Origin of the sequence: Rhodococcus sp. 1168, from assembly GCF_002091955.1 — a bacterium.
GTDB lineage: Bacteria > Actinomycetota > Actinomycetes > Mycobacteriales > Mycobacteriaceae > Rhodococcoides.
On the sequence record NZ_MKKY01000017.1, the window covers coordinates 1 to 57,671 of the forward strand.

Annotated in this window: 48 protein-coding genes and 4 pseudogenes (1 of these 52 running past the window's edge); 21 read left to right on the plus strand and 31 right to left on the minus strand. The window is 62.2% G+C overall.

Annotated elements, in window-relative coordinates:
- Positions 1 to 107 precede the first annotated feature (107 nt).
- The 3 genes from BJI47_RS00400 to BJI47_RS00410 all read right to left on the minus strand — a co-directional run bounded on the left by BJI47_RS00400 (position 108) and on the right by BJI47_RS00410 (position 5,175).
- Positions 108 to 863, minus strand: coding sequence for a DUF2071 domain-containing protein (locus BJI47_RS00400; RefSeq protein ID WP_254900311.1), 756 nt, complete (start codon positions 861 to 863; stop codon positions 108 to 110).
- A gap of 188 nt (positions 864 to 1,051) precedes the next feature.
- Complete coding sequence (locus tag BJI47_RS00405; RefSeq protein WP_125458622.1) at positions 1,052 to 4,324, minus strand: DEAD/DEAH box helicase; 3,273 nt, start codon at positions 4,322 to 4,324, stop codon at positions 1,052 to 1,054.
- Between the two features lie 185 nt (positions 4,325 to 4,509).
- Positions 4,510 to 5,175, minus strand: coding sequence for an SIMPL domain-containing protein (locus BJI47_RS00410; protein ID WP_088941855.1), 666 nt, complete (start codon positions 5,173 to 5,175; stop codon positions 4,510 to 4,512).
- Positions 5,176 to 5,255: 80 nt separating this feature from the next.
- Here BJI47_RS00410 and BJI47_RS00415 point away from each other — a divergent pair, with 80 nt between their 5' ends.
- Positions 5,256 to 6,341, plus strand: coding sequence for a DNA polymerase IV (locus BJI47_RS00415; RefSeq protein ID WP_088941856.1), 1,086 nt, complete (start codon positions 5,256 to 5,258; stop codon positions 6,339 to 6,341).
- Here BJI47_RS00415 and BJI47_RS00420 read toward each other — a convergent pair.
- The 6 genes from BJI47_RS00420 to BJI47_RS00445 form a co-directional block, all read right to left on the minus strand.
- Positions 6,299 to 7,294: an MBL fold metallo-hydrolase gene (locus tag BJI47_RS00420; protein ID WP_088941857.1), complete on the minus strand. Its 996-nt coding sequence runs from the start codon at positions 7,292 to 7,294 to the stop codon at positions 6,299 to 6,301. The two genes, BJI47_RS00415 and BJI47_RS00420, sit on opposite strands and share 43 nt — an antisense overlap.
- Positions 7,295 to 7,388: 94 nt before the next feature.
- A complete protein-coding gene (locus BJI47_RS00425; protein ID WP_088941891.1) occupies positions 7,389 to 7,799 on the minus strand; it encodes a DoxX family membrane protein in 411 nt (136 codons plus the stop codon).
- Positions 7,800 to 7,828: 29 nt separating this feature from the next.
- Positions 7,829 to 8,245 (minus strand): VOC family protein, encoded by a 417-nt coding sequence (locus BJI47_RS00430; RefSeq protein ID WP_088941858.1) that lies wholly within the window; start codon positions 8,243 to 8,245, stop codon positions 7,829 to 7,831.
- Between the two features lie 71 nt (positions 8,246 to 8,316).
- The gene (locus BJI47_RS00435; RefSeq protein WP_088941859.1) at positions 8,317 to 9,195 is read right to left on the minus strand and encodes a sucrase ferredoxin; all 879 of its coding nucleotides are present in this window, start codon (positions 9,193 to 9,195) and stop codon (positions 8,317 to 8,319) included.
- Complete coding sequence (locus BJI47_RS00440; protein WP_254900312.1) at positions 9,192 to 10,451, minus strand: cupin domain-containing protein; 1,260 nt, start codon at positions 10,449 to 10,451, stop codon at positions 9,192 to 9,194. The genes BJI47_RS00435 and BJI47_RS00440 overlap by 4 nt, the downstream gene beginning before the upstream one ends.
- Entirely contained in the window at positions 10,448 to 10,702 is a 255-nt protein-coding gene (locus tag BJI47_RS00445) for a BatC protein (protein WP_088941860.1), read from the minus strand. The genes BJI47_RS00440 and BJI47_RS00445 overlap by 4 nt, the downstream gene beginning before the upstream one ends.
- Before the next feature lie 487 nt (positions 10,703 to 11,189).
- Here BJI47_RS00445 and BJI47_RS24360 point away from each other — a divergent pair.
- Both BJI47_RS24360 and BJI47_RS00460 read left to right on the plus strand, forming a co-directional pair.
- Positions 11,190 to 11,461, plus strand: a pseudogene (locus BJI47_RS24360) (galactokinase); the annotation flags it as partial.
- 131 nt (positions 11,462 to 11,592) lie between these two features.
- Positions 11,593 to 13,324 (plus strand): annotated as a pseudogene (locus BJI47_RS00460) (SulP family inorganic anion transporter).
- Here the strand turns inward: BJI47_RS00460 and BJI47_RS00465 are convergent.
- A pseudogene (locus BJI47_RS00465) lies at positions 13,311 to 14,646 on the minus strand (diacylglycerol kinase family protein). The pseudogenes BJI47_RS00460 and BJI47_RS00465 overlap by 14 nt on opposite strands.
- A gap of 158 nt (positions 14,647 to 14,804) precedes the next feature.
- Positions 14,805 to 16,160: an MmgE/PrpD family protein gene (locus BJI47_RS00470; protein WP_088941862.1), complete on the minus strand. Its 1,356-nt coding sequence runs from the start codon at positions 16,158 to 16,160 to the stop codon at positions 14,805 to 14,807.
- Between the two features lie 163 nt (positions 16,161 to 16,323).
- Here BJI47_RS00470 and BJI47_RS00475 point away from each other — a divergent pair, with 163 nt between their 5' ends.
- Entirely contained in the window at positions 16,324 to 17,136 is an 813-nt protein-coding gene (locus tag BJI47_RS00475) for a cyclase family protein (protein WP_088941893.1), read from the plus strand.
- A complete protein-coding gene (locus tag BJI47_RS00480; protein ID WP_088941863.1) occupies positions 17,133 to 18,557 on the plus strand; it encodes an MmgE/PrpD family protein in 1,425 nt (474 codons plus the stop codon). The genes BJI47_RS00475 and BJI47_RS00480 overlap by 4 nt, the downstream gene beginning before the upstream one ends.
- A 6-nt stretch (positions 18,558 to 18,563) precedes the next feature.
- Here the strand turns inward: BJI47_RS00480 and BJI47_RS00485 are convergent, their stop codons facing one another.
- Both BJI47_RS00485 and BJI47_RS00490 read right to left on the minus strand, forming a co-directional pair.
- The gene (locus BJI47_RS00485; protein ID WP_088941864.1) at positions 18,564 to 19,403 is read right to left on the minus strand and encodes a CoA ester lyase; all 840 of its coding nucleotides are present in this window, start codon (positions 19,401 to 19,403) and stop codon (positions 18,564 to 18,566) included.
- Positions 19,400 to 20,200, minus strand: a complete 801-nt coding sequence (locus BJI47_RS00490; RefSeq protein WP_088941865.1) for an IclR family transcriptional regulator — start codon at positions 20,198 to 20,200, stop codon at positions 19,400 to 19,402. Before BJI47_RS00490 ends, BJI47_RS00485 begins: the two co-directional genes overlap by 4 nt.
- Positions 20,201 to 20,441: 241 nt before the next feature.
- Here BJI47_RS00490 and BJI47_RS00495 point away from each other — a divergent pair, with 241 nt between their 5' ends.
- Genes BJI47_RS00495 through BJI47_RS00535 form a run of 9 tightly spaced genes read left to right on the plus strand, consistent with a single transcriptional unit; the run spans position 20,442 to position 29,787 of the window.
- The gene (locus tag BJI47_RS00495; protein ID WP_088941866.1) at positions 20,442 to 21,662 is read left to right on the plus strand and encodes an ABC transporter substrate-binding protein; all 1,221 of its coding nucleotides are present in this window, start codon (positions 20,442 to 20,444) and stop codon (positions 21,660 to 21,662) included.
- Positions 21,659 to 22,648 (plus strand): branched-chain amino acid ABC transporter permease, encoded by a 990-nt coding sequence (locus BJI47_RS00500; protein WP_088941867.1) that lies wholly within the window; start codon positions 21,659 to 21,661, stop codon positions 22,646 to 22,648. Before BJI47_RS00495 ends, BJI47_RS00500 begins: the two co-directional genes overlap by 4 nt.
- Positions 22,645 to 23,688 (plus strand): branched-chain amino acid ABC transporter permease, encoded by a 1,044-nt coding sequence (locus tag BJI47_RS00505; RefSeq protein ID WP_088941868.1) that lies wholly within the window; start codon positions 22,645 to 22,647, stop codon positions 23,686 to 23,688. The genes BJI47_RS00500 and BJI47_RS00505 overlap by 4 nt, the downstream gene beginning before the upstream one ends.
- A complete protein-coding gene (locus BJI47_RS00510; protein WP_176224610.1) occupies positions 23,685 to 24,407 on the plus strand; it encodes an ABC transporter ATP-binding protein in 723 nt (240 codons plus the stop codon). Before BJI47_RS00505 ends, BJI47_RS00510 begins: the two co-directional genes overlap by 4 nt.
- Entirely contained in the window at positions 24,404 to 25,108 is a 705-nt protein-coding gene (locus BJI47_RS00515) for an ABC transporter ATP-binding protein (RefSeq protein ID WP_176224611.1), read from the plus strand. The genes BJI47_RS00510 and BJI47_RS00515 overlap by 4 nt, the downstream gene beginning before the upstream one ends.
- 13 nt (positions 25,109 to 25,121) lie before the next feature.
- Positions 25,122 to 25,754, plus strand: coding sequence for a hydantoin racemase (locus BJI47_RS00520; protein ID WP_088941870.1), 633 nt, complete (start codon positions 25,122 to 25,124; stop codon positions 25,752 to 25,754).
- Positions 25,751 to 27,106 (plus strand): FAD-binding protein, encoded by a 1,356-nt coding sequence (locus BJI47_RS00525; RefSeq protein ID WP_088941895.1) that lies wholly within the window; start codon positions 25,751 to 25,753, stop codon positions 27,104 to 27,106. Before BJI47_RS00520 ends, BJI47_RS00525 begins: the two co-directional genes overlap by 4 nt.
- A gap of 30 nt (positions 27,107 to 27,136) precedes the next feature.
- Complete coding sequence (locus BJI47_RS00530; protein WP_088941871.1) at positions 27,137 to 28,600, plus strand: dihydroorotase family protein; 1,464 nt, start codon at positions 27,137 to 27,139, stop codon at positions 28,598 to 28,600.
- Entirely contained in the window at positions 28,597 to 29,787 is a 1,191-nt protein-coding gene (locus tag BJI47_RS00535) for a CaiB/BaiF CoA-transferase family protein (protein WP_088941872.1), read from the plus strand. The genes BJI47_RS00530 and BJI47_RS00535 overlap by 4 nt, the downstream gene beginning before the upstream one ends.
- A 126-nt stretch (positions 29,788 to 29,913) precedes the next feature.
- Here the strand turns inward: BJI47_RS00535 and BJI47_RS00540 are convergent, their stop codons facing one another.
- Positions 29,914 to 30,645, minus strand: a complete 732-nt coding sequence (locus tag BJI47_RS00540; RefSeq protein WP_088941873.1) for an alpha/beta fold hydrolase — start codon at positions 30,643 to 30,645, stop codon at positions 29,914 to 29,916.
- A 73-nt stretch (positions 30,646 to 30,718) separates the two neighbouring features.
- On the opposite strand from BJI47_RS00540, the gene BJI47_RS00545 reads away from it, so the two are divergent.
- Both BJI47_RS00545 and BJI47_RS00550 read left to right on the plus strand, forming a co-directional pair.
- On the plus strand, positions 30,719 to 31,417 hold the full coding sequence (locus BJI47_RS00545) for a YafY family protein (protein ID WP_088941874.1): 699 nt from the start codon (positions 30,719 to 30,721) through the stop codon (positions 31,415 to 31,417).
- Between the two features lie 158 nt (positions 31,418 to 31,575).
- Positions 31,576 to 33,183: an MFS transporter gene (locus tag BJI47_RS00550; protein WP_088941896.1), complete on the plus strand. Its 1,608-nt coding sequence runs from the start codon at positions 31,576 to 31,578 to the stop codon at positions 33,181 to 33,183.
- Positions 33,184 to 33,207: 24 nt separating this feature from the next.
- Here the strand turns inward: BJI47_RS00550 and BJI47_RS00555 are convergent, their stop codons facing one another.
- The 3 genes from BJI47_RS00555 to BJI47_RS00565 form a co-directional block, all read right to left on the minus strand.
- Positions 33,208 to 34,158: an ABC transporter substrate-binding protein gene (locus BJI47_RS00555; protein WP_088941875.1), complete on the minus strand. Its 951-nt coding sequence runs from the start codon at positions 34,156 to 34,158 to the stop codon at positions 33,208 to 33,210.
- Between the two features lie 35 nt (positions 34,159 to 34,193).
- Positions 34,194 to 36,482: an excinuclease ABC subunit UvrA gene (locus BJI47_RS00560; protein WP_217808486.1), complete on the minus strand. Its 2,289-nt coding sequence runs from the start codon at positions 36,480 to 36,482 to the stop codon at positions 34,194 to 34,196.
- 96 nt (positions 36,483 to 36,578) lie between these two features.
- Positions 36,579 to 36,956 (minus strand): PLDc N-terminal domain-containing protein, encoded by a 378-nt coding sequence (locus BJI47_RS00565; RefSeq protein WP_088941898.1) that lies wholly within the window; start codon positions 36,954 to 36,956, stop codon positions 36,579 to 36,581.
- Positions 36,957 to 37,229: 273 nt separating this feature from the next.
- On the opposite strand from BJI47_RS00565, the gene BJI47_RS00570 reads away from it, so the two are divergent.
- Positions 37,230 to 38,450, plus strand: a complete 1,221-nt coding sequence (locus BJI47_RS00570) for a DUF4185 domain-containing protein (protein ID WP_088941876.1) — start codon at positions 37,230 to 37,232, stop codon at positions 38,448 to 38,450.
- Positions 38,451 to 38,460: 10 nt separating this feature from the next.
- On the opposite strand, the gene BJI47_RS24365 is transcribed toward BJI47_RS00570, so the two are convergent.
- The 4 genes and pseudogenes from BJI47_RS24365 to BJI47_RS00585 form a co-directional block, all read right to left on the minus strand.
- Positions 38,461 to 38,712, minus strand: coding sequence for a DUF3253 domain-containing protein (locus BJI47_RS24365; protein WP_254900315.1), 252 nt, complete (start codon positions 38,710 to 38,712; stop codon positions 38,461 to 38,463).
- 18 nt (positions 38,713 to 38,730) lie between these two features.
- Positions 38,731 to 38,862 (minus strand): annotated as a pseudogene (locus BJI47_RS24370) (DUF2256 domain-containing protein); the annotation flags it as partial.
- Positions 38,863 to 38,883: 21 nt separating this feature from the next.
- Positions 38,884 to 40,422, minus strand: a complete 1,539-nt coding sequence (locus BJI47_RS00580; protein WP_088941877.1) for a glycerol-3-phosphate dehydrogenase/oxidase — start codon at positions 40,420 to 40,422, stop codon at positions 38,884 to 38,886.
- A complete protein-coding gene (locus BJI47_RS00585) occupies positions 40,419 to 41,000 on the minus strand; it encodes a TetR/AcrR family transcriptional regulator (RefSeq protein ID WP_088941878.1) in 582 nt (193 codons plus the stop codon). The genes BJI47_RS00580 and BJI47_RS00585 overlap by 4 nt, the downstream gene beginning before the upstream one ends.
- A 62-nt stretch (positions 41,001 to 41,062) precedes the next feature.
- On the opposite strand from BJI47_RS00585, the gene BJI47_RS00590 reads away from it, so the two are divergent.
- Positions 41,063 to 42,643, plus strand: a complete 1,581-nt coding sequence (locus BJI47_RS00590) for an FAD-binding oxidoreductase (RefSeq protein ID WP_088941879.1) — start codon at positions 41,063 to 41,065, stop codon at positions 42,641 to 42,643.
- A complete protein-coding gene (locus tag BJI47_RS00595; RefSeq protein WP_254900313.1) occupies positions 42,640 to 43,572 on the plus strand; it encodes a diacylglycerol kinase in 933 nt (310 codons plus the stop codon). The genes BJI47_RS00590 and BJI47_RS00595 overlap by 4 nt, the downstream gene beginning before the upstream one ends.
- Positions 43,573 to 43,574: 2 nt before the next feature.
- Here BJI47_RS00595 and BJI47_RS00600 read toward each other — a convergent pair whose 3' ends face one another.
- Positions 43,575 to 44,525, minus strand: coding sequence for a hypothetical protein (locus BJI47_RS00600; protein ID WP_254900314.1), 951 nt, complete (start codon positions 44,523 to 44,525; stop codon positions 43,575 to 43,577).
- 132 nt (positions 44,526 to 44,657) lie between these two features.
- On the opposite strand from BJI47_RS00600, the gene BJI47_RS00605 reads away from it, so the two are divergent.
- Positions 44,658 to 46,169 carry an acyl-CoA synthetase gene (locus BJI47_RS00605; protein WP_088941880.1) on the plus strand — a complete coding sequence of 504 codons (1,512 nt, stop codon included), beginning with the start codon at positions 44,658 to 44,660 and terminating at the stop codon, positions 46,167 to 46,169.
- A 132-nt stretch (positions 46,170 to 46,301) separates the two neighbouring features.
- Here the strand turns inward: BJI47_RS00605 and BJI47_RS00610 are convergent, their stop codons facing one another.
- From BJI47_RS00610 to BJI47_RS00640, 7 genes are all read right to left on the minus strand, one after another.
- Positions 46,302 to 46,988 (minus strand): tellurium resistance protein, encoded by a 687-nt coding sequence (locus BJI47_RS00610; protein ID WP_088941881.1) that lies wholly within the window; start codon positions 46,986 to 46,988, stop codon positions 46,302 to 46,304.
- Between the two features lie 55 nt (positions 46,989 to 47,043).
- Complete coding sequence (locus BJI47_RS00615) at positions 47,044 to 48,291, minus strand: hypothetical protein (protein ID WP_088941882.1); 1,248 nt, start codon at positions 48,289 to 48,291, stop codon at positions 47,044 to 47,046.
- A gap of 339 nt (positions 48,292 to 48,630) precedes the next feature.
- On the minus strand, positions 48,631 to 50,007 hold the full coding sequence (locus BJI47_RS00620) for an NAD-dependent succinate-semialdehyde dehydrogenase (RefSeq protein ID WP_088941883.1): 1,377 nt from the start codon (positions 50,005 to 50,007) through the stop codon (positions 48,631 to 48,633).
- A 94-nt stretch (positions 50,008 to 50,101) separates the two neighbouring features.
- Positions 50,102 to 51,547, minus strand: a complete 1,446-nt coding sequence (locus tag BJI47_RS00625) for a hypothetical protein (RefSeq protein WP_088941884.1) — start codon at positions 51,545 to 51,547, stop codon at positions 50,102 to 50,104.
- Between the two features lie 41 nt (positions 51,548 to 51,588).
- Positions 51,589 to 52,176: a TetR/AcrR family transcriptional regulator gene (locus BJI47_RS00630; protein WP_088941885.1), complete on the minus strand. Its 588-nt coding sequence runs from the start codon at positions 52,174 to 52,176 to the stop codon at positions 51,589 to 51,591.
- Complete coding sequence (locus tag BJI47_RS00635) at positions 52,176 to 53,408, minus strand: cytochrome P450 (protein WP_088941886.1); 1,233 nt, start codon at positions 53,406 to 53,408, stop codon at positions 52,176 to 52,178. The genes BJI47_RS00630 and BJI47_RS00635 overlap by 1 nt, the downstream gene beginning before the upstream one ends.
- 95 nt (positions 53,409 to 53,503) lie before the next feature.
- A complete protein-coding gene (locus BJI47_RS00640) occupies positions 53,504 to 55,915 on the minus strand; it encodes an ATP-dependent Clp protease ATP-binding subunit (protein ID WP_088941887.1) in 2,412 nt (803 codons plus the stop codon).
- Between the two features lie 124 nt (positions 55,916 to 56,039).
- Here BJI47_RS00640 and BJI47_RS00645 point away from each other — a divergent pair, with 124 nt between their 5' ends.
- Positions 56,040 to 56,372: a ribosomal protein L7/L12 gene (locus BJI47_RS00645; protein WP_088941888.1), complete on the plus strand. Its 333-nt coding sequence runs from the start codon at positions 56,040 to 56,042 to the stop codon at positions 56,370 to 56,372.
- 321 nt (positions 56,373 to 56,693) lie between these two features.
- Here the strand turns inward: BJI47_RS00645 and BJI47_RS00655 are convergent, their stop codons facing one another.
- Positions 56,694 to 56,957, minus strand: coding sequence for a carboxymuconolactone decarboxylase family protein (locus BJI47_RS00655; protein ID WP_088941889.1), 264 nt, complete (start codon positions 56,955 to 56,957; stop codon positions 56,694 to 56,696).
- Positions 56,941 to 57,671, minus strand: the 3' portion of a protein-coding gene (locus tag BJI47_RS00660) for an IS30 family transposase (protein WP_217808487.1). 448 nt of this gene lie beyond the right edge of the window; the window shows 731 of its 1,179 coding nt (coding positions 449-1,179); its start codon lies off the right edge, out of view; its stop codon occupies positions 56,941 to 56,943. Before BJI47_RS00660 ends, BJI47_RS00655 begins: the two co-directional genes overlap by 17 nt.

The following is a 57,671-nucleotide window of genomic DNA, read 5'->3' on the forward strand; positions in this document are numbered from 1 at the left end:
GTTGCCGCGCTACTTCGATGGCGCATTCAAGTTCACTGATCGTATGAATGGACCATTCAAGCGGGGAAGTGGGTAGCTGAACCGTTCGTGTTGAAATGGCCAGCGGATCAACTAGCGGAAGCGCGTACCGCATAAGGCCGTCCGAACTGTGTTGCGACCTGATCCGAATACAGCACCGAGTCCGGTGATCTGCCGGCGATGTTCGGGAGACCCGCAGCCGCGATCAGCTGGTCGGAGCAATGGCTCAGCTCGGCGTCGAGTAGTTTCCAGCGGTTGTGCAGGTTCGGCACATAGGTGAGCCGTCCAGCGATCGATGTATGGAGCCCCCAACGTGCCGTGAGGAATTGGGCCAACGGGTCGTCGGACATATCACGTGACCCGCGTGCTACTGCGAAGTCGGTGGATGCTCCGCGGTGGGGTGGAGCGAGGCGTCTGCTTCGATATCTGATGGTGGATCTGTCGTCGTCGATTGTCATCGACGCCCACCGATACGGAACGCGAGCCAGGTTGGTGCCCAGGACGACTGCGAGCCGGCTGGCTTCCAATGATCGGAAGACCACTCCCCGTCGTCCCTCGCCATCGATGGAGTACAGCCGAACGTTGATTTCGGCGAATGTCCCGAAGTAGGGGACCGGACGGCGGTATCCGAATCCGGCGCCGACCATCTCGAAACCGATCAGACCGACCCAGGACGAGCCGTCGAATTCGTCCGGTGCGCAGCCTCGAGGCAGCAGCGACGAGACGACTGCGCTCGGGACCCGCCAATGCAAGAACACCACACGTTCCCAGCGTTGGTCCATCAAGATCGGTCGCGGGAGAATCGGTGGCCGAGGCCAGAGGTGTTGTCCACTATGTCGGTCCACATCTCGACCCTAGGCTTGAACGAGACGGCGTACGAATTTCGTCCATGTCCGGCGGTCAATCTGTTCGTTTGTCGGTGTCGATCGCGATGTGTGGCCGCTTGAATGGCGCTCACAAGCCATCTGATCGTATGAATGGACCATTGAAGCGGAATGGAGCGAACCTACCAAGCCCTTACCTCCGCCGGCGCCTACTCGATCAACCCTCGAATGTCGTCGGCTGTGAGTCCGCCGGCAAAGGCGCCGCCGTCGTCCATGACACTTGCGAAGAGTTTGGCCTTGCGTTCCTTGAGCGCCATGACCTTTTCCTCGATGGTTCCGCGTGCAACGTAGCGGTTGACGAACACGGTCCGTGCCTGACCGATGCGATGAGCACGATCGACCGCTTGCGCCTCGGTCGCGGGATTCCACCAGGGGTCGAGTACGAAACAGTAGTCGGCTTCGGTGAGCGTGAGGCCTACACCGCCGGCCTTGAGACTTATCAGGAACACGGGTGCTTCCCCGCTACGGAAACGTTCCACGACATCACCGCGGTTTCGGGTGCTGCCGTCGAGGTAGACGAGAGCGATGCCTTCGGATTCGAGGCGATCTCGCACCAACGACAGAAACCTGGTGAACTGGCTGAAGACGAGCGCTCGGTGGCCACCGTCGATGATCTCGTGTAACTGATCGACCAGCTCGTCGATCTTGGCGCTTGGTATATCCGAGTGCTTCTCATCGACCAAAGACGCATCCAAGCTGAGCTGACGCAGAATGGTCAGTGATTGCAAGATCGTGACTCGATTGCGTTGAAAGTCGTCGAGCAGCCCGAGTATCTTCTGACGCTCCCGTGCCAACCGTGTTTCGTAGACGCGCTGATGGCGTGGATGAAGGTCGACCTCGACGGTCTGCTCCTGCTTCGGGGGAAGGTCCTGCACCACAGTGTCTTTCGACCGCCGTAGCACCAGCGGCTTGATGCGTCGGCGAAGGGTTCTCAGTTGCTCTGTGTCACCGTCTTTTTCGATGGGATTGCGATAGTTTTCGGTGAACTTCTTCGGTGATGGGAAAAGTCCGGGTGCGGTGATCGACAGCAAGGCCCACAGCTCCATGACGTTGTTCTCCATCGGGGTGCCGGTGATGGCGAGCTTGTATGGTGCGGACAGCCGCCGAGCGCACTGGTAGGACTTGCTCTTGTGGTTCTTGACGTATTGCGCCTCGTCGAGGATGAGTCCTGACCAGGACACGGCCTCGAAGTCTTCGTAGTCGAGGCGAAAGACTGTGTAGGACGTCACGACGATGTCGGTGCCGAGCGCGATGTCGCCCACCGGGCCTCGTCGTCGTGCGCGCGTTTCCCCGGCCGTGACCACGTTGAGGTCTGGCGCAAACTTTTCTGCTTCTCGTGCCCAGTTGTGCACCACACTCGTGGGGGCCACGATGAGGAACGGGGCAGGCAATGGTCCGCTCTCTCGAATCTTGGTAATCATCGCCAGCGCCTGAATAGTCTTGCCTAGGCCCATATCGTCGGCGAGGATTCCGCCGAGACCGTGGGTCCACAGGAAGAGCAGCCATGAGTAACCTTCGAGCTGGTATGGCCGTAACTGAGCACCTATACCCGCAGGGGCGGGCTGAGTCGGGATCGAATCGAGCTTCAACAGTGCTGTAACCTGCTCGCGCCACGCTGTTGCCTGCCGAGTCACTTCACCGAGTTCGGCGAGCTCCTCCCACAATGAGGCTTGGTATCGGCTGATTCTCAACGGTCCGTTCACGCTGTCCTGCAACGACCGGGCTTCTTCCACCAACCGTCGAAGGGTGAGCAACGAAGGGCGCTCCAGGGAGAAGAACCGGCCGTCGGAGAGCATCAGGTGGGTCTCGCCGCGAGCAATGGCAGTAATGACCGTGGCGAGTTCGACGTCGGTGCCATCGACGGTGACTGCAATGCCGAGATCGAACCAATCGTTGTCGCCTCGAATTGCTGTGGTGGACAACGATATGCCGACGTCGTCGCTGACATTGCGAAAATCTGGGAGCTCACCGACAGTCGTCACATGCACGTTGTCGTACTCGTCCAGGAGAGGTAGCTGGTCGGTGACGAGTATGCCGGCCGAGATCCCGACAGCAGTGAACGAGATGAATTCATTGCCAGGGGGTCGGCTCAGTACCGGAAGGACTCTGCGCAGCAACGCAACCTCTGAGTCGGGATTACGAACTCCCTCGGCTGAGCTGTATATGTCTGCTGGATAGTCTATTTCGGTGCTATCGAGGTAATAGCGCCACTGGCCGGAGAACGTCAGTCGGTTGTCTCCGGTGTGGGTCACCGTGATGTGGAGCTCGGGGCCGGTGACGACGGGTGCGGCGTAGGAGCCGTCCGAAGATACGACGTCGCTGGCACGTTCGAGTGCAGGAAGGTACTTCGTCGTGAAGTCCGCACGATCCGAGGACGGTATCTCGATGGGGTCGATGGTCGTGGCGATCCGTCGAAGCGCAGACGGGACCGGCCTCGACAACCGCGCGAGTCGAAACTCGCGGGTTGCGTGGTTTGTGTGCGCCTCGTCGTCCCAGTACACAATCCCTGAACCGTCGTTGCCGAGGAAGCTGCGACGGTTGGGCGGAATTATGGTGCCGTCGAGGGTAATTCGGCCGACCACGGAAAGCGATCCGGAATCACCGGAAGTGATGTCGACGGTGAACTCTCCTTCTGCTGGCCAAGGGATTTCACCGAGCACACGATGTGCGTTGATCAACGGAAGTCCGACTTCGCGTGCCTCGCCCAGCAGATCCCACAGCAGCCGACCGGAGATGTCTGCGAGGTCGATCGTCGCGGAGTCGGTCCGTTGAAACGAGTACGCCGAGCGCCCACGCGAGCGCACTTGATGCAGCGCATACAGCTCTCGCAGAATATCGACCTGACGCTCGACGCGTCGATCCGTTGTCGACGGAAGCGACGACCACGAGACGCCGCCGCCGACCCAGGCTTTACGCTCGTTGAACATCACCGGGCGGGCCAAGAGTCGAACTGCGTCGGCGCGGTCGACCGACGGTTCCAAGCCCAACTGAAGCCCGATGCGAATGCGCCCACTGCTCGGCCCGCCGAGCTCGGCAGGCTTGGCGGAGATGACGGATGCAAGTGCCTGGGACCAATGGCCCGCGGTGTTCACAGGTCCGCGCGTCGGCGTTCGGACGCTGTCGGCTTTCGCCTGCAGAATCAGCGCGACGGCGTGTTTGCAGTTGAAGACGACGGGGCAATTGCAACGTCCGTATTCCACGGCCACGATGGCGCCCATCCGGCTCGACATGGTGGCGACTGTCGCATACGGGGTGGCTCGGTTGCCCCGTACTTGCGAGGACAGTGTGGACGCCCGTCGATCCCACGTGACCTGCCCAACTCTGCCCTCATCGAAGTATTTCGATCCGCGTGTGAACGTGTCGGTCCCGAATCGGATTTCGAGGGCGTCGACTTCTAGCTCGTCCATGGTCGGAATAGTCACGGTTACCCATGGTAGGCGTGATTACCGACAGGTCGCAGACGCACGCTCAGGTCACATCGAGCAGGCCCGCTACGGCGGTACCTGCGGCGACGATCGCGAACTGACTGCAGCGGTCGACGACTTCGAACCGTGCGTACCTGCGGTCTTCCTACAGCCCTTCGTGGAGTGGTGCGAACACGGTCCGATCAGCTGGCGGCGAACCGCGCGTGCACTTCGGCCCGCAGGACGATGTCCTGGGGCTTCAATTCGAATCCCTCGGCTTCTCGGCCGGCGTAGGCGCGTGTGGCCATCCCGTAGTCCTGATGTCCAGCGGTGACACCGAGCAACCCGGGGTCGGCGATTGCCAGTGCCTTCACCGACACGAGCCCGACGCTCTGGGCGTACACCTCGGCCTTGCTGAGAGCATCCTGTACTGCCAGCTTGCGAACGTGTCGCGTATTTTCCTGCACACTCGCCTCGGTCAGCCTCCAATCGAAGCTGCCGATGTCGACGCCGTCGAGCGCGGACACCGCATAGACGAACGCGTCGATGACATCTAGCTGGCTGAACTCGACGTCGATGGAGGCTACGGCCTGATAGACGTAGGGGAGCTGCTCGCCATCGTGATTGAACGGCCGATTTCGGCTGTGCCGCACCTGATCGAGAGACCACCTGTCGATCGGACCGGACTTTTGGTTGTAGAGCGGGTCGATGAGTTCGGTCAGCTCTCGGACCAACCGGTGGGCGGGCTCGGTAGCAGCCTCCGCGGAGCGACCATCGGACCTTACCGTCAGCGATATCGTGCAACGTTCTGGTGCGAACGTGGCCTGGCCCTGTCCGAGGACGGTGATTTCGACGGGGTTCGAGTCCATGGTTGCGAGTGTTCCACAGCGTCGCACGTTCATCACCGCAAAGGATCGCGCGTACGCCTGTGCACGGTCACAATGAACTTATGACGACCTCGGCGCGCCGAAGATGGGTCATGCATGTCGATATGGATCAGTTCATCGCCGCGGTGGAGGTGCTTCGCAATCCGAAGCTGGCCGGCAAACAGGTGGTCATCGGCGGCCGCGGCGACCCGACCGAACGAGGGGTGGTCTCCACCGCGTCGTACGAGGCCCGGGCTTTCGGTGTCGGATCCGGGATGCCGCTACGAGTCGCCGTGCGAAAGCTACCTGACGCAATATTCTTGCCTGTCGACGCCGCGGCCTACACCGCCGCGTCGAACAGCGTCATGGACACGCTCCGATCGCTGGGCGTCGTCGTCGAGGTAATGGGTTGGGACGAAGCATTTCTCGGGGTCGAAACCGCGGACCCGGTGTCGTTCGCGCGGTCGGTGCACGATGCAGTGTTCGCGGCAACGGGGCTGCATTGTTCGGTGGGTATCGGCGACAACAAGTTGCGGGCGAAAATTGCCACGGACTTCGGGAAACCCCAGGGCATTTATACGCTCACGAACGAGAATTGGTTCGAGCTGATGGGGGAGCGAACCACCGACGCACTGTGGGGAATTGGAAAGAAGACTGCGAAGAAGCTTGCGGCGCTGGGGATCACGACGGTATCGGAACTGGCGGCGACGGACGATGAGCTACTTGCCGCTACCTTCGGCCCGCAAACAGGCCCGTGGATCGGGACGAAGGGCCGTGGCGTCGACGACTCGCCAGTGTCTGCGGAACCGTGGGTTGCGCGTTCGCACAGCCGTGAAGCGACTTTCCAACAGAATCTGACAGATTGGGTTGCGGTGCGACAGGAGGTTCGCGGACTCGCTCATCGCGTTCGTGAAGATCTGCTCGCCGAGAACAGGCAGGCAGTACGTGTCACGCTCAAGATTCGGTATGCACCCTTCGAAACCCACACGACCACAGCAGCACTCGCCGCGCCGACGTTCGATGAGGACACGATCGCCGACGCGGCTGCTGCTCTCGTCGATCGCCTGGATCATGCGAGAGAAGTCAGGCTATTGGGTGTGCGGCTCGAGATGACTCCGCCGAATGATCAGACTCTGGCGAACAGTGCAGGCGAGGATTCCGGTACCTGAGCAACTCGGTTCAGTGCTACCAAGTGGCGCAGGTGTGCAGCTGCCTCGGACAGTGCCATGGTCTTGCCGAACGGAGAGATATCCGCCCACGGCTTGTACCACTTCATTCGTTCCGCAACCTGCCACACGGTGATCTCGTTGTCGCCGAATGCCTCGTACAGATGGTCGAGGCGTTCCCCGTGATGGCTGATCAGTTCACCGGCACGGCCTGCTACGTCGTCGATCGGGATGCCGTGCGCCCCGAGGCCACGGGTGATGTCCAGTGTTTGGACGCGTCGAAGTGAGTCCATGAACTCGGCAAGCGCGTCGCGTTCTTCCAGTGGATAGACAAAGTTCCCGACGTGCGGCGTCGTTTTCTGAAGAACGTGGTCGCCGGTGAACATGACGTCGGATTCGGGTAGGTAGAAGCACACATGGCCGGGGGTGTGTCCCGGGGTATAGACCACTTCGAGTTCGCGGCCGGCGAGTTTGATCAGCTCACCGTCGGTAAGTACGCGGTCCGGGGCAGACTCCGGTCCGGTAGGGGCCGCTGGTGCGTGTTTCTGCCATGCCTCGATGTCGGCAGCAGGGGCGCCGGCGGCCACGAGGTTGTCGAGTTCCCGATTCGCCCACTCCGGGCTGCGATCGGCAGTCATGGCCTCGAACTGCGAGTGATCGGCCTCGTGCATCGCGATCCATGCGCCGGAAGCTTCCCGGACTCGACCGCACAGTCCGATGTGATCGGGATGAAAGTGCGTCAGCACGACGCCTTCGACGTCGGTGATCGAGTGTCCCAGCGACTCGAGGCCGGTGGTCAGGCCGTTCCAGGCGTTGTCGTCGTCCCACCCTGCGTCGACCAGGATCAACCCGCCGGGGGATTCCATTGCGTATACGAGGGTGTTACCCAGCGGATTGTCCGTGATGGGGACCGGGATCTGGAAGATACCGTCGCCGATTGCTGCTGCGTCGCTCACTACGCCACCTCGTTGCTTAGTTCATGTAATCAGTTGCACTTACCTCCATACTGACCGTGCGGTTACGGGCGGTCGCATCCGGGTGCTGTTCGTACTACCGCACCCGGGCACCTGATCGCCGTGATCGCCAGGCGGCCCACGCACCTGTGCACCACAATGCCCATGCCACGAGTACTGGTTGGAAGAGCAATCGGATACCGCGAGCTGCATCGGTATCGAGGCCGAAAGCATCGCTGTGAGTGAGGAATTGCGAGATATTGCCGGGGAAGACAGCAACGAAGAATGTTGCGACGATCCAGCCGAGAGCTACTCGCCGACGTACCAGAACGACAAGGGCCAGGCCGAGAACGATCTCCACTACGCCGGAGGCCAGTACCACGAAGTCCGCGTCGAGCGGCACCCATGAGGGCACCTGGGCACGAAACGCCTCACGCGCCCAGAACAGGTGGCTCAGACCGGCGAACATCAGGAACGAACCGAGCAGAATACGTGCAATCGTCTTCATCGGTTCATCGTGCACCCAGTGCTACCCGATCAAGAGTGGGTACCGGTGATGTTGACCAACCAGCTGATGCCGAACTTGTCGGTGAGCATGCCGAAGGTATCGCCCCACGGTGCCTTCTCGAGCCCCATCGTTCGCTTGGCACCGACGACGAGTTTGTCCCAATAGCCCCGCAGTTCCGCTTCGTCTTCACCGCTGAGGGAGACGGAAATATTGTCGCCGACGCGCAACGCCATGCTCGCGGGGGTGTCGGAACTCATCAGGGTCAGCCCACTCGGCGAGTCGAGTTGGCCGTGCATGATCTGGTCCTTTTCGGAAGGGTCGGCGACGGCCCCGAACTCGCCGAAGGTGCTCAACGTCAGTTCACCCCCGAGCACTTGCTGATAGAACTCCAACGCCTCGCGTGCTTGCCCGCGGAAGTTCAGGTATGGATTGAGTCGAGTAGGCATGTGTCCTCCTCTATCGATGGGTTCGTAAACCATCGTAGGCAGGTGGAAGGGCAGCCGGCGGGGATTTTACGCTAGGGCATCGTCATCTCGATCAACTCGAAGGTTCTGACGGCGCCGGCGCGCACTGCTGCGCAGGTCGTGGTGATGGGCTCGGACACGCTCTGCTCCAGCGTCACCACGATACGAGCGCCGTCGTGGTCGAGCTCTACGGTCCACGTGCCGCCGTGTTGCGTCGTCGACAACGGATTCAACGTGTCGATTCTTTCCTCGCGCAATGCTGCACGGGCATGATGTTGGGCGACCTGAACCGGGGCCGACAGTGAGCTTCGGCCCCGGAGGAAGTGGGGATCGAGAAATCCCGCCCGGTGCCGATCGACGATCGTCGCGACGTCGGCGTCGTCGACGTTGCCGTAGTACAGGCCTTGCGGAAACACGATCATCGTTCCGGCGAATCGGTCGCCGCCCAGGTGAGAGCACTCCCAGGTTACCGACTCGTGGTGTTCCTTCAATGCCGGGAGCACCTTCCGTCCGCGGACGGCGCAGCATCGGTCGTGGCGGCCGTGAGTGCAGACAGCCACGATCGGATCGGGTGAGAGCTCTCCGGTCGATCCGTCGAGTGGGACGTCGAGAAGCTCCTCGTATGCGCCGACTTCGCCCCATCGGATCGACTCCGTACCTACCTCGCATTCGACGATGGCCCATCTCATTCGCGCCTCACTCTGCCGCCGAGCAGGCCTTCGGATGGCAAGGGTGCGCATGCCGGCCCCTTCGATACGGCTAACTATGCGCAAACCCAGGTCCGGATCGAGCACCTTGGCCGAATTCAAGAAAGCAGAGTGTCCCCAGGGTCCGTCGATTTCGGCGAGAAACCATCGATTTCCCGGCGACCCGGATCCGGCCAAGGCGTCACCGCGCTCGCGGGCGCGGTCGCTGCAGGCAGGCCCGCTCATTCTGCCGGTACCAGTACTCCCTCGCGGAGAAGACGGCGAGTCACGACGATGGCACTCTCGGTGTTCAGGCCGGCCAGATCGCCGACGCGGCAGACCTTCGCTGCGCGAAGTTGGGTCACCGCGGCCGAACATTCGGCAGGAAGTGAGATCGTCGTACCGCGAAGACCGAGATGAACTTTGCCTCCGTCGACGTCGACAGAGGCAGTCAACCCACGACGCCACACCACTGAACTGTCGGCGTCGAGCGAGGTCATGAAGGCGACAGTCTTCAGCGGCTGCACTGGTTCGGGCCGCGTGGCGGCGACGAAGCGTGTCGCGAGTCCGCTGGCGATGCGGCGTCGGCGTTCGGTGTCGCCTCGGATGTCGGCGAGGATCGATCCGATGGAGTCGAGCACTCGGTCGATATGTGGTGCGAGAGCGTCGGGATCGGTGAGGTCGATGCCGGCCGGTAGCGGTTCACGAAGACCGGCGTCGTCCGCGAGCAGACCGATCAGCTGAGTCGCTACGTCGAATTCGTTGAACGATGCAACGCCGATGGTGAGGTGAATAGTTGTATCGCCCAATGCTTCTGCCGAGTGGATCCACCCGCGAGGCAAATACAGGGCGTCGCCGGGAGCGAGCACTGTATCGACAGCGGGGACTGCGCGTGCCTGATGTTCGACGGCACTGCGCCGGTCGGACCAGGGCTGATCGGCCAAGGGGTGCGTGTGCACGGGCGGATGGAGAATCCACCGCTTCTCACCGCTGATCTGGAGTACGAATACGTCGTGCACGTCGTAGTGCGGATCGAATCCCTGCGACGAGGCCGGGGTGATGTAGGCGTTGACCTGTGACGGGTGACCGATGTCGTCGACCAGATCGCGAACGAAGTCGATCAGGGGAGGCCACAGCCGATGCAGGCCTTGTAGAACAAGAGTGTGACCGCCGGCGAACGCGGACAGAATCGCCGCGGAGTCGAGCTGATCGGGCATCTCGGCGCCGAAACCACCGGAGGAAGTGAACTGAGATTTTTCCAGCAGTGATCCATCTTTGGCCATCCGCGCGAAGGGAGTGCGCACCCCGCGACGCGATATCAATTCGTCCACGGCCGAGGATGTCATCAAATCTTCGAATGAGGCGGTGAGGTCGGATGCCCGCGACAGTAGCGGCTTCTTCCCCCAGTACTCATCGGCGAAGGTCCGCCCGTCGATGGATATCAAACGACCGAGCGCGGACCGGAATTCCGGTCCGCGCTGGTCGATATCTGTCAGGCTCAAGCCGCGCCGTCCGCACCGCCGTCGTGGCCACTGGGGTTGGAGCCGCCGTCGGCTGGACCCTCACCGGATCCGGCAGGGCCATCGGCACCGCCGTCATGGCCGCCTGGGTTGGAGCCGCCGTCTGCCGGGCCTTCACCGGGGCCTGCCGTGCCGTCGGCGCCGCCGTCGTGGCCGTTGGGGTTGGAGCCGCCGTCGGCTGGGCCTTCGCCTGCTCCGCCGGTTGTGGTGATGTCGTCGTCGTTGATGTTCATCGGATACCTTTCGCTCGACGGTAATGAAGGATCGACGGGCTTACCCCGTTCCAGCGAGTGGATTGACGTATCTTCCACATTCCAAACACTGCCCTCGACTGTTACACGTTCCCTCCGGTTTGGGGCCACAACCCTCGAAAGAGACAGACGCGGACGTGCCTTTGCGCGGAAATCAATCGGTCGCCTCGCCCACGACTGCGGGTCGCGCGACTGGCCATGCAGCGAAGATGAGCGCGATGGCGAGCATGACGAGACCGACCCATAGGTTGGCGCTTGTTCCGACGCTCATATCCCCGACGTTGTCGGACGGGGACGAGTGCGTCTTGTTGCCGAATACCGAAGGAAAGAGTTCTGCGAGGGTGAGCAGAATTCCATAGATACCCAGAAGGGCGCCGATGACGGATCAGATGTCGAACAGTCTGGCGACTAGTCCTGGAGAGGTGTTCTCGAATCGGATGTCTTCGATGTCGCCAGTCATGGGCGCAGCTTGCTGGTAATCAACTCCAATGCGGCACATCATAATTCCACCGGAGAATGTGCGTCGCGTCGAGAATCGTGTAGGCGGGTGGCCGCAGTGTTGGGCGTCGAATCGAGAACCAACGAGTTCTGGATTGTGCAGAAGCAGTGACTAACAGCGATTTTCGACGATTCGGTGAATTGATGACGCAGTCGCATGCCTCGATGCGGGACGATTTCGAGATCACAACGGTGAACATCGATCTCATCGGAGAATCTACGGTTCGTCACGGGGCGCTCGGCGTATATTCGATGCAGTTCGAAGATCGCGAGAGATCGGCGCAGTCTTCGAACTGCATCCGAAAATTGGGGCGTAACATTACGACCACGTGTTCGCACACGGTGAATTTCTTGCACTGGGGGCGGTGACTCGAATGTACGGTGTAGGGAGCTTCTCGCGGCTACCAGGGATCGCCACGGTGCGGACGTACCGCCGGGAGTGGCTACGTTCGGACGCCATAGCAGGCCTCGTCCTCACCGCCCTGCTTATCCCGCAGGCATGGGATACGCGGAGGCTGCGGGGCTTCCTGCCTACGCGGGCCTGTACGCCACCATCGTTCCGCTCCTCACCTACGCCGTGGTCGGGCCGTCGAAAATTCTTGTGCTCGGCCCGGACTCGCAGCTTGCCCCACTCATTGCAGTGACGGTTCTGCCGCTGGCGGTAGCCGACGATCCGGAAAGCGCGCTGGCCCTCGCGGGCATTCTGGGCGTTTTAGTCGGTCTGATTCTTCCGGTGGGCGGGTTCCTGCGCCTGGGTTTCGTAACCGAACTGCTCTCGAAACCCATCCGACTCGGATATCTCAATGCGATCGCGCTCATCGTCGTGGTCGGACAACTGCCCAAAATGCTGGGGTTCTCGGTCGACGCCTCCGGCCTCATCCGAGAGATCGGGGAGATAGGACAGTCCTTGGTGGCGGGAGACGTCGATCCGGTTGCCGCGGCGGTGGGCGTCGGCTCCCTCGCCGTCATCGTCGTGTTTCGTATCTGGGTGCCCCGTATTCCTGGCGTACTCGTGGCTGTGGTCGGCGCCATGATCGTTTCCGCGGCACTCGGCCTCGACGAAGACATCGGGATGGTGGGTGCCTTGCCTGCAGGCCTTCCGTTGCCTTCGTTCGGTGGTGTCGACTGGGGGGACGTGGGCAGCCTCGTCGGTCCTGCAGCCGGGATAGCCCTGATTGCGTTCGCGGACACCGGAGTGCTCTCACATACGTTTGCTGCGCGTCGCGGCGACGACGTGAACGGCAGCACGGAGATGAAGGCGGTGGGCATAGCCAACATCGCAGGTGGGCTGTTCGGTGGGTTTCCTATCTCTGCCAGCGGCTCTCGGACGCCCGTCGCCGAACAGAGTGGCGCGCGAACGCAGTTGGCTTGTGTCGTCGGAGCGCTCGCGGTGTTGACCTTTGTTCTCGTCGCACCCGGAGTCACTGCATACCTACCCGACGCGACCCTTGGTGCAGTGGTGATCGTCGCGGCTACCGCGCTCGTGGATGTAAGCGGCATGGTTCGGATGTGGCGCATGAGTGCCGTCGAGTTCGCTCTGGCGATCGCTGCATTCCTCGGAGTGGCTCTGGTGGGCGTGCTCCAGGGAATCCTTGTTGCGATCGGGTTATCCTTCGTAGCTGTAGTTGTCAGGGTATGGCAGCCATACCGGACCGAGCTCGTCCAGGTAGCCGACCGTCCGGGATTCCATGACCTCGAACGCCACCCTGGTGGGCACCGCATTCCGGGTCTTGTCTTGGTGCGATTCGATGCACCCCTGTTTTTCGCCAATGGCGAGATCTTCGACTCGTACGTACGTTCCGTGGTCGCCTCCGCGCCGAGCGCCGTCGAGTGGGTGGTTGTGGCGGCAGAGCCGATCACCGGTCTCGATACCACCGCAGTCGATGAACTCGTCGACCTCCATACCTACCTCCACGGCAAGGGCATTCGCTCGGCATTCGCTCGGCATTCGCCGAAATGAAGGGTCCGATCAAAGATCGGCTCATCCGGTTCGGCGTCGGCGAGACATTCGACTCCTCGCAGTTCTATCCCACACTCGAATCCGCTGTCACGGCGTTCCGGAATCGATCCGTTGAAGATGATCCGCCGAGAATCAATTCGGAGTAGTCGATCCGGGCGCGCTATGTGAGCGGAACGCCAGCCGCCGCAACTGGGCCCAGTCGAAGGTCGGCGCCGCCGTGCGTACTCCGGGTCTGTTTCGAGGAACACGCACCCTTAGAGCTTTCGGCTCGATTGAGCATCGCACGGGTGTGCGCAGCACAAGAGATTCACCATCGACTCCCACGGGGATCTCCGGGGCATCAGCCCGGACGACAACCTCGGAGGCCGTCTGCTGCGTCAAACCACTAGTACGCGTGCGGGCGCAACAGTCCGACGGCCTGTCGAGTATTCGCCACCGACACCGTGATTGCGCCGAGTACGCCTCGGTCGAGACGGCTGCGGCGGCTCAGGCCTGCCAGATCGCCGGCACCGTACGCATTGTTGCTCACCAGTACCGCCTGAGGCTCCATCATCACGGAGTCTCCGATCTGTGCTTCCAGTCGAGGTCCGGCATGCCCGGTGAGTAGATCGGGGAGTACTTCGAGCATGGTGGCGGTCTTGTCGTCGCGGTAGTCGGGCCTGCGTACGATCTCTGCGTAGACCCCGAACGAGGCGTTGTTGACGAAGGGGCGACCATTGATCGTGCCGAGGTCCACATGTAGCTCTACACCGTCGCTCAGAGCATCGAGGGACCAGGTCGGATCGTCGCGATCGAGTCCGAGATCCATTGCAAAGTGGTTACGGGTTCCGGCGCTGATCACGAGGAACGGCAGGTCGTTCTCGGCCGCCACCGCAGCGACCAGCGCCTGAGTACCGTCACCGCCTGCGACCCCCAGTAGATCCGCCCCGTCCAGGACTGCTTGCCTGGCAAGCGCGACGACGTCGACCAGGTCCGGGCCATCGAGCAGTACGACCTCGGCACCCAATTCCTCGGCTTTGTGCTTCAGACCGAATTTTGCAACCTTTCCACCTCCCGAATGAGGATTCATGATCACGAACGGATGGTGGGACGGTGAGGCCGAATGTTCGGGCATCGACCTATCCGCAGTTCGGCCTTGCAGCGCGGCGCGGGCGCAGACGGCAGCCAACAGCGCACATGCGCAGGAGAGCAGTACAACCCACAGTAGGTGGGCGCGGATGAACAGTACGAGGACGACGATGGGTGCGGCGATTGCCACTGTCATCGATATCCATCTGAGCGTGCCGCGGCGGGTGAGGAACCAGTACAACGCTGCCACTGTGATCACGACTCCGCCAGTTCCGACGACGAGCAAAGCGACGGTACCGAACGCACCGGCCAGAAGTACGGGCGCAGCAGCTGCACCGACGACGAACACGAAGACTGCACGTGCCCACCAGCGCTGAGCGTCGCTGCTGATCTCGGCCAGAGTTGCTTCGTTCACGCGAAATCACCTGTTCGTGGGGAACGAATTCCATCGTATGTCCGCAGTGTGAAGATGTGAGCAGATTCGTGCCGGTGACCTCCGAGTCGAAGTAAGGCATCTGTTCATCAGTGCTACCGCGAAGACCGCCACATTCCGAGGTATCAGTGCACTGCGTCGAGGAGCAGTTCGACATCACTTGTGTGCGGCAACATATCGATCAGAGTCGCAAGCTTCTCAGCGGGATCTTCGCCGATGAGGCGCGCGATCTTTGCTTCGATCGCGGCGTAGTCCATCGGAAAATGATCGACGTCGCCGATCGGATTCGGCGTCAGCGCGGATATTTCCTCGCCGCTGCGTAGGACGACGGTGACCTCGGCGGCTCGACGTCGGGGCAGCAGCTCGTCCAATTCTGTTGCTGCGGTTACGTGTACTCGATTGCTGAATTCCTCGGCGATCGTGAACACCGGCCCGGCGGGGTCGAGGGCCACTGTGTCGATTCTGTCGGTGACGAATGCGGCGGCGACCGCGAACGGCAGCGAGAACATTGCACCGAGCCGTGTTGTGGGATGGCGTTGGAACAGTGGTGCGGCCAGTGAATGCGTCCGTACCAGAACTTGTTCGACGTCTTCGGTGTTCCACGTTGCGTGGGCCCGCAGGCTTTGTACCGTGTCGATGGCGGCATGGGTGTAGGAACAGCTCGCGTGTTGCTTCGCGTACCCCTCCATGGTGAGCCAGCGTGTACCGAGGTCTTCGGTGAGGCGGGGGTAGTCGAGGGTGCCGACGATTTCTCCGAGAGAGTGTGCAAGCGCCCCCGAGTTGTCCACCAGCGCGGCCTCCGACAGTCGTGCGGCATCGAGTCCGGCACGAACTGCGCCTGCGACCCAAAGGTTTCGAGCGAAGTTCCCCTCCAGTACGACGCCCCAGGGCGAGACGTGAATCAGCGCTGCCGATGCGTCGATTGCGGCGGCGACTCGGTCGGCGTCGGCGCCCCAGATGGATGCGGCAGCGGCAGCTGCTCCCGTCGCACCCCAATGGCCGTGCGTGTGCCATCGCGAGTCCCGGGTGAGTGCGTGGCCGAATCTTGCCGCGACTTCGTACCCCGCGACGACCGCCGCGAGGAATGTGTGACCGTCGATGGGCGTCGAAGACATTCGGGTCGCGGCTATGGCGGCGGGAACTACGTGGGCGGCGGGGTGCCCTGCGGCGTATTTGTTTCCCTCGTCGAGTTCGAGGCAGCAGGCTGCTATTGCGTCGAGATCGGCGGCGGCGGAGATCGTCGTCCGTAGTGCGCTCCCCAATGGGCGGGTGTTTCCTGCCTCCGGTCGCCAGGCGCTCGACAATGCTCGCAACTCGTTCGTGCGGGCTCCGGCAATGGTGACGCCGAGCAGATCGAGCAGGATCGACCGAGCCCGCTCGCTGAGTTCCGGTGGGATGCCTCCGTCGCGCAGTTCGCACACGGTTCTCGCCAATGATGCTGTGGAATGTTCCGCTGAGGGGAACGTCGAGTCCGATGCCATGAGTGAACTGTATGAATTTTAATTCGCGCGGTCAATGAACAGTGCTCGTAAGTCCAGCAATGCTAGCCTAAGAAGCAACGTAGCCCCCTCAGCGCATTGTTTCGTTGAGCGGAACGGCGCGACTCATGAACCGTTCATGTTGCGAGCGAAGGAGACAAACGCAATGTCCGATCAACTTCTCCAGGCAGTTCAGGCTGGGGTGCAGATCGTCGACCTGGGTCGGCAATTGCGCGTGGGCATGCCGCAATCGCCGAATCACCCACAGTTCTGGCATACGTTGCCTCGCCGTCACGGCGACATGACGCGATCGGACGGCGGTAGCGCTGCCAACGACATGATCACGACCGGAACGCACGTGGGCACGCACATCGATGCGCTTGCGCATGTCTCACACGACGGCAAATTGCACGGCGGCGTCGATGCAGGCCAGTCCTGCATCGGTGGAAAGTATGTCGAACACGGAGTTCACACCATTGCACCGATGGTGAGGCGCGGCGTCCTACTGGACATTCCGTCACTGCTCGGAATCGGCCGCTGCGAAGGCGGTTACGAGATCACCGTTGCAGACTTGGAAGCGGCCGCTGGCGCTGAAGGGGTAGCGGTGTCCGAAGGGGACGTCGTACTGATCCGCAGCGGATGGGGGCAATTGTTCGACGAGGGCCAGCCCTACGTTGGTGGTCCTTCGGGAGTTCCCGGCGTCAGCGAAGCAGGCGCGCAATGGCTCGCATCCAAGAAGGTGCATGCCGCAGGTGCCGATACGATCGCGTTCGAACAACTCGCACCGGGTGGTGGACACGCATTACTTCCAGCCCACCGAGTTCTCCTCGTGGAGAGCGGTATCTACATCATCGAAGCGCTCGACCTCGAAGAACTGTCCGCGAGGAAGCAGTACGAGTTCACCTTCGTACTGGTCCCTCTCAACATCTTCGGCGCTACGGGTTCCCCGGTTCGACCGTTGGCTGTGACCAACTCATGACCGATCCCACTCTTGCCCAGCACCTGGCTCGCTTCGCCGCCGGGATCACGTTCGAGGACCTGCCCGACGCAGTCGTGGACAGCGTCGGAATGCGGGTACTCGACACTTTGGGCATCGCCATTGCGGCGACCGATCTCGATACCAGCCGCGCCGCAATAGCCTGGGCAACCGAGCAAGGCGGAGCGGCAAAGGCTTTCGCAGTAGGCGTCGAGGCTGCGCTACCAGGTCCGATGGCTGCATTCGTCAACGGCGTGCTGGCGCATTCGCTCGACTTCGACGATACCCACCTGCCCTCGATCCTGCACCCGAGCGCCACCGTCGTACCTGCAGCCTTGGCCGCGGCCCAGCAACACGGCGCCGACGGTCGAACGTTGGTACGTGGCATAGCGATCGGCTTGGAAGTCTGTGTACGGATCGGCATGGCAGGTTTCGACCCCGAGACCCAGAACTCGGTGTTCTTCGAACACGGTCAACACGCGACGTCGATCTGCGGCGCCATGGGTGGAGCGGTAGCAGCTGCCGTCATCGGCGGCGCATCGGAAGCGAAGATCGTCGACACTCTCGGAATCGCTGCGTCGATGGCGTCGGGAATCATCGAGGCAAACCGCACCGGCGGCACCGTCAAGCGCATGCACTGCGGGTGGGCAGCACATTCGGCATTGGCTGCCGCGGGACTTGCCCGACACGGCATCACCGGCCCGCCGACCGTGCTCGAAGGCCGATTCGGCTTCTTCGAAGCGTGGTTGCATCAACCGGGCCGGGCGTCGGAGATCGTCGACGGCCTCGGAACGCAATGGGCAGTACCCAACATCTTCTTCAAGCCTTACCCGGCGAACCACTTCACCCATGCTGCAGTCGACGCGGGAGCTGCGCTTCGCAATCGTGGCATTGCGCCGTCCGACGTGAAGAAGTTGGTTCTCGGTGTGCCGGCGGCGAACCTGCGAACCATCGGTGAGCCGATCGAGGTCAAGCGCACACCGACGACGGGATACATGGCGCAGTTCAGCGGACCGTATGCACTTGCGGTGGGCATGTTCGGCGGCGGCGGACTCGGAGCAGCGTTGGAGGACTATTCGGACGAGCTGGCCAATGCAGAGGACCGCCGAGCGCTGATGGCCAAGGTCGATGTGGTTCCGGATGAGCGCTGCGACGCCATCTTCCCGCACCAGTTCCCGGCAGTGCTGACCGCAACGTTGACGGATGGCACCACGGTGGTCGAGGAAGTACTCACCACCCGAGGTGGCCCCGAGCGACCGCTGTCCTTCGAGGAGGTCTCGGCGAAGTTCCGCGCGAACGCCGCACCATTCATGTCCGAATTGGATGTGGCCCAGCTAGCCGAGCGGTGCCATGGTCTGCCCGATCTGACGGACATCGGCACCCTGCTCGCCCCGCTGACGAAAATAGGTACTGCGACTCGGTAGTAGTGACTACGCCCGAGCCAGCACTTCCCGCGCACCGCGGACCACGGCTTCGTCGACGAAGCGGCCATGGTCGTCCACAGTCGGACCGCCGTCGGACAGTTCGTAGAGTTCCACCAATCGGCGCGCCGAGGCGATTGTTTCGTCCGACGGCGTCAAGGCCGCGTTGATAATGGGAACCTGGCTCGGGTGCAGTGCTGTTCGGGCGCGGAAGCCCATGTCCACGAAGTGCTGGGTGGTGATCACGAAGCCGTCGAGGTCACGGAAGTCTGTCGACGTCGGGGCAACTGGAGCGGTCAAAGATGCTGCAGCGCAACCTATGACGACTTGCATGCGGATCGTGTCGATTACGGCCTCGGTTTCCGGGGTGCGCGCGATGCGCAGGTCGGCGAGCAGGTCCACCTCGCCGATCCCGAAGGTGCGAACACGCGAGTAGTCGGCCATCGCGGCAATGGAGCGCAAGGCGTCGGCAGTTTCCAGTAGCCCGATCACGGCGAGGGTGTCCAGCTTGCGTGTCGACTCGAGTTCGGTGAGGAGCTCGTCCGCGCGGGCCAGCGTGGTGGTCGAGCATTTGGCGATCATGATGCCCGCGACTCCGCACTGAGCGGCCGCGTCGAGGTCCTCTGCCAGAAATTCGGGAGTGACCCGGACCCATATCTCGGTGTCCGTAGGCTCGCGCGACTTCAACCATTCGCTGACGGCTTCTCGTGCACTTGCCTTCTGGGACAGGGGTACCGCATCTTCGAGGTCGATGATGACGGCATCCGTGTCACCGCGGGCAGCCTTGTCGAAGAGTGCGGGCTTGACTGCAGGGACATAGAGGAACGAGCGAGAATCTGTGCGAGTCATCGAGTAGCTCGAGCTTCCAGGATCTGGGTGATCGACCGCGCTGCGGTGACCACTTGGCGGGCATGGATGGCATGTTGCTCGTCTGCGGTCGAGGCGTAGCGGTAAGCAGGGCCGGAGGAACTGACCGAGCCCAGAACATGATTGGACGCGTCGAAGAACGGTGCAGCGATGGAGGCCGCGCCCGTGTTTCTTTCGTTGATCGATGTCGCGTATCCGATGTCGCGGATTTCGGCGAGAAGCTTATGAAAGGACACAGCGTCGACGTCGGGGGTGGTTCCCTGAAGTTCCTCGAGTGCCTCGACGGCGAAGTGGTCCGGCAGGAAGGCGAGGATTGCGCGGCTCGATGCCCCCGAGTGCAGTGGGAACTGGGGACCGATCTCGACGACCATCTTCACTTCCTGCGGACTTTCGTATTGATCGAGATAGACGCGCCGGTGGCCGACGAGGACGGACAGTGTCGCCGTCTCACGGGTTTCCGCACGTAATGTCCGAAGCACCGGGGCGGCGATCGATCGGACGTCGAGTTGGCTCCATGCCTTCGTGCCGAGGCCTATCGCGGCCGGGCCGAGTGAGTACGTCGATTCACCTGCCATCGGCTGCACGATCGACCGTGAGGCCAGCGACTGCAGGATCCGATGCACGACGGCTTTGCTCAGGTGCAGGCGTCGGGCGATCTCCGATACACCGAGCGCACGATCGGACTGTGCGAATGCGAGGAGCACATCCGCCACACGATCTGCCGACTCTGTGCCGGTGGATGTTTCGGCCAGTGAGGTGGAACTGGGCGGCGTGACCATTCGACCATCCTTCCGGATTCAGGGGGAGATTGTGGTTCAGCAATCGAGTCGACTCTAGCGTTCCGCTGAGCGAACCGTACGCGTAACAAGAATTTCATCAAAGGTGCTGTTCTATGGCCGTGATGCGTGCCATACTCGGTCCCAAGCGAATAGATCACCGATTGCCTGGTGCGCTGAGCGGAACGCTCGCCGCAATGGGCGACGGTTCGACTCGACGCCTAGTGGGCGCGAAAGGCAGACAATGAAGAAGCTTGTAGGCGTGCTGACAGCCGTCGCGGTAGTGGGTGCAGCAGCGTGTGGATCCTCTTCGGGTTCCGACGATTCGGGCCCCATCAAGATCGGCTCCGTTCACCCCACCACGGGTGCACTCGCGGGTGTCGGCGGTTTGATGAACGACGGCGCCGCATTGGCAGTCGCCGATATCAACGCCGCCGGCGGAATCTCCTCGCTCGAGGGCCGTCAGTTGGAGCTTGTCTCCGGCGACAGTCAGGGCAAGGCGGAGGTCGGGCAGAGTGAGGCACAGCGGTTGATCGACGACGGTGCCGTCGCACTCGTCGGTACCTACCAGAGTGACGTCACACAGAATGTCGCCTCGGTCGCCGAACGGTCTCGAGTGCCTCTCGTCATCGATGTCGCTGTGGACGACAAGATTCTGGATCAGGGCTACCAGTACTCGTTCCGTATTCAGCCCAACGCTTCCAGCATGGGAACCGATGGCGCCAAAGCGCTGGCGGCGATCGAGAAGCAGACTGGGCAGGCTATCGACAAGGTGTCCTACCTGCATATCGAAGGATCGTTCGGAGACAGTGTCTTCAACGCATTCGAAGCCGAAGCAGCCAACCAGGGCATCTCCTCGGTACAGGAAATCACTTATCCCGCAACGAACTTTTCCGATGCGACCACTCAGGTCCGAGAGGCAGCGGTCAGCAACCCTGATGTCATTGTCGCCACCGGTTACTTCCCGGACGGTCTCCTCATCGCCAAGGCTGTGCAACAGCTGAACTTGAAGGTCAAGGGCGTCTACGGGATTGCCAACGGGGCATTCGACGACAGCTCGTTCCCCGCGGCGGCAGGAACTGCCGGTGAGGGCGTGCTCAGCGCCAACTACCACTTCGACGCGACGAGCGAGCGTACCAACGAGATTCGAGGCCGCTTCCAGCAGCAGTTCGGACGCCCGATGGAGACCGCGGCAATGCTGTCCTACCAGGCCGTCGAGGTCATCGCGGCAGGTCTCGAGAAGGGCGAGGACTCTGATCCAGAGGCTCTGCGCGACGCCATCTCCGGTGTTTCCATCGAAGATCCACTGCTCGCCTTCGACGGACCCATCGAGTTCGACGAGACCGGTCAGAACAAGAACGCAACGGTCATCGTCATGCAGGTCCGTGATGGTGCAGTAGCGCAGGTCTTCCCCGAGGAATTCGCCACGGACGCAATCGAGTTCCCAGTCGGGTCCGGACAGTGACCGACGCAGCAACTGCGACGGCACCAGTCAAGCGGCGCACGCTGTCGGGGATGAACCCCGCAGTGGGCGTGGCGGCCGTCGTCGTGGTGATCATGGCCGTCATTTATCTGGTGGGCGGCAAGGATCAAGGGCTGGTGACCCAGTCGCTGGTTTCAGGACTGCTTCTCGGCGGCGTGTACGCGTTGATCTCGGTCGGTCTGACACTGATCTTCGGAGTCTTGGGCATCGTGAACTTCGCCCAGGGTGCGATGCTGACGATGGCGATGTACATCGTGTATGCGTTGTCCACTGCCGGGCTTCCGGTATATCTCGCCACCGTCATCGCGGTGCCGCTGATGTTCGTGTTCGGCATGATCGTGCAGGCAACCCTGCTGACCAAGCTGACGATCAGCGGCAGCCACGACGGCCCACTACTGGTGACGCTCGGTCTGTCTCTGCTCATCATCAACGTCTTGCTGATGATCTTCGGGGGAAGGCCCAAATCGGTTCAAGCCCCGATCGACGGGTCGGTGTCCATTCTCGGAGCCGTGGCGTCGTGGCCGCGGGTTCTGGCCTTCATCGGAGCGGCTCTGGTCGCCGTCGCCCTGACTGCCGTGCTCAAGCGCACCCCGCTGGGACTGTCCATCCGCGCGGTGGCGTCGAACTCCGAAGGAGCCAAACTCGTCGGAGTCGACATCGGCCGCGTCTACGCATTGACATTCGGCATCGGTGCGGCATGCGTGGCCGTCGCCGGGGGATTGATGACCCCGTTCACCAGTCTCACCCCGTCGGTGGGTGAGCAGTTCACCATCCTCGCGTTCGTCATCGTCGTGCTCGGCGGTCTCGGAAGCGTCGTCGGTGCCGTGATCGGCGGTTTGGTGATCGGCCTGGTGCAGACGGTCGGAGCTCTCTTCCTTCCCGGTACCGGATCACTCATCCTGGTGTTCGCGGTGTTCATCCTCGTCCTGTTTCTCAAGCCCGAAGGATTGTACGGAGCCCGCCGATGACCGCCACTGTGACAGCACCGACGTCGGTGCCAGAAGATTCTCGTTTGAAAGACACCTGGCTGAAACGGCAGCTCATCACGCTCGTCATCGGATTCGCGGTCGTAGCGGCGCTGCCACTGATTCTCGGTGAACAAGCTCAGACCGTTGCTGTTCGGACGCTGATCTTCGCCCTCATGGCAGTGGCGTGGAACATCATGAGCGGCTTCGGCGGGATGTTCAGCTTCGGCCACGCCGCGTTCTTCGGTATCGGTGCGTACACCGGGGCCTACCTGCTGGTGGATCACGGAATTTCGCCCTGGATCTCGATGGCGGTCGCCGCGGTGATCTCGGCCTCGGTCGGAACGCTGCTCGCCTATCTGTGTCTGCGCTATCGGCTCGCCGGTTCGTATTTCGCGTTGGCTACCTTCGCCTTTGCGCAGATGTTCCTGCTGCTGGTGCAGAACCTGGAGGTCTTCCACAAGACCGAAGGATTCAATGTGCCGCTCCTGCCTCGTGATTCGTGGTGGATGCTGCAGTTCGAGAAGGGCAGTCCCAACTACATCTGGATCCCGTTGGTGATTCTCGCGCTTGCCGTGCTCGGCACCATCTTCTACGTGCGGTCCCGAGCGGGTCAGTTCGTGCAAGCGGTGCGCGACGACGAGACCGCAGCCGCGTCGCTGGGCATCGATACGATGAAGTACCGCCTCATCGCGGTCGCAGCCAGCTGTGCACTCATTGCGGTCGCCGGCGTGTACTACACGCAGTACTACTTTTTCGTCGGTCCTGAACAGGCCTTCGGATCCGCCGTGTCGGTGGAAGCCATCGTTCCTGCCGTCATCGGTGGAATCGGCACGATCTGGGGCCCGGTCCTCGGCGCCGCAGTAATCGGGCCGCTGTCCGAGATCATCAACGAACTGCTGCGCAACCCACCGGGATTCCTCGGATTCCTCGATGGCGCAATCGGTCTCGACGTAGCGGTTTACTCGGTGATTTTGATCCTGATCGTCATATTCCTACCCAAGGGAATCTTCGGCACTATCCGTGAGAGGTGGTTTCGATGAGCCTGCTGAGCATCGAAGGTCTGAGTAAATCCTTCTCCGGAATTCATGCCGTGCGAAACGTCACCCTCGACGTTTCCGAGCACGAATTTCTGGGCATCATCGGCCCCAACGGTGCGGGTAAGACCACACTGTTCTCGCTTCTGTCCGGCGAGCAACTACCCACCGAGGGCCGAATCATATTCGACGGCAAAGACATCACAGGTTGGCCGGCCAACAAAATCGCACGCAGCGGACTCGTTCGGACTTTCCAGCTCATGCGACCGTTCGAATCGATGTCGGTGCTCGAGAATGTCACCGTCGCAGCGCTGAGCAAGCGTCGATCGCGTAGGGACGCTCGCCGACATGCACTCGAGGTACTCGATCGAGTGCAGCTCTCGGACCAGGTCGGCGGCAAAGTGTCGACCATGTCCACTGCCGGTCTCAAACGGCTCGAGCTGGCACGGGCGCTGGCCATGGAGCCACGGGTCGTTCTGCTCGACGAAGTCCTCGCCGGATTGGTACCAGCCGAGCGGGCACCGATGATCGAGCTGCTGAGCACCCTGCACGACGAGGGCCAGACAGTGTTGTTCGTCGAACACATCATGGCGGCGGTCATGGCGCTGTCCGAGCGACTCGTCGTCATGCACGAAGGTGCTGTGCTGACCTCGGGGAATCCACGCACGGTCATCGAGGACAGCCGCGTCGTCGAGGCATATCTCGGTGAGGAGAAGACGGCATGATGCTCGAGATCGACAACTTGCACGCTGGATACCGGCGTCTGGAAATTCTGCATGGACTGGACATGTCCATCGCAAAGAACGAGATCGTTTCGCTCATCGGCGCGAACGGGGCAGGTAAGACGACGACCTTGCGAGCGTTGTCCGGGCTGGTCTCGTCGACCGGCGGTCGAATCATGCTGGATGGGAATCCCATTCACGGGATGCGAGCCGATCGGATCGTCAAGGCGGGCTTGGTTCATGTTGCACAGGACCGCGCTCTGTTCGGTGCGCTGCCGGTGTTCGAGAATCTGGAAATGGGTGCCTACACACAGAAGCGCACGACGGTCAAGGAGTCATTGGACCAGGTATACGACCTGTTCCCTATCCTTGCCGAGCGTCGTGATCAGCTCGCCGCCACCATGTCCGGGGGCCAGCAACAGATGCTTGCCATCGGTCGTGCATTGATGGCCAGGCCGCGGCTTCTCACGCTCGACGAACCGTCGGTGGGGTTGGCCCCCAAGCTGGCCGCTCAGGTTCTCGATGCAATCGTTCGTATTCGCGATACCGGTGTGACTGTGCTCATCGTCGAGCAGAACGCCGCTCAAGCGCTCGACATCTCCGACCGCGCCTACGTGATCGAGAGCGGCTCGATCGTGCTGACAGGCACGGGATCCGAGCTTGCTCACGACGATCGCGTCAAGGCCGCCTACCTCGGAATATAGGAGCTACGCCTACATGCGCCTCTTGGCTTTCACCCCCATCGATGTCGCCGACGCAGAACTGCGTCGTCGACAGCAACGCTATGATCAGCTCGCACCGGAGACCGTGTCGGTCGAACTACGCAACATCGGCGCAGTCGCACCTTCCGCTCTCGACACCGAGGAAGCGATCCGAGCATCGGAAAAGGCGCTCGCCGAGGCATTTCGCAGTGTAGATTCGACCGGATTCGACGGGTTTCTACCAGACTGTGTTCTCGATCCATGTGCGGAAGAGGCAGATTCGTTCGTGCGTCCGATGTACGGATTGTCACGATTGACGGTGTCGTTCTTCCTCTCTCAAGGTTTGCACATCGGCGCACTGGCTCGAAACGATGCCATCGCAGCAGAATTGGACCGACGACTGGCGTCGTACGACATCATTGCCGACCCGACGAAAGTCCTCGACCTCGATGTTGCCGATATCGCCGACTCGCAGGCCTGGGGCCGCGCGGTGACCGAGCGTGCGGCATCGATGACCTGCGACGTCGCTATCAACGCCTGCTCGGCGGTGGAACTGGCTGATCCCCCCGTGCGACCACTGGTCGTCGACCCGACCGCGATTGCGCTCCAACTCTTGGGGCTGCAGTCGAGATGGGTGACGTCGGCATGAGCGAGAACGGACCCGACCTCGTCGTGGCCGGAGCGGGCGGCGGACTCGTCGCGGCGCTTCGGGCTGCCGAGCGTGGGCTCGATGTCTTGGTCGTCGAGGCGAGCGGGCACTTCAAGCGTGGCAACAACACCGCGATGTCGACGGCCATGATTCCAGGGGCCGGATCACGCTGGCAGCGTGAGGCCGGGATCGAAGATTCACCTCGACAATTTTTCGACGACATTCTCCGTAAAACCAAGGGTACGGCCGACGAAAGCCTTGCTCACACTTTGGCAAATGTCAGCGCGCCACTGGTGGAATGGTTGGCCGACTACCTGAAGATGCCGCTGGAACTCGTCACCGACTTTTCCTATCCAGGTCACTCGCAATTGCGTTGTCACACAGTCGAGGGCCGTCACGGTACCGCGATCGTCGATCATCTCGTCCGCGCGGTTGCCGATGAGCCGAAGATCGATCTGTTGGTGCCGGCTCGGCTCACCGACGTCACGGTCGATGTCGATGGCAGAGTCGACGGTGTGGTGATCGCACTTCCCGACGGCAGCACCGAATCGATACCGACGAGGTCTGTGCTGTTGGCCACCAATGGTTATGGTGCCAATTTTGAACTCGTCGCCGACCAGGTTCCGGAGATTGCTGCGGCTCGGTATCACGGCAGCGAATATTCGGTAGGCGACGCGCTGAGCATCGGCACGCGACTGGGTGCCGAGTCGAGATTTCTCGATTCCTACCAAGGGCATGCGGCGCTGTCGAAGAAAGCAGGAACGCTCGTCGGTTGGGCAACGGTGATGCACGGTGGTGTCGTGCTCGATCTGGAAGGCCGACGGTTCGGTGACGAAACCACCGGCTACTCCGAGTACGCAGCCGCCCTCGCTGCCCGACCACACTCCGAGGGCTGGATCGTCATCGATCGCTCGATCTACCAAAAGTGTTTGTCCTTCACAGACTTTCGACAGACTGTAGAGTCGGGTGCGGTTCTCTGGGCGGACGGTGCCGCGGAGCTTGCCGAGGCGACGGGCCTACCCTCGGACGCAGTCGTGAACGAACTTTCCACTCTCGACAGCTTTGCCCGGGGCATAATCGCAGATCCATACGGTCGCACCTCTTTCGAGCACACGCTGGTGGCGCCGTATGCAGCGATCAGGATCGTCCCAGCGTTGTTCCACACCCAAGGTGGACTCGTCGTCGACGAGAACGCTCGGGTGCTGCGCCCGTCGGGCACGGCTATCGACGGGCTGTTCGCGTCGGGCGGTGCGGCGATGGGAATCTCCGGCCACGGTGCCGCGGGCTACCTCGCGGGTAACGGATTGCTACCTGCTCTCGGCCTGGCGTATCTCGCCGCCGGCTACATCTGATTTTCTCCCCATTTCGAAAGGATCCACCAGATGTCTACGTTGATCACCAATGCACGTGTCGTCCGTCCAGGCTCGGATGCCCCCGAAGACGGGGAGCTTCTCGACCTGCTCATCGAAGACGGCAAGTTCACCCGGATCGAAGCAGGGATTCCGGCCGACGCGGCGGATACCGTGATCGATGCTGCAGGCAAGATCGCCTTCCCCGGAGTGGTCGACGCGCATCAACACTGGGGTATCTACAACCCGCTCGGTGAAGATGCCGAAACCGAGTCCCGCGCCTGTGTGCAGGGCGGCGTTACGACCTCGTTGTCCTACATGCGCACCGGGCAGTACTACATGAACACCGGTGGGTCCTATGCGGATGTGTTCCCGAAGGTACTCGAAGCGACCGAGGGGCGCCCGTACGTCGATTACGCGTACCACCTGGCGCCGATGTCGAAGGAGCACATCGCGGAGATCCCGTCGCTCATCGCCGACCACGGCGTGACCTCGTTCAAGATCTTCATGTTCTACGGCAGCCATGGCTTGCACGGGCGCAGCGTCGATCAGAGCGAGTTTCTGATGACGCCGGAGGGTGAGCGTTACGATCTGGCGCATTTCGAATTCGTCATGCGTGGGATCCAGGCGGCCCGTGAACAGTTGGGCGACAAGGCTGAGCACATCTCGTTGTCGCTGCACTGTGAGACCGCCGAGATCATGAGTGCCTACACCAAGATCGTCGAAGAGGAAGGAACCCTCCACGGCCTCGCCGCCTACAGCGCGTCCCGCCCTCCGCATTCCGAGGGACTTGCGGTCACCATTGCGGCGTTCCTTGCAGACGAGACGCAGTTGCCGAACATCAACCTGCTGCACCTGTCCTCGCGTAAGGCGATGACGGCCGCGATGAGGATGGCAAAGGCGTTCCCGCACGTCAACTTCCGTCGTGAGGTCACCATCGGGCACCTGCTCGCCGATATCGAGACCGCCTACGGACTCGGCGGTAAGGTCAACCCGCCGCTGCGCCCCCGAGACGATGTCGAAGCACTGTGGGAGCACTTGCTTGCCGGTGACATCGACTGGGTCGTCAGCGATCACGCGTGCTGCAAGGACGAGAAGAAGTTCGCCGAGGATCGTGGTGACATCTTCGCCGCGAAATCCGGATTCGGTGGTGCCGAGTACTTGCTCCCCGGTTTGGTCTCCGAAGGCCGCAAGCGCGGACTCAGCTGGCGTCGTATCGCCGAGCTCACTTCGCTCAATCCAGCTTCGCGCTACGGACTTCCGGGCAAGGGCGACATCGCTGTCGGCATGGACGCGGACATCGCGCTCGTGGACCCGGAGCACACCTGGACCGTGCGTCCGGAAGATTCGGAGTCGACGCAGGAGTACACCCCGTTCGAGGGCTTCGAGCTGGGAGCGAAGGTGACCGACACCTTCGTCCGTGGACAGCGTGTGCTGGCCGACTGCTCGGTATCCGGCAGTCCGGCCGGACGCTACCTGCATCGCCCGTACAAGTGACCGGCCCACTCGAGGGCATCAAAGTCCTCGATATCTCCACGATTCTCGCCGGACCCTTGGTAGCGCAGATCCTCGGTGACTTCGGTGCCGAGGTCATCAAGATCGAACATCCGACCCGACCCGACGGCATGCGCGGGCACGGGTTGGACAAGGACGGTCACCCGCTGTGGTGGACGATGGTGAGCCGAAACAAGCGCACCATGACGTTGAACCTGGGTAACGAGCAAGGTGCGGAGATCTTTCGCCGTCTTGTCGCCGACGCCGACGTCGTGGTCGAGAACTTCCGGCCTGGCACGTTGGAGCGCTGGGGTCTCGGGTACGACGTGTTGTCGGCGGACAACCCTGGGTTGATCCTGTTGCGCGTGACGGGCTTCGGCCAAACCGGGCCCTACTCCAAGCGGCCCGCGTTCGGAACTCTCGTCGAATCGATGAGCGGATTCGCGCACCTGACCGGTCCTGCCGACGGGCCGCCGACGTTGCCGGCCTTCGGCCTCGCCGATTCGCTGGCCGGCATCGCAGGCTCGTCCGCGGTATCCATGGCACTACTGCATCGAACGAACAACGGCGGTAAAGGCCAGGTCATCGACTTGGACTTGCTGAGTCCGATCATGACTGCGGTGGGGCCGGGGATCATCTACGCCGATCAGCTCGGGATCGACCTCGAGCGCACGGGCAATCGATCGAGCAACAACGCACCGCGAAATCTATACAAGACCTCCGACGGTTTCTGGCTGGCCATCTCCACGAGTGCGAACTCGATCGCCGAGCGGGTGCTGCGATTGGTCGGTCACGCGGAAGTCATCGACGAACCGTGGTTCGCGACGGGGCGGGAGCGTGCCGCGCACGCCGATCTACTCGACGGATACGTGGGTGGTTGGATCGGAGATCGAACCCGTGACGAAGTCGTTGCCGAGTTCGAAAAGGCCGGTGCTGCTGTGGCGCCGGTGTACAAGCCGAGTGAACTACTCGATGACCCGCAGGTGAACGCGATCGAGATGGTGACCACCGTCGAGGACGAGGATTTGGGTCCTGTTCGCATGCAGAACGTCATGTGGCGCATGGGTGAGAGTCCCGGCAGCATCCGGCACACCGGGCGTGCACACGGCGCCGACACCGACGAGGTACTCGCGGAGTTGGGTTGCAGTGCGGATTCGATCGAGGAACTGCACAGGTCAGGCGTCGTCTAGATCAGTTGACCGGACACTCGAGCATGTAGCCGGCGGGCGCAGGCCCAGCAGTCGGCCCAACGTGCGGTGCAAGCGATCGGAGGGGCCAGCCGGATTCGGCTGGCCCCTCCGAATTGTGCGTGCGGTTCAGTTGGTTCGAGAAGCCGCTGAGTGAATTGTTTTGGCGAGGTCGAGGGGTCGGCTCCACATAGGCCAATGCCCCGTGGGGAGGTCGACGACGTCGAGGCGTTCGAGGTTTGCGACCTCGGCGAACATGGGATGGCTCGCTCGGGCCAATTCGAGCACCTGCGCGCCAGAGATCGAGCAGCACACCAGGGTGGTCTGGACTTCGCGGCGGGCGTCGTTCGTGAGCTCGACGGATTGACGAAGTACAGGGCCGGGTTCGGGGACGGCCCGGGCCCGAAAACGCTCGAGGACCTCTGCGCTGAGGCCTTCGAGGCTCGCCTGCTGCGCGAGGATGTCGAACGACGGCAGCGCAAGCTCCTCCAACCCCTCCGGAAGGTCTGGGGCGTGGACACTTCCGGTTGCCACGGGGCCGGAGTCGACCCACACCACCCGCTGGACAAGCTCAGGGTGTCGGTCGATGACGAGGCTGACGGGAGCGTTGGCCCCACTGTGAGCGACGAGAATTGCGGGCTGATTCCCGTGTCGAGCAATGGCGTCCAGGATCGCTTCGACTTGGTCGTCGAGAGTCCTTGTCGCACGCTCGGGATCGTCACTGTCGAGGCCTGGCAGTGTTATTGCGAGTGCAGGAGACTGGTCTGTTTTCAGGTGATCGAGGACTTCATCCCACGCCCAAGCGCCCAGCCAGTGGCCGGCGACAAGGATGATGGTCGGACTGTTGATAGTGGTCGGCATGCCACAAGCCTTGCAGGCCCGATGGACAGTGGTATGTCACTATTTGTGTCATGAATTGGCCGCGGTCCGAACCGTGAAGCGAGCAGAACGGCTGCATGCTCTGTCAGAGATGTTGCACCGCAGCGGCGCGCGTGGGGTATCCGCCGACCGGTTGGCGAAAGAGTTCGAAGTGTCCGTCCGGACAATCAAAAGGGACCTCGACGCGTTGGAGAACAGCGGCAGGCCTATATGGTCGCGCCCAGGTCCGGGCGGTGGATACGGATTGGCCAAGGGCGCGTCCTTGCCGCCCGTCAGTCTGTCACCGGCGCAGGCCGTGGCTCTCATGGCGGCCGTGTCCGCTGCAGCGGATGCCCCCTACTCCGATCTGGCAGCAGCCGGCATCCGAAAGGTCATGGATGTTCTCGATCCCATCACGCGAGGAAGGGCCGACGATCTAGCTCGCCGTGTGTGGGTCGACGCGGGTCCTTCCTCTTCACGCGCAACGAAGTCGGCCATGGAAGAGGCGATGGCCGAGCAGCGAGTGATCCGTATTCGCTACACATCGAGAGAGGGCACCACGACCACCCGCGACGTCGAGCCGGTGCTGTTCGCCTCCACGAATGGCCAGTGGTACTTGATCGGATGGTGCCGAAAGCGTGACGCAATGCGATGGTTTGCCATCCCGCGTGTCGAGCGGGCCACCGTGACCAGGACGTCCTGCAGCGGCCACACCATCGACGAGGTCGGAGAACCCCCAGCGAACGCCAGACCGGTGCACGGCCGGGGGGAGTGAATCGATCGGTGAACCTGTGCGATCGAGTCATCTGCACACCTTGCTCGTGATCCTGCCTCGGCGATGGCGGTTGCGGATGATCGGCCTTGGTCACCTTCGACGGGTGATCTCCGGCGGATCGAGCTGCGCGATACTGGCTCCCTACAACAGGGGTGTCCATGACTGCTAGAACGAAGACTGGCTCGGGTCTGGTGCTGACGGTGCTGGCGTCGAGTCAGTTCCTGATGACTCTGGACAGTTCGGTCATGAACGTGTCGATGGCAACGGTGGCCGAGGACCTGGACACCACGATCACGGGCATCCAAACCGCGATCACGCTGTACACGCTGGTCATGGCGACGCTGATGATCACCGGCGGCAAGATCGGCACCATAATGGGAAGGCGTAGAGCTTTCGCACTCGGACTCGTGATCTACGGGGTCGGGACGTTGACCACTGCAGCGGCTCCCAATCTTGCGGTGCTGTTGATCGGGTGGGCTTTCCTCGAAGGTGTGGGCGCGGCGCTGATCATGCCGGCGATCGTCGCCTTGGTCGCGGCGAATTTTCCGCCCGAAAAGCGAGCTGCCGCATACGGTTTGGTTGCTGCCGCAGGTGCAATGGCCGTGGCGGCGGGCCCGCTGATCGGGGGTGCGGTCACCACGTTCGCTTCGTGGCGGTACGTCTTCGTCGGCGAGGCATTTCTCGTCGTGGCGATCGTACTGGTGCTGCGCCGCATCAATGACGTCCCGCCGGTCCGCGTCCGACTCGATCTCGTCGGCTCCGCATTGTCGGTGGCAAGCCTGGGAATGCTCGTCTTCGGAGTTCTCAGGTCGGGGGAGTGGGGGTGGATTCGTCCCACCCCGGGCGGTGCCGAGATAGCAGGACTGTCCCCGGTGATCTGGCTGCTGTTGGCAGGTGCGTTGCTCCTGTACGTGTTCATGAGATGGCAGACGCACCTTGCCGAGACCGGACGGGAGCCGCTGATCGATCCCAAGGTGCTCCGCAACCGGCAACTTTCCGGCGGCCTCACGATGTTCTTCGCGCAGTTCACCGTCCAAGCCGGCGTCTTCTTCACGGTGCCGTTGTTCCTGTCCGTGGTCCTGGAACTGACTGCACTGCAGACCGGGCTTCGAATCCTCCCACTCTCGGTCGCACTCCTCCTCGCGGCCGCAGGGATTCCCAAGCTCTGGCCCCGCGCCAACCCTCGTCGCGTAGTTCGTCTGGGTTGGGGGGCGATGATCGTCGGCATTCTCGTACTGGTCACCGGATTGGACCCCGGAGCCAATGCGAGCATCGTGGCGGTGCCGATGGTCCTGATGGGACTGGGACTCGGGGCGTTGGCCTCGCAGCTCGGCGCCGTTACCGTCTCCGCTGTGCCGGATTCGCAGAGCGCGGAAGTCGGCGGGCTACAGAACACCGCAACGAACCTCGGAGCATCGCTCGGAACCGCACTGATCGGGTCGGTACTCATCGCCACACTGAGCGCGGCCATCGTTGCCGGCGTGCAGATGAACCCCGACGTTCCGGACTCGGTGAAAGCGCAGGCGACCACCGAACTCGCGAGCGGCGTTCCATTTCTCTCGGACACGCAGCTCGAGGCAGCACTGGCCGACGCAGCGGTCCCGCAGTCGAGTGCCGAACAGATCGTCGACGTCAATTCCGATGCTCGACTCGAGGCCTTGCGTGTGGCCCTTTCCATTGCCGCGCTGGTCGGCGTCGGCGCCCTGTTCTTCACCGGTAACGTCCCGCGAGAGGCGCCTTCCGCTTCGGTGACCGCAGATCCGTGAGCGGACCTGGCAAGAGCGTCGGGGTTACTTTTCGCCGGTGAGCACCGCTGCAATTGCCTCGACCTGATCGGCGATACGTGGGCCCCACCGGCTCGAGAGATCCTCGTCCATCGTGTAGATGCGTCCATTACGCACAGCGCGCATCGAACTCCACCCGGGCCGTGCGGCAACGGATTCCGCGGTGACGCCGCAGCATTGAGAATCTGCCAGGAAGATGATGTCGGGATCGTCCGTCACCACCGACTCGGCGGCGAGTTGCGGGTAGTTGCTTCCCGCGCCATCGGCGATGCTCGTGAGACCGAACAGTCCGTAGAGCTGGCCGACGAAGCTCTGGCTCGTGACCGTGTACAGCTCGGAGTCGAGTTCGTGAAAATAGGTGAGCTCGCCGGCGGGGACACTGGCGACCGCGTCCTCGATGCGGGTACGAGTCTGCTCGACCATCGCTTCTGCTTCGGCTTCGCGACCGGTGGCGTCACCGACTCGCTCGATCTGGGCGTAGGCGTCGTCGATGCTCGTTGCGGCGGGCAGCAGCAGCGTCGGAATGTTTGCCGTTACGAGACCGGAGACCAACCCGCCGATATCGTCCGAGGCGATGACGAGGTCTGGTTCGTATCCCACGATCGCTTCCAGACTGGGGGTGTAGGCCGACAAGTCGGTCTTCGGGGCATCGGCCGGATAGTCCGACTGGCTGTCGACGGCAACCACCTGATCGCCCGCACCGATGGCGAACAATGTTTCGGTGGCAGTCGGGCTGAGAGACACGATCGACTTCGGGCGCGACTCGATGGTGATGTCGACTCCGGAATCGGCGGGACCGGAAACCACCGTCTTGGGAAACGAGCCGTCGGCCGATGACGTCGACGAATCCTGCGCCGATGTGTCCGGTCGGTCGTCTGCTGTTCCACTGCATCCGCCCACCAACAGGGCGAGTGCTGCAGTGCCGAGCAGAACCTTGAACGATTGCCGCGTGCGCACGAAGAATTGACCTCCAGCTCGTCGGACGAGATGAATTAACGCCCGAGACTACGAGCCAAGTATGTCCCCGTGTGCGTCTCGGTCTGCACCAGGTCTGCCACAGTTCCGGTGAAGGTGATCAGCCCACCGTTGTGGCCGCCATCCGGACCGAGGTCGATGACCCAGTCCGCAGCAGCAACTACGTCGAGATTGTGTTCGATGACGATTACCGTGCGTCCCTCCTCGACCATGCCGGACAGTAGCTCGATCAGGTTGGCCACATCCGAAGGATGCAAGCCCGTCGTCGGCTCGTCCAACACCAGAATCGGCGAAGACCCGACGAGTTCGGCCGCCAGTTTGAGGCGCTGGCGTTCGCCACCGGACAAGGAAGACAGGTTCTGGCCGAGCGAAAGATAGCCGAGGCCGACGTCCATGCATCTACGCAGAATGTCGCGAATCTTCTTGACATCGAAGAAGTCCTGGGCGTCCTCGACGGACATCTCGAAGATGTCGGCGATGCTGACGCCGTCGACGCTGTGCCGGATGGCTCCGGGGCGGAAGCGTCTGCCCTGACACGTTTCACAGGTGCTCGAAACAGGGTCGGTAAATCCGAGGTCTGTGAAGATGACGCCGCTTCCCTGACAATCGGAGCACGCGCCATCGGAGTTGGGGGAGAACAGTGACGCCGGTTGGCCGGTTTTCTTGGCGAAGTACGCGCGGATCGGATCGAGTAGGCCGGTGTACGTTGCAGGCGAGGATCTTCTGGACCCACGGATCGGTGCCTGGTCGATGATGACGGCATCGGGTGCGACTTCGCGAAGATGCCCGTGAACGAGGCTCGACTTGCCGGAGCCTGCGACGCCGGTGACGGCAGTCATGACACCGAGTGGTATCTCGACGCTGACGTTCTGCAGATTGTGGGTGTTCGCCCCACTGATGTGCAGGTGCCCGGTCGCTAGCCTGGGTGTGCGCAGCGTGGCATTCTCGCGTCGCAGGGCGACGCCCGTACGTGTATCGGCCTTGGTGAGCTCTTCGTACGTGCCTTCGAATACGACCGTCCCGCCGGCTTTACCTGCACCGGGGCCGATTTCGACGATGCGATCCGCAATCGACATGACCTCGGGATCGTGTTCGACCACCAAGACGGTATTTCCCTTGTCTCGCAACGCAAGCAGCATCTCGTCGAGCCGATGTACATCGCGTGGATGCAAGCCCGTGGTGGGCTCGTCGAAGACATAGAGCATGTCGTTGAGCGTGGCGCCGAGATGCCGGACCATCTTGATGCGCTGCGACTCGCCACCGGAGAGCGAGGCCGTGGCGCGATCGAGGCTGAGGTAGCCCAGACCGAGGTCGACGAGTCTGCGCAGCTGAGTCACGATCTCTGTACGTGGACCATCGAGATCTCTGAGCCTCCACGTGTCGATACGGTCCGCGAGATCGGAGACCTGCATGGCAAACGCGTCGGGCAGGGAGAGGCCTTCCAATGTCGCATTGCGGATGGTCTCGTTGTACCGAGTGCCGCCGCAGTCCGTGCAAGTTCCGCGAGTGACGATGCGATCGTAGGCGAGCTTCGCTTTGCCCTTGAGTGCGTCGGCATCCTTGGACAGATAGCTGCGCCGAAAGCGAGAGAGGATCCCCTCGTAGCTCTTCATCACGGCATCGGGGTTGAGCACGTCGATCTCACCAGGCTTGGCGTCGAAGAAGATGTGGCGTTCGCGGGCGGAGTATTGCTCCACGGGCACATCGAGATCGAACAATCCGGAATCCGCGAATACTCGGTACGGCCATTTGCCGGGTTCGAAATCCGGATGTTTGAACGGCCCCTCGCGCAGCGATTTCGACTCATCGACGAGTTCGTCGCGATCGACGACTTTGGCCTCGCCGAGCCCGTCGCATTCCTGGCACATACCCGCAGGGTCGTTGAAGGAGAAGGCATTGGCGTACCCGATGGACGGCGTGACTCCCCGCGACCACAGCATGCGTAGCCAGTCCCCGATATCGGTGATCGTGCCGACAGTGGAACGGGGCCCACCGAAGAGTCGCTTCTGGTCGACGATGATGACCGCCGAGAGATTGGCGATGAGGTCCGCGTCGGGCCGACCGTAGGACGGGAGAAATGTTTGAGCGAAAGCGGTGAACGTCGAGTTGATCTGCCGTTGCGCTTCGGCGGCAATGGTGTCGAACACGAGGGAGGACTTGCCCGATCCGGAAACTCCCGCGAATACGACGAGCTTTCGCTTCGGAAGGTCCAGATCGACCTCGCGGAGATTGTTCTCGCGTGCTCCGCGCACAAGGATGGTGGACAGTGGGTCGGCCGAGGTTGTGATGGGAGTTTCACCTTTCACGGAGCCGGATGGTTTCGCACACGAAGCGTGCAGCTCCCATCCTGCCGTACGCTGTACGGTGGCGCTAGTGGTGACGCGTACTCGCCCGCCAGGCGTTCAGTTGCCGGCTTCTCGTTGACGTCGCTCACGCTCGGTCCTACGTTGGTCCTCGGCTCTCGCGCGGCACTGGCGCAGAAACTCCTCATCTGCCTCCGGGTCCTGCGCAAATTGACGGCCTGGGCGGGTTTCGTACTCCGGAAATGCTGACGAGTTCTGCCGCCGCGCGACACTTCCGCCGCCGGCTCCGCCCCAGATGCCGCCACCGATAGGTCGCCCCGCCACCAGCCACACCAAGGACCCTGCCAACGGAACGAATATCACCAACAACAACCACGCCAACTTGGGTAGGTAGCGCACCCCACCGTCATCTGCAGTGACTACGTCGATGAGGCAGAACACCCACAGCAGCGTCACCAGTAATCCGAAATAAGGCATTCCGTCACCCTCCCACATCCAAGACCGTGCGGTCTTTTATCGAAGGGATCGTAGCAATTGCCCGAATCGGGCATCGAGGCGCAGGCCGGTGAATCCCACGCGTGTAACTCCTCCGATTGTGTATTTGTCAAGTATCAACATGGCTCGATGTGTTGCGGGGCGAATCGATTTGAGTAACACTCGTCACATCAGCCGCAGGGGTAACGCCAGTAACAGCAACCAGTGGGGGACGTTTTGCGCGCACGTAGTCGGCGAATCGCGGTGGGGGCAGTGATGACCCTGCTGGCCAGTGGGCTCAGCATTCTCTCCTCACCTATCGCGACCGCCGAACCGTGTGGTGGCGCGGGCGGTTCAGGATCTTCACTGCTGTTCGGCTCTTCGGGCAGTTCGCGCGGCGGACCGGGCAAAGAGCCCGCAGGCCCTCAAGGTCCACTGCCGGCGATCTCGGGGAACACCTCCTCCGTAGCGTGGGTGACCGGCCCGGTCAGCGCCAACAACACCTACGAACGATTCGGCATCTCCGGGACAGACCTCGGCATCAGCTGGGACAACGCCGCTGGGCAGACGTTGATGGCGTTCGGTGACACGTTCGGTAACTGTTCTTTGCCAGGATCGGAGTGGCGCAGCAACATTCTGATGCGGTCCAACGACACGAACCTGTCCGACGGCATCACCATCACCGACGGAGTACCACTCGACACGAGTTCCGGTGCCGTCGTCGAACCGGGCGCGCCAAGATTTGCGAGCGAGGTCGTGCCGAGCCTCGGAGTGGCAGGCGTCGAGGACACCGTTATTCCCACCGCGGCCATCTCCATCGACGGCGTGCAGTACATGAACTACATGTCGGTGCGGGAATGGGGTACACCGGGACGATGGGTAACCAACTTCTCGGCGATCGCGACCTCAACCGACAATGGACAGACCTGGACGACGTCACTGCCCACCATTCGCGCCAATGCGGGCGTCACGGTTCCGGGACTTGCACAACTCGAGGAGAGCAACGGCAAGTATCAGATGAATGCGTACGCGAAGGGCAAGGATGGGTACATCTACCAATTCGGTACGCCCAATGGACGTTTCGGTGCAGCCTTCGTGGCGCGCGTAAAGCCCGAGGACATTCTGAACCTCGCCGCATACGAATACTCGACGCAGGATCCGGCCAAGCCATGGTCGAAAAATGTCGCCGACTCCGTTTCCGCGGTCGAGGAGCCGGTCAGTGAGATGTCCGTTGTGTGGAACGATCACTTGCAGCGGTACGTGATGATGTACGGCAACGAAATCGATCGAACTCTGTTGGCGCGCACCGCCGAGAAGCCCGAAGGCCCGTGGAGCGCTCCGACCACATTGCTGGACTCGCGGCAGACGGCAGGCGGCATCTACGCACCCTTCATCCATCCGGTGACGAGCGGCAACAAGCTCTACTTCACGGCCTCGAGGTGGTCGGACTACAACGTACTGTTGTTCGAGACCAACCTCGACGCACTCGCTCGCTGACAGTCCTTAGCTAACGAGCCCAACGAATTCGAATTGGTCCCTTTGCCGTCGACGGGTCCACCACCGAGCCCTTCTGAGTGATCTCCACCTCGCCGGCGTCGACCATTCGCCTGGCGGCTTTCCGCACCGGTTCCATCAGATCCCGCCAGTCGTTGTCGGACATCGCCCGGGCAACATCGGACGGACAGATCGTCGCATCCCGCGCCCGCGCGTCGAGCAGCTCTCTGATCTTCTGCTCGATCCGAAGGTCGGTGCCGCTCACCTTGGACTTTCGGCAAGCGGCGCTGCAGTATTCGACGTCATCGAAGTTGTTCGCCCACTTCTTGCGCCACTCGATGCGCCGCCCGCAGGATATGCAAGTCTTGTCCTCGGGTGAGGGCTGCGCGCGCTTCTTGTGGGCCACCTCATCCACTGTAGGTCGGCTGCGCGCCGGCTAGTGGACGAACGTTGCAGCGACGTCGACTACAGCCGCACGATCCTTGGCGACCAGACCGATTCGGGTGCGACGGTCGACGATGTCGGAAACATCGAGTGCACCCTCGTGCCGAACCGCGAACTCGAACTCGGCGCGGGTGACGTCGATCCCATCGGCAACCCGCTCGAGTGGACGTTCGCACGTTGCATTTTCGATGACTGTCGAGGCCTCGCCTCCGTACCGTGCGACTGCGGATGTTGGCACGCTGTCCCGCGGGGGAGCGAGTGGCGTCGCCGGATTTCCGGGAGCACCTACCAGTGGCAACGAACGAGTCCGGCACGGCGCGAGTTCGAGACCCCGTGCACGCCCGGCGCGGTCGAGGACGTCCTGTGCCATATGTCGGAACTCGGTGAGCTTCCCGCCGACCACGCTGAAGACGCCGTTCGGGGACTCGATCACCGCATGATTGCGAGACACATCCGAAGTTCGACCCTCACCGGCATCGATCAACGGCCGCAGGCCTGCGAAACTTCCCAGCACGTCCTCGCGGGTGACTGCGGTGCCTAGTGCGGTGTTCACAGTAGCGAGCAGAAAGTCGACCTCCCCGTCCGTCGCTGTCGGTTCATCGGGAATCGGGCCTGGGGCCTCTTCGTCGGTGAGGCCCAGGTAAACCCGGCCCAACTGCTCCGGCATGGCGAAGATGAATCGGTTCGTTTCGCCGGGTATCGGGACCGTCAGTGCTGCGGTCGGGTACCCGAATGCCTTCGCGTCGAACACCAGATGTGTTCCACGACTGGGGCGTAGACGGATGGAGGTGTCGACCTGGCTAGCCCAGACGCCAGTCGCGTTGATGACGAGGCGAGCCGCGAGATCGAAGCTCTGCCCGGTCAGTTGGTCGGTCAATCGTACCGATGAACCCGTGGCCTGCGACGCAGCGACTTTGGTGAGAATTCGTGCACCGTGCTGAGCGGCTGTGCGGGCAACCGCCACGACGAGGCGGGCGTCGTCGATCAGCTGCCCATCGTATGCGAGCAAACCACCGGTAAGCCCGTCCCTTTCGATGGCAGGCACCAGCTCGATTGCCCGCGCGGCGCTGACTTTGCGCGAGCGAGGCAGCGTCGAGGTCGGTGTACCTGCCGCGAATCGCAGCGCATCTCCAGCGAAAAATCCCGTACGCACCAACGCTTTCGATCCTGTCGACATCGATGGCAGCAGCGGCACCAACTGAGGCATTGCTGAAACCAGATGAGGTGCATTGTGGGTCATCAGCAATCCGCGTTCGACGGAACTGCGTCGTGCGATCCCGAGGTTGCCGGTGGCGAGATACCGCAGTCCTCCGTGGACAAGTTTGGAGCTCCACCGGCTGGTGCCGAAAGCCAGATCTTCTTTCTCCACGAGAACCACGCTGAGTCCACGAGATGCTGCGTCGAGCGCAACTCCGGCGCCGGTGATGCCGCCGCCGATGACGACGACGTCGACAGGCTCGGAGGAGTTGCCGAGTACGGACAGGTCGTTTGTGCGACGCGCGCGATCGAGCGACGCAGAAAATATTGTCACGAGGCGAGGTATCCGTTCAACATGTAGGCGAGCTCGGTCGTAAGTGAATCGCCGTCGAGCATCGACTCGACGAGTACTCCTGACTGGAGGACGGACTGCACGGTGAGCAGCACCATAGCGGCCAGTTCACGGGTAATGCCGCTGCGGATGCTGCCGTGAGCCTGTCCCCGCGCTATCTCGCCTTCCAGTGCTGCGATAGCGAACTGCTGACTGGCGCCGAGTCTTCCGGTGATGTAGACCATCATGAATTCGGGTGCAGTGTGCAGCACTGACATCACCACTGCGTCGTTGCGCAGCAGGCCTGCGATGGCGACAATATTTTCCACCAACTGTTCACGCGAAGGACCGTGATCAGGAACCTGACCGATGGCTCCGGTGATTCGGTCGGTCAGAACCGCGGCCAACACGGAGTCCGTGTCCGGCCACCTTCGGTAGATCGTTGGTCGGCTCACTTCGGCACGACGGGCGATTTCGGCGAGAGTGACCCGCGCGAAGCCGTAGTCGACGACGCACTGTGCCGCAGCTTCGAGCACCTGAGCCTCGACCGTGTCGACGCTATCGTTACAGGTTGACAACATGTGTAACAATGTAACACATGACTACCTCGGACTCTCGTACGGGCGGACTGCCGCTACCCCCGATGAAGTGGAATGCATGGGGAAGCGCGGATGCCGCGAAGCCTCTCTCCGCAAGCATCACCACCATGCTCGAGCAGGTGCTAGGCGTGCACAAAGCGGACGACAACGGTCCCGGTGTGGAGGAGGCACTGCTACGGCCGTCCGCAATCACCGAGACCGATCGCGCGGCACTGGCCGAGATCGTCGGCGAAGAGCACATCAGTACGGCCGACGCCGACCGCTTGTACCGAGCGGGCGGAAAGTCCACGTTGGATCTGCTGCGTCGTAAAAGCACCGACGAGCAGGATGCGCCCGACGCGGTTCTAGCGCCTTCCACCGAGGACGAGATCGCTGCCGTTCTTGCCTACTGCTCGTCCGCGCGGGTGGCGGTCGTTCCCTTCGGTGGGGGCACCAGCGTCGTCGGCGGTCTCGATCCCGAACGTGGACAGTGCAATGCCGTCGTGTCCATGGATCTGCGACGCTTCGACGAACTCCACTCGCTCGACGAGGTGTCCGGAGAGGCCGTGCTCGGCGCTGGTGTGACCGGGCCGAACGCCGAAGAGATGTTGCGGAGCAAAGGCTTTTCGCTAGGGCACTTCCCGCAGAGCTTCGAGTTCGCGACCATCGGGGGATTCGCGGCGACGCGATCCTCTGGGCAGAACTCAGCTGGGTACGGCCGGTTCGACGACATGATTCTAGGTCTGCGGATGGTTAGTCCCGCCGGAGTTCTCGATGTCGGCCGTGCGCCTGCGTCGGCGGCGGGTCCCGATCTGCGTCAGCTTCTCGTCGGCTCGGAGGGCATCTTCGGGATCATCACCCAGGTTCGCGTGCGGGTGCATCCTGTTCCCGACACCACGCGGTACGAGGCTTGGAACTTCCCTGATTTTGCAACTGGAGCTGCAGCGTTGCGCGCGGTCGAGCAGACTGACGCCGGGCCCACTGTCATTCGGCTGTCCGACGAGGCAGAAACAGGCGTCAATCTCGCCACCTCGGACAAGATCGGTGGGGAACAGGTCGCCGGTGGATGTCTGGCGATCACCCTGTTCGAAGGCACCGCTGCGCACTCTGCCAGCCGGCACGCGGAGACTCGCGACCTGCTCGAGGCTCACGGTGGAACATCTCTCGGTGAGGATATTGCGCGAGATTGGCAGCACGGTCGGTTCGGGGCACCGTACCTGCGGGATGCGCTTCTCGACTCGGGCGCACTCTGCGAGACCCTCGAAACCGCCACGACCTGGTCCAATCTGCTTCACCTCAAGTCGACCGTCACCGAGGTCTTGACCTCCGCATTGAGTGAAACCGGTACCCCCGCTCTGGTCCTGTGCCACATCTCGCACGTGTACCGAACCGGCGCGTCGCTGTACTTCACGGTCGTCGCAGGTCAGCGTGGAGATGCCATCGCGCAGTGGCAGACGGTGAAAGCTGTTGTGTCGCAATCGATCGTTGACAACGGCGGCACCATCACTCACCATCACGCTGTCGGTGCAGACCACCGGGCATGGATGACCGAGGAGATCGGCGACCTCGGCATCGAGGTGCTGCGCGCGGTGAAGAGAACACTGGACCCCGCGAGCATTCTCAACCCGGGTAAGTTGATCCCGTGACCCAGGAAGGTGAACGACGCCAGCGCGAAATTCGCCGCATCACGCTTCTGGCCAACCCCGCAGCCGGGCACGGTAATGCGCCGCACGCGGCCAGTCGCGCCGTGACTCGATTTCAGCAGTTGGGGATCGACGTGCACGCCATCGTCGGAATCGACAGCACACATGCACTGGCCCTGGCGCGTGAGGCACTCGAACTCGGTACCGACGCCTTCGTCGTCGTGGGTGGCGACGGCGTCATCTCCATTGCCTTGCAGGTGCTAGCCGGCACCGACGTTCCGCTGGGGATCATTCCAGCCGGAACCGGGAACGACCACGCCCGCGAATACCATTTGCCCACAAACGATCCCGAGGCAGCAGCAGGCATCGTTGCCGATGGTTGGACCGAACATGTCGACCTCGGTCGTATCCGCACGCAGGACGGTACCGAACGCTGGTTCGGCACCGTCATGGCGTCCGGATTCGATTCGCTCGTGAGTGATCGAACCAATCGGATGCGCTGGCCGCACGGGCGGATGCGCTACAACATTGCCATTGTGGCCGAGTTCCTGAACTTGAAGCCGTTGCCGTTTCGTCTCGTCCTTGACGACAAAGAAGTGATCGAACAAGACGTGACCCTGGTGGCGGTCGGCAACACCCGCTCCTACGGCGGTGGCATGCTCATCTGTCCCGATGCCGATCGAACCGATGGACTGCTCGACATTACTGTTGTCGCATCAGGTTCGCGGACGCGGCTTATTCGGTTCTTTCCCACCGTATTTCGCGGTACCCACATCGAGCGGGACGAGGTGAGCACCTACCGAGCCCGATCCATCACGGTCGACTCTCCCGGAATCAACGCCTACGCAGATGGTGAACGCGTCGGCCGGTTGCCCGCCGAAGTCGAGTCGGTGCCCCGGGCGTTACACGTACTCGTGCCTCACAGCAGCTAGAGCTACTCGGCGTCGAGGAGCTGTCGATACGCCTCGGCAACAAGATCGTTCGCGAGATCGTTGTTGTGATAGCGGGCGTACGGCGAGCCCTTCTGGTTCATCAGGCGGGTGTTGAGGCTGTACGCGAGATCGTCGAATACATCATCGGCTACCCCGAAGTCGACCTCGGCGTCGTCTGACAACAGTGCGCCGAGGTCGATCTGCCATGACCACACATCGTGGCTCTTGTATTCCCCACGCGCTGCCGTGACTACATCGTTCGCGAACTCGAGTTGAGTGTCGGAGTAGCCGGCCGGAATATCGGTATTGACGGTCATGACCAGCTCGATCGAATCGTCGTCGTCGTTGGTGTATTCGGTGACGAACAACGTCTCCAGGCTGCCGCAATTCAATGTCAGAAGTCGCCGTCGGCCTTTGGCTTTCGAGGTCGAGGGTAGCGCCGTCACATTCCAGAGGTAGCGCGCAGTGTTCGCAGGATCGGAGATCGACGCGTTGATGTAGTCCGCGACTATGCTCCGAATATCTTGGTACGCAATATGATCGGACAGCTCCCAGAAGCGTGACCGAGAGGTGGTCGTTGCGCCGTCGGTGATGGTGATGCGCTCACTGCGATCGGACGGAAACGGAGAAGGGCCGGCAACTGCGTCCGACGTCTGCGCCGTTCGCGCCCTGAGCACTGTGGTCCTGGTGAGAAGCTCCTGCATCTCGGCGAGCGCACGTTCGGCATCGTCGGCGGGCCAGGACGCAAACTCGAGAAACTCGATATCGGACCACTCACGACGGTCATCGAGGAAACGTGCAGCGACGTCGAGAGATCGGCCCGCGTAGGCCTCGTTGTTCGCGAAGTGCAGTACGTACAGACCGCTGGTGAATCCCTTCGCTGCGAAGAGGGCCGAGATCGAACCCAACTCCGATACGTCGAAACGGGTGAGATCGAACGAAGGAGAGTTCATGGTTCTGATCTAACTACAGTCCGTGTCCTGGCTGTAGGCCAGATGCCCGTCGATGGAGCTGAAGCACCGACGCATCCAGGCGAGCGGTTCACAGACCTACTAAATTGCTTGGACGTCCTATAACCTTGCGTGATGAGCACCGGTACGCGCGTCAACACTGTCGATGGCATCCTGCGGCGATCGGCCGCACGGTTCCCGAACCGCCAAGCCGTAGTCTTCGACGGCCGTAGCCTTACCTACCGTCATCTCGACGAGACCGTCAGTCGGGTGGCCCGGTACCTACTCTCTCTAGGACTGGTGAAGGGCGATCGCGTTGCAGCCTACGGAGTCAACTCGGACGCGTATGTCGTCGGTTTCTTGGCGTGTGCAAGGGCGGGACTGATTCACGTCCCGGTGAACTATGCGTTGGTGGGGGACGAGCTCGGTTACCTCATCGTTCAGTCGGGGGCGCGCGCCGCGCTGGTCGATCCCGAACTCGCCGACGTCTTGCAGTCGGTTCGAGATGAACACGACATCGACGTCGTTCTCTCCCTTGCCGATTTGGTAGATCTGGCGTTCGACGAAGATGCATCCGAACTCGACTCCGCCGTCGAATCCGGCGATCTCGCGCAGCTCCTCTACACCTCTGGAACGACGTCGAAGCCCAAGGGCGCCATGATGTCTCATGGCGCACTCGTAGCCGAGTACGTGTCCTCGGTGATTGCTCTCGGTCTCGGCCGAGACGACAATCCGCTCGTGGTGATGCCGCTTTACCACTCGGCCGGAATGCATGTATTCACGCTGCCGTACCTGTCGGTCGGCGCAACGATACATCTGATGAGCAAGCCCGTCGTACCGGATATTCTGCGGAGGATCGAAGCTGATCGGATCGGTTCGTTGTTCTTGGCACCCACGGTGTGGGTCCCGCTCGCCAACCATCCGGATCTCGAGACCCGCGACCTGTCCTCCTTGACCAAAGCCCAGTACGGGGCGTCGATCATGCCCGTGACGGTTCTCAACCGACTACGCGCGAAGTACCCGAACATCGAGTTCTACAACTGCTTCGGTCAGTCCGAAATCGGGCCGCTGGCAATGGTATTGCAACCCGAGGAGCACGAGGACCGGCCGGCTTCATGTGGGAGGGCCGTGTTCTTCGTCGAGACTCGTGTCGTCGACGCCGAAGGTAACGACGTTCCCGACGGCGAACCAGGTGAGGTGCTGTATCGATCGCCGCAGCTGTGCGACGGCTACTGGGACAACCCGGTTGCGACGGCAGATGCATTCCGCGACGGGTGGTTTCACTCCGGAGACCTGGTGACGCGCGACGCGGAGGGCTTCGTCACCGTCGTCGATCGCATCAAAGACGTCATCAACACCGGCGGTATTCTTGTAGCTTCGCGTGAGGTCGAGGATGCGATCTATACGCACCCTGCCGTCGCCGAGGTCGCCGTCATCGGTACCCCCGACGAGAAGTGGATCGAGGCTGTCACCGCCGTGGTCGTGCTCAAGGATGGCCAGGACGCCACCGCCGATGCACTCATCGCCCATGTAAAGGGATCGATTGCGCCGTTCAAGGTTCCCAAGAACGTGGTGTTCGTCGACGAGTTGCCGCGCAATCAAAGTGGCAAGCTCCTCAAGCGTGAACTTAGGTCGCCGGCGAAGTGACTATCGATACGTAACGCGACCGACGCGGCAGTCGATATCTCTCCCGACACGGCTCGTCTACTTCGGGGCAGATATGAAGAATCGCTCAGGCGCTACCTGACTCAGAGAATTTGTAAAGGGACAGTGGGATAGCTACTTTCGTCCTGCTGCCCACTTCATGCCCCACCCGTACTTCTTGTCCAGGTCCGACTGGCTGCCCTCGATGTACTCGACCTCGCGGGTGACGGTAATGCCCTGCTTGGTGTTCTCCAGCAGTGCGATCGAGCAGATGCGGGCGGAGTTGTTGTCCGAGTCGAGCCGAACCTCTACCTGGGGTCCGGTAGTGGGGAAGAGGGTGACGACGCCGTCGACCGCGGCCCAGTTGGGTGCGCCGTCGTAGATCATGGCGAAGATCAGTATCCGCTTGAAGTACTCCGGCCGCGCGAGGTTGATATGCATGTTCTCGCCGCCGGTCACAGTGCCTGAGCGGTCATCGCCGTCGAGCGCGATGTAGGGAGCTGTCTCGAGGGAACCGAAGCTTTTTCCGAGTGCTTGGATGACACCCTTGGTGCCGTCGGCCAGTTCGTACAAGCATCCGAGGTCGAGGTCGACTCCACCGCTGCCGTACGAGGCGGCAGCGAGCTTGGCGAGGAAACCCTTCTTCTTCGGCTGCGGTGCGGCCGCGCCGGTCGACCAGTTGAGATTGACGCGCATCGCGCCTTGTTTTTCACCGGACTTCGTCAGGCTGATCGTGGGTGCGGCCTTGGACAAGGTCACCTTGCTCAGGCTCACTGCCGCCTCCGGCGGCGTTGTGGGCTTGCGGGTGTAGTCGATGGCCATGGATGAAACCTTTCGCGCTGCGTCGTGCTGTCCGGTTTGCGTATTTCCATCCAGACTAGTCGCGTATCGGATCATCATGCGAGCGGGAGTGCGAAGGAAACGCCCGCGTTTGTCGTCCGGATCCGACGGTTCGGTGGCCGGGACCGTCGACGACGAAACGCAACGCTGCCCGCATCGATTCCTCGGCACGACGCCACGCTTCGGCATTTCGGCGGAGTACCGAATCGGATTTCCCTTCTGCGATGGCCCGATCCGCGAGATCGACGAAGCAGAGGTGCTCGCGCGTGCACGCCTGTAGCAATTGCAGGATAGTGAGTCGGTCATGCCCGCAGACCGAGGCCACCTGCCGCGAGTCGGGCACCAAGCCAGGCAAGTCCGAGTAGATCAGCGCCCGCAGTTCGCCGGGCAAAATGCTTTCTTCGACGGACCGCTCCTGCAGCTTGGCTGCCAACGCGTCGCCGCACTCGGTGATGAAACGAACGAACATCCCGAGCCCTCGCCCGAGGTGCTCCTCGACCAGTGGTGAGCAGTCGATTCTCGTGGTCGCGACGACCGTGGCATCGGTGAATCGGAAATTGATGTCCGGCCAGGAAAGAGCGAGGTGCGTAGTGATCGACATCGCTGCTCGGCACTGCGGATCGACGTCGAATGCGATGAACAGCTCGACGACGGGTTCGGCTTCCAGCACTCGCAAGTAGGCCGTCCCGCAGTCGAATGGGAATGCGATGTCTCCGTCGGCGTCCTTTGTCGGCTCGACGAACATGATCGAGTCGAGTATCGCGTCGACCTGCGACGAAAGCAGATCGTGTGGAGTCGGCGCATCCCAGCCTTCCAATGCGGACTCGGTGTCGAAGACTGCGGACGGTGGACTGCCGTCGGCCCAGGCAGCAAGAAACGATGGATGCGTGACGCCGCGGATCTCGCGCAACAGGGTGGTGATCGCGGCCGATGCAAATTCCGTGTCCTCGGCTGCGGCAAGGACGTACAAGTCGAGTGAGTGGTGCTCGGAGGGGGAGCCGCTGTCGACTCCGTCCCAGCCCGCGTGCGCCAACATGATGCGATCTTCAGTCGTCATCACTCGAACGATCGCGTGCTGAATCGTCACGTCGACGCGAACGGACCCATCGATACGTCCGGTGATCGTCAGGAACAGGTCGTTCTCGCTCAACCTGTCGCGCGTAGTCGTGGTGCAGATCGAGAGGTTGTCGCCGCAGCGCATCGCGGCAAAGTAGCAACCCAGCCGAACTGCGAATCGGGTCCAGGCCGCGTCGAGTCCGGCATTGAAATCAGGCTCCTCGGACAAGAGGTACCTCCTTGATCACACGCGGAAACCATGGATGCAACGGTTTCCGCCATCGGGAGGTGCCCGATGTGGTTCGTTCTTACCTTATGAATTCACCTTAGTAGTGTGCTCCGACATTGCAGACCGTCGAACTCCTCGAATCATGCTCGATGGCAGCGGGCGAATGCAGTGGAAGCGAAAAATCCCGCGCTGCAACCTAATTGGTCGTGTCATTCAATCGAACGACACGACTTTTCGGGGACGGTTCGATTGCGGCGTGTCGAACGCCGATGTGTGTGTCCACCAACGCGAAAAGCCGTGCCGGAATTGAATTCCGGCACGGCCCATCAGATCGATTGTCTACTTTTTCGAGACACGAACCAGCTTCTTGTTCACGAACTCGTCCATGCCCCACGGGCCCAGTTCGCGGCCGACGCCAGAGCGCTTGACTCCACCGAACGGTAGGCCGGGGAGCGTGGTGCCATGCTCGTTGACGAAGGCCATTCCTACGTCGAGTTGGTTTGCCACTGTCCGCGCGTTGTCGAGGTCTGTGCTCCACACCGAGCCACTCAACCCATATGCGGACGAGTTGGCCAACTCGATCGCTTCCTCGGCATCTTTCACCTTGTAGATCACCCCTGCCGGCCCGAACAGTTCTTCGCTGTACGCGCGCATATCCGGGGTGACATCGGTCAACAGTGTCGGCTCGACGTACGCGCCTGGTCCGTCGATTTTCTTACCGCCGGTGAGCAATGTGGCTCCCTTGGCGACGGCATCCTCGATCTGCTCGATAAGTGTGTCTGCAGCCGTCTGCGAGGACAACGGTCCGAGGACAGTGTTCTCATCCAGCGGATCACCTGTGGTGGTTGCGCCGAAAGACGCGGTCAGCTTGGTGACGAACTCGTCGAAGTACTGCTCGGTGACGATGAGGCGCTTGGCGGAGTTGCACGCCTGACCGGCGTTGGACAGCCGCGCACGCGTTGCCGATTGGACGGTGGCATCCATGTCGTCAGTGTCGAGGAGGATGAACGCATCCGAACCTCCCAGTTCCAGCACGACCTTCTTGAGGTTACGTCCGGCTGTCTCGCCCACCGAAGTGCCGGCGCGCTCGCTACCGGTGAGTGATACGCCCTGGACCCGCGGATCGGCAATCATGTCTGCGATCTGCTCGTTGCTCGCGAAGATGTTGATGTACGCATCTGCGGGCAGACCAGCCTGCTGGAAGATTTCTTCCATGAGCAGAGCCGACTGCGGACAGTTCGGCGCGTGCTTGAGCAGGATGGTGTTACCGAGCATCAGGTTCGGGCCGGCGAACCGAGCAACTTGGTAATACGGGAAGTTCCACGGCATGACGCCGATGAGCGCACCGATCGGCTTACGCTGAAGCACGGACTCCTCGGCCCCGGGGACGTCGAGTTTCTCGTCCTCGAGCAACGTCGGGCCGTTGTCGGCGTAGTACTGGTAGATGGCCGAGGACAGCTGAACCTCGCCTTTCGCTTGGGCGAGCGGCTTGCCCATCTCGACGGCGATGCTTCGAGCCAACTCGTCGGCTCGTTCGACATAGAGGTCGGCAACTTTGTGCAGGATCTCTGCGCGATGTTTCGGCGACGTCGTGCTCCACGTCAGGTAGCCGGAGTGTGCAGCGGCGAGCACTCGCTCGACACCGGCAGTGTCGAGGGTCTCGAATTCCTTCACGGTTGTGCCGTTGGCAGGATTGACAGTTTTGTAGGTTGTCATTTCTGTTTCAACACGATGAGGGTGCCCCGTTGTTCCAATTCGAGCGCGTCGATTGCCGCACAGCTGGTCGTAGGGGTGATCGGGACGTGAAGTTTCACCGGGAACGCACCCGGTTGATCCCACTGAGAGTGCCCTGCAGGTACTCGCCCATCGAGGTGATGAGTCCTGCCGTCTGCAGCGTGTCGTTCACTACCGAGCCCGGCAACTGCGCAGTATCCAGCACCGAACCGGTATTCGGATCGATCAACGTGTACTCGAATCCGTCCAGTACCGAGGTGGTGGCAGATGACAGGGGGAGATCCTGTCGGACCACGGTGTACAGGTGTCCGTCCGCGGTGGACAGGCGCGGCACGGCCGCGCTACGCACCTCGTTGTCCCACACTGTGTGACAGTCGGAGCTGTCGAGGTCGACCCGGGTCATCCCTCCGGCGAAGGGTGCAGTGGCCGGCATCGCGGGGCCGGCGGCCTCGGGCACCCTGGGATACGGGTATCCATACGTGCTCGCCACGAATACCGAGTTACCGACGCCGATCGGTGAATTCTCGCTGCCCGGCCCTCCGCTGGTGAGGACCGGTTGTGCGCACACGAGCTCTCCGGTCGAGGCGCGATATACCTGCAGCGCTACCTGAGTGTCGGCGTTGTCGACGATGGTCAGATAGTCGGCTCCAGTGGCCGGGCCGAAGTAGGTCGGTGTGGAGCCGGTACCCCAGCTCAACTGGCCGGGCTTGCGAGCGCTGCCGCGATCGTAGGAGGCACGCCAATCGATCTTCGGAGCGTCGTCGTCGGCGCTGAGTTGGTAGAGCGCGTGGGTGGTGGCTACCGCAACCCCGTTGGTGGAGCTGGAGATGCTGTTTGCGACGTGCTCGCCCGGGGGGAGCTGCAGGGTTCGAACGGTGTCGGTGCCGCCCACGATCCCGACTCGGCCGTCGCCGGTGGCGAACCAAATGTTGCCCTGCCAATCCGGTACGAGCCCGGTGACGTTGTCGCCGTTGGGGATTGCCGCGGTCAAGTCGGCGGACTGATCGATGGTCAGCGTCCAGGTGCCCAATGGCGTCCGGTGGTGTCCCACTCGGACGAGCATGCGGTCACCGCCCACAGCGACGAGTCGATCGGCGTTGTCCAGGAAGGCATATACGCCCCCGAGGAGGCTGCCCTTCGGAAGTGCGAGGTTCGCGACCGAGGCCGCTGCACCGCTGCCGAGCACCGAGGTGTCGATCAGGTGCACGATCGGTGTCTGGTCGAGGATTGCGGTGCACAGAGCGAGAACCATCCCGTCGGAACCTTCCAACAGGGTCGGGCAGGCGGCAGCCAACGGCAGCGAATCCACCGCGAGCGGTCCGCTGGGACCGGCGAGATGTGTCGCGTCGGAGGAGCCGGCATCGCCATGCATCGTGGATGTACCGACGGGCCCGAGGAATGGGTTGGCAGGGGCGAGGGGACCCCAAGTGGTCTGCGCCGAAGCGACACCACCACCGACGGTGGCTATCAGGACGAAGGTGAGTGCGAAAAGGAACAGAGCCTGCTGGGACTGCCGGTTCACGATTGCTCCCTCTTTCCCTGCCTCGATGCGATGCGATGCGGTCAGAACGGTGCCAGCAAGGCCGGCACCACGAACTGTTCGATCATGACGCGCTCGTCGGCCTCGTCGGAGCCGGGGACGGTGAGCAGTGAAACGATCACCCGAACCAGCCACCGGGCGCGCCGGGAAAGCCCTTGCTGGTCAATGGTTCCGGCGTCGGCGAGCAATTCTGCACCCAGCACCTCGATAACCTCCGAGGTGTTGGCGATTTCGGAGGCGATGGCTGCATCGCCGAGTCCGAACCAGGCGGCCAGGATCGGTGTCGCGCGTACCTCTCGTAACGCACCGAGTGTTGCCTCGACGACGCGTCGTCGAGGGTCGTCGATAGTGGCGACCTGCTCCGCCAGCTGCTCGCCGAGCCGTCGGGCCTCCCGGTGTACGAACGCCAGGTGCAGTGCTCGACGGTTCTCGAAGTACCGGTACAGCGTTGCCCGCGAACATCCTGCCGCCTTGGCGATTTCGGCCATGCCGGTGGTCGCCACGCCGCGCACCACGAAAAGCTCCGCGGCAGCGTCCAGGATTCGTTCTGCCGCGATCTCGGTGCGCTCGTCGCGCAGCCAGGGTGAGGTCGCTGCATCGGGTCCTGCCATCAGCGGACCGCGAACGGCACATGGGTGGGCCGACGCACGTAGTTGCCGGGTGCGTACTCCACGGCGTCGATGTCGACGGTGAAGTCCGGATATCTCCGCAGCAGTTCCTCGAGCGCGACGCGTGCCTGCATCCGGGCAGCGGCTGCGCCGAGGCAGTGGTGGGCTCCGTGGCTGAAGGTCAAAATCTGGCGTGGAGCACGCAGCACGTCGAACTCCTCCGCGTCGGGGCCGTAGACACGCGAGTCGCGATTGGCGGACCCATAGACCAGCAGAACCTTCCGTCCCGCTGGGATGGTGACGCCCTCGATGGTGACCTCGCGTGTGGTGGTGCGGGCCAAGCCCTGCACCGGTGAGGTCAGGCGCAGCAGTTCCTCGACGGCGTCAGGAATCCGAGACGGGTCCTCGAGCAGCAGCGCGCGCTGGTCGAGTCGCTGGGTCAGCAGTTGCACAGCACCGCCGAGCATCCCGGTCGTGGTGTCGTTGCCGCCGGTGACCATGGTGAAGGCGAAGCCGAGAATGGACAGCAGTCCGGAGATGTCTCCGTCCGCGCCGACCCCCGCGCTGACCAGGTGCGAGATGGTGTCATCACCGGCTTGTCCGGCTGCGACCTCTGCTCGACGGCGTTCGATCAAGCCACCGAAGTAACCCATCAGGTCACCCACGGCGGCCGCTGCGTCGAGGGTGTCGCCGGTTGCCGTAGCCGCCACGATCGAGTCGGTCCAGCCGTCGAATCTGTCACGGTCCTCGGCCGGGACGCCCAGGTAGTGCGCGACGACCATGCTCGGCAGCGGTTTGAACAGCGCCGTGACGATGTCTTCGCTGCCGGCGGCGCGGAGCCCTTCCAGTCGCTCGATGACGAATTCGCGGACGGCCGGCTCGACGGAGTTGACCTGCCGTGGGGTGAACCCGCGGGCGACGAGACGCCGAAACTCGGTGTGCTGCGGTGGGTCCTGCATCACCATCGGAGGGTTGTCGCGCATGCCGATCTTGTCCAGCTCGCCGTACTGGGTGGTCAGACCCTCCGCGGAGGAGAAGCCCTCGTGATCGCGGGCTGCGGCGTACACATCGGCGTGGCGGGTGAGTACCCAGTAGTCGTTTTCGGGCGATCCGGTCGGCACGACATGGTGCACGGGATCGTGATCGCGCAATGCCGAGTACATGCCGAATGGGTTGCGCCAAGTCGCGCCGGAGGGCGGTATGTACGAGGCCTTCGGGGACAATACGGTCGCCATGTATCGACAATGAGACAAACGGCCACGTATGTCAATAGCAAAACCCGCCGGTGTTCGCGTAGACCGACTACTCGAACACCGGCGGGAGAGTGAAATCAACCTACGGTCAGGGCCAATTCGTCATCGGCGACGTCGACCGACACCGAGCCGCCCTCGGTGAGAACGTCGTCGAGCAGCAGGTCGGCGATACGGTCGTCGAGCGAGCGTTGGATCGACCGACGCAACGGACGTGCACCGAACTCGGGTTGATGCCCGTTCGAGGCGAGCCAGTCGACGGCCGCATCGCTGAACTTGATCTCGATACCCCGGGCAGACAGACGCTCTCGGCTCTCCTGAAGCATCAGATCGGTGATCGTATGCAGCTGCTCGGTGTCGAGCTTGCGGAAGACGACTATTTCGTCGATCCGGTTGAGGAACTCGGGCCGCATCGCTTCCCGTAACCGTCCCATCACCCGATCGCGAATCGGCTTCTCGTCCTGAGCGCCGGTGGTGAAGCCCAATCCGCCCGACTTGCTCGAGATGAATTCCGACCCCAGGTTGCTGGTCATGATCACCACAGTGTTGCGGAAGTTGACCGTGCGGCCCTGGCCATCGGTCAGACGGCCGTCGTCGAGCACCTGAAGCAGTGTGTCGAACACATCCGGGTGTGCCTTCTCGATCTCGTCGAGAAGAATTACCGAATACGGATTGCGCCGAACCTGCTCGGTCAGCTGTCCCGCCTCGCCATAACCGACGTATCCGGGGGGTGCCCCGACGAGCCGGCTCACGGTGTGTCGTTCGCCGAATTCGCTCATGTCCAGCCGCAGCATCTTCTTCTCGTCGCCGAAGAGGGACGCAGCCAATGCCTTTGCGAGCTCGGTCTTTCCGACTCCGGTCGGACCGAGGAACAAGAAGCTGCCGACGGGTCGGTTCGGGTCGCTCATGCCGGTTCGGCTGCGGCGCACCGCACGTGAGATCGCCTTGACGGCCTCATCTTGTCCGACGACGCGCTCGTGCAATTCCGATTCGAGCAACCGCAGCCGGTCCTTTTCTGCCTGAGTCATCTGGCTCGCGGGGATACCCGTCGCACGGGAGACCACGAACGCGATGTCGGTCGCCGTCACCTCGGGCACGTCTTCGTCGGATTTGGTGCCGTTCAGACGCCCCTGGAGTTTCACGGCTTCGTCGCGGATGTGCGACGCGCGTTCGTAGTCCTCGTCGGAGATCGCCTTTGCCTTGTCGACTTCCAAAGCGGCGAGCTGCTCTTCGATCGCATCCTTGTCGATGCTCGGGGTGCTCAACTGCATGCGCGCACCGGCTTGGTCGATCAGATCTATCGCCTTGTCCGGCAGGAACCGGTCGCCGATGTAGCGATCGGATAATTCGACGGCAGCAGTGATCGCATCGTCGGTGTAGCGGACGCCGTGGTGTTCTTCGTAGCGGGTCCGTAGGCCGGTCAGAATCGCAACAGCGTCCTCGACGCTCGGTTCGGGAACCGTGACGGGTTGGAATCGGCGTTCCAGAGCCGGATCCTTCTCGATGTGGGTGCGGTACTCGTCGAGTGTGGTTGCACCGACGATGTGCAGCTCACCGCGAGCGAGCTTGGGCTTGAGGATGTTTCCGGCATCCATGGCACCTTCTGCGCCACCGCCTGCCCCGGCGATCGTGTGGACCTCGTCGATGAAGACGATGAGTTCGTCTTTGTGCGCGACGATTTCGTCTATCACTTTGGTGAGGCGTTCCTCGAAGTCACCGCGGTACCGAGTCCCCGCCACCATGGACGACAGGTCGAGTTGCACGATTCGCTTGCCGTTCAGGCGATCCGGGACGTCGCCGTCGACGATGCGTTGTGCAAGCCCTTCGACGACGGCTGTCTTGCCGACGCCTGCTTCGCCGACGAGAACAGGATTGTTCTTGGTACGGCGTGAGAGGATCTCGATGGTTTGTTGGATCTCGTCGGTGCGTCCGATGACGGGGTCGATCCCGCCGTCGCGAGCGCGTTGGGTGAGGTCGACGCCGTACTTGTCCAGGGTCGGGGTATCGGAGTTCGAATCGGAAGCCACCGAGCCACCCTTGAGTGCAGTCTGCAGCCCTTCGGGTGTGATGCCCTCCGAGGCGAGCAGTCGACCGGCGATCTGCTCTAGGTCGGCTGCGAAGGACACGAAGAGATGCTCGGGGTCGATGTACGTCGAGCCCAGTGTCTGGGCAATGTGATGGGCCTCGAGGATGGCGGTCTTGAGGGTGCTGCTCAGGCCGGTGGCATTGGCAGGGGATTGAGCGCGCGACTGCGGTAGGCGGAGTTCGACGGCGTCGACGACGGCGTCGGGCTGGGCGCCTGCGCGCTGCATCAGGCTGCGGATGGGGTCGTTCTGCGCCATGACGTGCAGAACGTGTAGCGCATCGAGCGCAGCGTCGCCGCGATTTGCAGCGAACGTGGCTGCCTCGCCGATGAGGGACTGGGTGGACCTGCTCATCAGACGGCTGATATCGATGCGACGAGGACCTTCTGGTCCCAGGTAAGCCGGCATTGAGTTCCTCCTACAAAGGGTGAGCGTCTTCGACTCAACTAACGTGCGCAGGAGTGATTCAATTCCCGAGGGCAGTTATTTTTTGGGTCGCCAACGCCACCTGACCGCTTGCTAAGGTCGATCGATGTCCAGCCTTCAGCGCAAGATCATCAAGCGCATCGTCGTGGTTGTAGTCGCGGTCTGTGCAGCGTTCTTGGCCTTCGACGGGCTGACGAACGGCAACTGGTATGCAGTCGCGTTCGCCGTTTTCGCAGCGGTCATGCTGCTCGACTGGCTCCGGCCGACCTCGGAAGCGGTCGAGTCCGTCGACCCGTCGATGGTGCCCGCGGATGATGTCCTCGCTGCCATCAGCGCGACGGACAGTCGGATCCCGGCCATCAAACTACTCCGCGAACACCATCCCGGTCTCGGGCTGAAAGACGCGAAAGACCTGGTCGACGATCGACTCGGCCGATGATCGATCTGCGCTACTTGTCGCGTTTCCTCGTTCCCGGCGAAATCCCGGCGACAATCACAGCTTTGGCGTAGGGCCGCACTCGGGAGATCAGCTCCTCGGCATCGGGAACGTTGCGCCAGATGGCCGAGGCCAGGGCGTCGGTGCGTGCTTCGATGTGAGCATCGAGTGCAACCCCGTCATCGGTGAGCGCCTCGCTCTTGTCTGATCGCGTGATCAGGGCTCGGGACGCGAGGCGGTCGGCGGCAGCGGCCCATTCATCGTCGGACCATTGCCGAGTGAGCTGATACGTCGTGGTTTCGAACCTACCGCCCGAGACTGCCGTCAGAATGCCTGTGCGTCTTCGCTGGTCACCTCACCGTTGTCAGTGTCCGCGGCCAGCAACTCTTTGGCCAGGTACAGCGCGTTCAGTGTGCGGGGAATGCCGGCGTACGGGGTGAGGTGGGTGAGCACTGCGATGATCTCCGTGCCGGTGGCGCCGGCCCGCAGCGTGGCGGGGATGTGCGCTCGAAGCTGAGCCTCGCATCCGCCGATCGCGGCGAGGACCGCCACAGTCACCAGCTGGGCGGTTTCAAGTGGTTGTTGCAACGACTAACTCGTTGATCACTTTTGCTGGTGATTTCCAGCCTAGTGTTTTCCGGGGGCGGTCGTTGAGTTCAGCGGCGACCGCTTGGAGTCGTTCGGCGGTGTGCACGGACAGGTCGGTGCCTTTTTTGAAGTATTGCCGCAGGAGTCCGTTGGTGTTTTCGTTCGTTCCGCGCTGCCAGGGACTGTGGGGGTCGCAGAAGTAGATTGCCATGTCGGTGGCCATAGTGATTTCTGCATGCCGACGCATTTCGAGACCTTGATCCCAGGTCACCGACTGTTTGAGTACCGCAGGCATCGACCGGATTGCCTCGATCATCGCGTCTCGGACGGCGTCGAGATTGTGCGAGTGCGGCAGGTGGAGCAGCATGGTGAACCGTGACGTGCGCTCGACGAGGGTGCCGATCGCCGATTTGTTGCCGGCACCGAGGATCAGGTCGCCTTCCCAGTGCCCGGGTACTGTGCGGTCTTCGACGTCGTCGGGTCGTTCGGAGATCAGCGTTTTGTCGGGGATGTGATGAGCGTTGCTGGGTACCCGGCCGTGTTTGCGGCGATGCGCCCGCCCGGTCCGTAGTGCATCGGCGACTTCGGCTTTGAGTTCGCCTTTGGCTTGGACGTAGATGGCGTTGTAGATCGTTTCGTGCGACACGTGCATCTCCGGTCGATCGGGGTAGTCGATCTTCAGTGTCGCCGAGATCTGTTGTGGTGACCACTTTT

Bases quoted from the DNA above. Each gene is read 5' to 3' on its own strand.
- BJI47_RS00410 (WP_088941855.1), bottom strand. From the start codon at position 5,175: ATGGACTCGAACCCCGTCGAAATCACCGTCCTCGGACAGGGCCAGGCC.
- BJI47_RS00415 (WP_088941856.1), top strand. From the start codon at position 5,256: ATGACGACCTCGGCGCGCCGAAGATGGGTCATGCATGTCGATATGGAT.
- BJI47_RS00425 (WP_088941891.1), bottom strand. From the start codon at position 7,799: ATGAAGACGATTGCACGTATTCTGCTCGGTTCGTTCCTGATGTTCGCC.
- BJI47_RS00430 (WP_088941858.1), bottom strand. From the start codon at position 8,245: ATGCCTACTCGACTCAATCCATACCTGAACTTCCGCGGGCAAGCACGC.
- BJI47_RS00435 (WP_088941859.1), bottom strand. From the start codon at position 9,195: ATGAGCGGGCCTGCCTGCAGCGACCGCGCCCGCGAGCGCGGTGACGCC.
- BJI47_RS00445 (WP_088941860.1), bottom strand. From the start codon at position 10,702: ATGAACATCAACGACGACGACATCACCACAACCGGCGGAGCAGGCGAA.
- BJI47_RS00470 (WP_088941862.1), bottom strand. From the start codon at position 16,160: ATGGCATCGGACTCGACGTTCCCCTCAGCGGAACATTCCACAGCATCA.
- BJI47_RS00475 (WP_088941893.1), top strand. From the start codon at position 16,324: ATGTCCGATCAACTTCTCCAGGCAGTTCAGGCTGGGGTGCAGATCGTC.
- BJI47_RS00480 (WP_088941863.1), top strand. From the start codon at position 17,133: ATGACCGATCCCACTCTTGCCCAGCACCTGGCTCGCTTCGCCGCCGGG.
- BJI47_RS00485 (WP_088941864.1), bottom strand. From the start codon at position 19,403: ATGACTCGCACAGATTCTCGCTCGTTCCTCTATGTCCCTGCAGTCAAG.
- BJI47_RS00490 (WP_088941865.1), bottom strand. From the start codon at position 20,200: ATGGTCACGCCGCCCAGTTCCACCTCACTGGCCGAAACATCCACCGGC.
- BJI47_RS00495 (WP_088941866.1), top strand. From the start codon at position 20,442: ATGAAGAAGCTTGTAGGCGTGCTGACAGCCGTCGCGGTAGTGGGTGCA.
- BJI47_RS00505 (WP_088941868.1), top strand. From the start codon at position 22,645: ATGACCGCCACTGTGACAGCACCGACGTCGGTGCCAGAAGATTCTCGT.
- BJI47_RS00510 (WP_176224610.1), top strand. From the start codon at position 23,685: ATGAGCCTGCTGAGCATCGAAGGTCTGAGTAAATCCTTCTCCGGAATT.
- BJI47_RS00515 (WP_176224611.1), top strand. From the start codon at position 24,404: ATGATGCTCGAGATCGACAACTTGCACGCTGGATACCGGCGTCTGGAA.
- BJI47_RS00520 (WP_088941870.1), top strand. From the start codon at position 25,122: ATGCGCCTCTTGGCTTTCACCCCCATCGATGTCGCCGACGCAGAACTG.
- BJI47_RS00525 (WP_088941895.1), top strand. From the start codon at position 25,751: ATGAGCGAGAACGGACCCGACCTCGTCGTGGCCGGAGCGGGCGGCGGA.
- BJI47_RS00530 (WP_088941871.1), top strand. From the start codon at position 27,137: ATGTCTACGTTGATCACCAATGCACGTGTCGTCCGTCCAGGCTCGGAT.
- BJI47_RS00540 (WP_088941873.1), bottom strand. From the start codon at position 30,645: ATGCCGACCACTATCAACAGTCCGACCATCATCCTTGTCGCCGGCCAC.
- BJI47_RS00550 (WP_088941896.1), top strand. From the start codon at position 31,576: ATGACTGCTAGAACGAAGACTGGCTCGGGTCTGGTGCTGACGGTGCTG.
- BJI47_RS00565 (WP_088941898.1), bottom strand. From the start codon at position 36,956: ATGCCTTATTTCGGATTACTGGTGACGCTGCTGTGGGTGTTCTGCCTC.
- BJI47_RS00570 (WP_088941876.1), top strand. From the start codon at position 37,230: ATGACCCTGCTGGCCAGTGGGCTCAGCATTCTCTCCTCACCTATCGCG.
- BJI47_RS00585 (WP_088941878.1), bottom strand. From the start codon at position 41,000: ATGTTGTCAACCTGTAACGATAGCGTCGACACGGTCGAGGCTCAGGTG.
- BJI47_RS00590 (WP_088941879.1), top strand. From the start codon at position 41,063: ATGAAGTGGAATGCATGGGGAAGCGCGGATGCCGCGAAGCCTCTCTCC.
- BJI47_RS00600 (WP_254900314.1), bottom strand. From the start codon at position 44,525: ATGAACTCTCCTTCGTTCGATCTCACCCGTTTCGACGTATCGGAGTTG.
- BJI47_RS00605 (WP_088941880.1), top strand. From the start codon at position 44,658: ATGAGCACCGGTACGCGCGTCAACACTGTCGATGGCATCCTGCGGCGA.
- BJI47_RS00610 (WP_088941881.1), bottom strand. From the start codon at position 46,988: ATGGCCATCGACTACACCCGCAAGCCCACAACGCCGCCGGAGGCGGCA.
- BJI47_RS00620 (WP_088941883.1), bottom strand. From the start codon at position 50,007: ATGACAACCTACAAAACTGTCAATCCTGCCAACGGCACAACCGTGAAG.
- BJI47_RS00630 (WP_088941885.1), bottom strand. From the start codon at position 52,176: ATGGCAGGACCCGATGCAGCGACCTCACCCTGGCTGCGCGACGAGCGC.
- BJI47_RS00635 (WP_088941886.1), bottom strand. From the start codon at position 53,408: ATGGCGACCGTATTGTCCCCGAAGGCCTCGTACATACCGCCCTCCGGC.
- BJI47_RS00640 (WP_088941887.1), bottom strand. From the start codon at position 55,915: ATGCCGGCTTACCTGGGACCAGAAGGTCCTCGTCGCATCGATATCAGC.
- BJI47_RS00645 (WP_088941888.1), top strand. From the start codon at position 56,040: ATGTCCAGCCTTCAGCGCAAGATCATCAAGCGCATCGTCGTGGTTGTA.